Genomic DNA, 42,625 nt, shown 5'->3' with positions numbered 1-42,625 from the left:
AGGCCGACCGGGAGAACCCGGGCACGGAACTCGCCCTGCGGACGGTGGTGTTCGGCGGTGAGGCACTGGAGCCCGCCCGCCTCGCCGACTGGTACGCCCGTCATGCGGACGACGCTCCCGTCCTGGTGAACATGTACGGCATCACCGAGACCACCGTCCACGTCACCCACGCCCCCCTGGACGCCGCTTCCGCCACCGGTGCCGCCGGCGTGATCGGCACCGGCATCCCGGATCTGCGGACCCAGGTGCTCGACCGGTGGCTGCGGCCCGTCCCGACCGGGGTGGTCGGTGAACTGTACGTCTCCGGACCGGGGCTGGCCCGGGGCTATCTGCGCCGGCCGTCCCTCACCGCCGCCCGGTTCGTCGCCGACCCGCACGGCCCCTCCGGCACCCGGATGTACCGCACGGGTGACCTGGTGCGGCAGCGGGCCGACGGCACGCTGGAGTACGCCGGACGCGCCGACGACCAGGTCAAGGTGCGCGGTTTCCGCATCGAACCCGGGGAGATCGAGGCCGTGCTGGCCGCGCATCCCGAGGTGCGCGACGTGGCGGTGGTGGCCCGCGGGGACCGTACCGACGGCACCCGGCTGGTCGCCTATGTCGTCGGCGGATATGCCGGGCTGCGGGAGTACGCCCTGGAGCGGCTCCCCGACCACATGGTCCCGGCCGCGTTCGTCGCCCTGGACGTCCTGCCGCTGACCGCCAACGGAAAACTGGACCGACAGGCCCTGCCCGAGCCCGAGTTCACGCCCACGGCGGCCGGGCGGGCACCGCGCACCCCGCGGGAGCAGGTGCTCGCCGAACTGTTCGCCGAGGTGCTGGGCGTCGAACGGGTCGGTGCCGACGACGACTTCTTCGCCCTGGGCGGCCATTCGCTGCTCGCCACCCGGCTCGTCGCCCGGGTCCGGGCCGCGCTCGGCGCGGAGCTCGGACTGCGGGCGCTCTTCGAGACGCCGACCGTGGCCGGGCTGGCCCAGGGGCTGACGGCCGCGGACGAGGCGCGGCCCGCGCTGGTGCCGGCCGCGCGGCCGGAGCGGATGCCGCTGTCGTCCGCGCAGCACCGGCTGTGGTTCCTGCACCGGCTCGACCCGGCCGGCGCCGCCTATCACATCCCGCTCGCGTGGCGGCTGGACGGCCCGCTGGACCGCGCCGCGCTGGCCCGGGCGCTCGCCGACGTGGTCGCCCGGCACGAGGCCCTGCGGACCGTCTTCCCGCAGGCCGCCGACGGAGTGCCGTACCAGCTCGTCCTGGACGCCGCGGAGACCCGCCCCGGACTGCCGTTCACCGCGACCGACGAGGCCGGGCTGCCCGCGCTGCTCGACCGGGTCGTCCGGCAGCCCTTCGACCTCGCGGGTGAACCGCCCCTGCGGGCCGCCCTGTTCGGCACCGCGGCCGACCGGCACGTCCTCGTGGTCGTCGTGCACCACATCGCGGGCGACGGCTGGTCGCTCGGCCCGCTGGCCCGCGACCTGGCCACCGCCTACGCGGCCCGCCGCGCGGGGGAGGAGCCCGGCTGGGCGCCGCTGCCGGTGCAGTACGCCGACTACACCCTCTGGCAGCGCGAGCTGCTCGGCGACGCCACCGACCCCGCCAGTCTCTTCGCCCGCCAGGCCGCCCACTGGACGGCCGCGCTGAAGGGGCTGCCCGAGCAGATCCAGCTCCCCACCGACCGGCCCCGCCCTGCGCACCCCACCTTCGAGGGCCGCCGGCTGCCCGTCACCTTCGACGCCGCCCTGCACGCCGGACTCCTCGGCCTGGCCCGGCAGCACGGCGCCAGCCTGTTCATGGTGCTCCAGGCCGGACTCGCCGCCCTCCTGAAGAAGCTCGGCGCCGGGGACGACCTCCCCGTCGGCAGCCTCATCGCGGGCCGCACCGACCAGGCGCTGGACGATCTCGTCGGGTTCTTCGTCAACACCCTCGTGCTGCGCACCGACACCTCCGGCGACCCCGACTTCGGTCAACTCCTGCGCCGGGCGCGGGAATCGGCGCTGGGTGCGTACGCCCACCAGGAGCTGCCCTTCGACCATCTGGTGGAGGCACTCAACCCGGCCCGGTCGCTGTCCCGGCAGCCGCTGTTCCAGGTGCTGCTGGCCCTCCAGAACGTGCCGCGCGGCACCTTCGCACTGCCCGGCCTGCACACCGAGATCCTCCCCGTGCACCACGCCACGGCCATGTTCGACCTCTCCTTCCACCTCCTGGAGAGCGCCGACGGGGCCGACGGCGAGGCAGGCGGCGCGGCGACCGGCCTCCACGGCTATGTCGAGTACGCCACCGACCTCTTCGACGACACCACCGTCGAACGCCTCCTCGCCCGCTTCACGCGCCTGCTCGGCCAGGCCGTCGCGGCCCCGGAGAAGCCGCTGAGCCGCTACGACGTCCTCCTCGACGACGAACGCGAGGCGCTGCTCCCCGCCCCCACGGCCCCCACGGCTCCCCTCGCACACATCCCACTGCCCGAGCTCTTCCGGGCCCAGGTCCTGGCCACCCCCGACGCCCCCGCCGTCGTCTTCGAGGACACCGTCCTCACCTACGCCGGGCTCGACGCCCGCGCCAACCAGGTCGCGCACGCCCTCCTCGCCCGGGGCGTCGGCCCCGAGAACGTCGTCGCGCTCACCCTCCCGCGCGGCACCGACCTCGTCGTCGCCGTCCTCGCTGTCCTCAAGACCGGCGCCGCCTACCTTCCCGTCGACCCCGACTACCCGCCCGCCCGCCGCGCCTTCATGCTCGACGACTCCCGGCCCGCCGTGGTGCTGGCGGACCTGGACCTCGCCGACGGCCGGCCGGACACCGACCCCGGCATCACCGTCGACGGGCGCCACCCGGCCTACGTCATCTACACCTCGGGCTCCACCGGCCGCCCCAAGGCCGTCGTCATGCCCTCGGCCGCCCTCGGCAACCTGCTCCACTGGCACCACCGTGCCGTCGGCGGCGGCCCCGGCACCCGCACCGCCCAGTTCACGGCGGCCGGCTTCGACGTGTCCGTGCAGGAGACCCTGTCCGCGCTGCTGTACGGCAAGACCCTCGTGATCCCCACCGACGAGCAGCGGCGCAGCGCCGAACTGTTCACGGCCTGGCTGGAACGGCACCGGATCGAGGAACTGTTCGCGCCGGCCCTGGTGCTGGAGGCCGTCGCCGAGGCCGCCGAGGAGCACGGCCGTGACCTGCCCCGGCTGCGGACCGTCGCCCAGGCCGGCGAGGCGATGCGGCTCGGCACCGCCCTGCGCCGCTTCACCGCCCGTCACCCGGGCCGTCGCCTGCACAACCACTACGGCCCCGCCGAGACCCACGTCGCCACCGCCTACGCCCTCCCCGCCGACCTCGACGCCTGCCCGCTGCCGGTGCCCGTCGGCCGGCCCGTCGACCACACCCGTGCCCTCGTCCTCGACGCCGCGCTGCGCCCCGTACCGCCCGGCGTGCCCGGAGAGCTGTACCTGGCCGGGGCGTGCGTGGCGCGCGGCTATCTGCACCGGCCCGCCCTGACCGCCGAACGCTTCGTCGCCGACCCGTACGGGCCACCCGGCACCCGGATGTACCGCACCGGCGACCTCGCCCGCCGGCGTGCCGACGGCGAGCTGGAGTTCCTCGGCCGCGCCGACCACCAGGTGAAGGTGCGCGGCTTCCGCGTCGAACCCGGCGAGATCGAGACCGCCCTCGCCGCTCACCCGGCCGTCGCGCGGGCCGCCGTCGTCGCCCGCGAGGACCGGCTCGTCGCCTACGTCGTCCCGGCCGCCGGGGCGACCGCCGCACCCGCCGCCCTCCTGGACCACCTGCGCGACCGCCTCCCCGACCACATGGTCCCCGGCGCGCTGCTCACCCTCGACACCCTGCCCCTCACCCCCAACGGCAAGCTCGACCGCGCCGCCCTGCCCGTCCCCGCCCCGGACACCCGCACGGGCCGGGCCCCCCGCACCCCGCGCGAACAGATCCTGTGCGACCTGTTCGCCGAGGTCCTCGGTGTGGCCCGGGCGGGTGCCGACGACGACTTCTTCGCGCTGGGCGGCCACTCGCTCCTGGCCACGCGTCTGATCTCCCGGATCCGTGCCGCCCTCGGCGCCGAACTGCCGCTGCGCAGCCTCTTCGAGGCCCCCACCCCGGCGGGGCTCGCCGGTCGCCTCGACGACGCGGCCGGCGCCCGCCCGGCCGTCGTCCCGGCGGCCCGGCCCGAGCCGCTGCCGCTGTCGTTCGCGCAGCGCCGCCTGTGGTTCCTGCACCGGCTGGAGGGCACCGACGCCACCTACCACATGCCGCTCGCGCTGCGGCTGCGCGGCCCGCTCGACCGGGCGGCGCTGGCCGCCGCCCTCGGCGACGTCGTGGGCCGCCACGAGACGCTGCGCACGGTCTTCCCGCACACCGACGGCGTGCCCCGCCAGCGGGTCCTGCCCGTCGCCGAGGCGCTCCCCTTCCCCCTCACGGTCACCGGCGCGGACGAGACGGACCTGCCCGCACTGCTCACCGGGGCCGCCCGCCACCCCTTCGACCTGGCGACCGAACTCCCCCTGAGCGCCCACCTGTTCCTGCTCGGCGAAGAGGAGCACGTGCTGCTCCTCGCCCTGCACCACATCGCCGCCGACGGCTGGTCCCTGCGCCCCCTGGCCACGGACCTCGCCACCGCCTACGCGGCCCGCCGCGCGGGACGGGAACCCGGCTGGGCGCCCCTGCCGGCCCAGTACGCCGACTACACCCTCTGGCAGTGCGAACTGCTCGGCGACGAGACCGACCCGGACAGCATCTACGCCCGCCAACTCGCCTACTGGACAGGGGCCTTGGCCGGACTGCCCGATCGTCTCCGGCTCCCCGCCGACCGCCCGCGCCCCCTGCACCCCACCCACCGGGGCGGCCTGCTCACCACCACCGTCGGCCCCGGCCTGCACGAGGCGCTCACCACCCTGGCCCGCCGCAACGGCGCCAGCCTGTTCATGGTGCTCCAGGCCGGTCTCGCCGCCCTGTGCACCCGCCTCGGCGCCGGCACCGACATCCCCGTGGGCAGCCCCTTCGCGGGCCGCACCGACCAGGCGCTGGACGATCTCGTCGGGTTCTTCGTCAACACGCTCGTCCTGCGCACGGACACCTCCGGGGACCCGACCTTCACCGAACTCCTGGGCCGGGTACGGGAGTCGGCGCTCGCCGCGTACGCACATCAGGACGTGCCGTTCGAGCACCTCGTGGAGGCCCTCAACCCGGCCCGCTCCCTCGCCCACCACCCCCTCTTCCAGATCCTCCTGGCCGTCCAGAACGTCCCCGGCTCCGCGTTCGGCCTCGACGGCCTGGACACCTCACCGCAGCCCGTGCGCACCGGCACCGCGCGGCTCGACCTGGCCTTCGCCCTCACCGAACGCCGGAGCCCCGACGGAACGCCCGGCGGCCTGGACGCGCTCGTCGAGTACAGCGCCGACCTGTTCGACGAGCCCACCGTCCGCACCCTCTTCGACCGCTGGGTACGGCTCCTGACCGCCGCCGTCATCACACCCGACCGCCCGATCGGCTCCCTCGACATCCTCCACCCCGCCGAGCGGGCCGACCTCCTGGAGGACCTCCGGCCTCCGCTCCCCGAGGCCTCGTTCGCCGAGCTCTTCCACCGCCGGACCACCCTCCACCCCGACGCGCCTGCCCTGTTGGCCGACGGTGTCGAGCTGTCGTACGCCCAACTGGACCGCCGGGCCAATCAGTTCGCGCATGCGCTGCTGGAGCGGGGTGTCGGTGCCGAGGACGTGGTGGCGCTGGTGCTGCCGCGTTCCGTGGATCTGGTGGTGGGGGTTCTGGGGACGATGAAGGCGGGGGCCGCCTATCTGCCGGTCGACCCGGACTATCCGGCGGCGCGCAGGGCGTTCATGCTGGCGGACGCCCGGCCCGCGGTCGTGGTGGAGGCGCCGGGCTTGGGCGACGGGCGGCCGGAGACCGCTCCCGAGGTCGCTCTGGACGTCCGGCATCCGGCGTACGTGATCTACACCTCGGGCTCCACCGGCCGCCCCAAGGGGGTCGTCGTCACCCACGGCGGTCTGGCCGGCCTGGTGGCCGCCCAGACCGGGCATCTCGCCCTCGACGCCACCAGCCGTGTCCTCCAGCTCAGCTCGCCCAGCTTCGACGCCTCCTTCTGGGACCTGTGCGCCGCCCTCCTCACCGGCGCCTGCCTGGTCCTGGCCCCGGCGGACGATCCGGTGGCGGGGCTGACGGCGGACATCACGCATGTGACGTTGCCGCCTTCGGTGGTGGCGGCGGTGGAGTCGTTGTCGGTGTCGACGCTGGTGGTGGCGGGGGAGGCGTGTCCGCCGGAGCTGGTGGAGCGGTGGGCTCCGGGGCGGCGGATGATCAATGCGTACGGTCCGACGGAGACGACGGTGTGCGCGACGATGAGCCGCCCGCTGGTGCCGTCGGGTTCGGTGCCGCCGATCGGGCGGGCGATCACCGGGGCGCGGGTGTATGTGCTGGACGAGCGGTTGCAGCCCGTTCCGGCGGGTGTGCCGGGTGAGTTGTACGTGGCCGGTGCGGGGCTGGCGCGTGGGTATCTGCGTCGACCCGGGCTGACCGCCTGCCGGTTCGTCGCCGACCCGTTCGGCGCTCCCGGCACCCGCATGTACCGGACCGGGGACGTCGTACGCCGACGCCGCGACGGTGAGCTGGAGTTCCTGGGCCGCGCCGACGACCAGGTCAAGCTGCGCGGCTTCCGGATCGAGCCCGCCGAGATCGAGCACGCGCTCGCCGCGCATCCGGCCGTGGCGCACGCCGTCGTGGCCGTACGAGAAGACCGGCTCGTCGGATACGTCGTCGCCGCACCCGACGCCGACCCCCAGCCCGCCGCCCTCCGGTCCTTCCTGCGGGACCGGCTGCCGGACCCTCTGGTGCCGAGCGCGTTCGTCCGCCTCGCCGCCCTGCCGCTGACCCCCAACGGCAAGCTCGACCGCGCGGCCCTGCCCACCCCCGCGTTCGACGTGACGGAGAGGGCGCCGCGCAGTCCGCGGGAGCAGGTGCTGTGCGACCTGTTCGCCGAGGTGCTCGGCGTGGAGCGCGTGGGCGTCGAGGACGGCTTCTTCGACCTGGGCGGCCACTCCCTGCTCGCCACCCGGCTGGTGTCACGGATCCGGGCGGTGCTGGGCGCGGAACTCGCCCTGCGGACCCTGTTCGAGACGCCCACCCCGGCCGGGCTCGCCGCCGCCCTGGACGGTGCCGGGCGGGCCCGGCCCGCGCTCACGGCCGGTGAGCGGCCGGAGCGGGAGCCGCTGTCGTTCGCGCAGCGCCGGCTGTGGTTCCTCCAGCAGATGGAGGGGCCCGGCGCCGGCTACAACATCCCGCTCGCGCTGCGGCTGTCCGGCCGGCTCGACGAACGGGCGCTCACCGAGGCCCTCGCGGACGTCACCGCCCGGCACGAGACCCTGCGCACGGTGTTCCCCGAGTCCCACGGCACCCCGTACCAGAAGGTGCTCGACCCCGGCACCGCCCGCCCGCGGCTCCGCCTGACGCACACCGACGCGACCCGGCTGCCCGGGGCCCTCGCCGAAGCCGCCCGGCTGCCCTTCGATCTGGCCGCCGAAGTCCCCCTGCGCGCCCATCTGTTCGCGCTGCCGGGCGGCGAGGACCACGTCCTGCTGCTCGTCCTGCACCACATCGCCGGGGACGGCTGGTCCACCGGGCCGCTCTCCCGGGACCTCGCCGACGCCTACGCCGCCCGGAGCGCGGGCGGCAAGCCCGAGTGGGCGCCGCTGCCCGCGCAGTACGCCGACTACACCCGGTGGCAGCGCGAGCTGCTCGGCGACCCGTCCGACCCCGGCAGTGTCTTCGCCACCCAACTCGCCTACTGGAAGGACCGGTTGGCGGATCTTCCGGAGCAGCTGCGGCTGCCGGCCGACCGGCCCCGGCCCGCCGTCGCCTCCTACCGGGGCGAGCATCTGCTCGTCGAGCTGGACGCGGGCCTGCACACCGGGCTGGCCCGGCTCGCGCGTCGGCGCGGAGCGAGTCTGTTCATGGTGCTCCAGGCCGCTCTCGCCGCCCTGTGCACCCGCCTCGGCGCCGGCACCGACATCGCGGTCGGCAGCCCCATCGCCGGCCGCACCGACCAGGCCCTGGACGATCTCGTCGGCTTCTTCGTCAACACGCTCGTGCTGCGCACCGACACCTCCGGCGACCCCGGCTTCACCGAACTCCTCGACCGCGTAAGGGAGTCCGCGCTCGGCGCCTACGCCCACCAGGACCTGCCCTTCGAGCACCTCGTCGAGGAGCTGAACCCGGTGCGCTCCCTCGCCCATCACCCCCTCTTCCAGGTGATGTTCGCCCTCCAGAACGCTCCGATGGGCGCGTTCGACCTGCCCGGCCTGCGGGTCGCGCCGATGGCCGTGCCCACCGGCACCGCCAAGTTCGACCTGGGCTTCAACCTCTACGAACGGCACCACGCCGACGGCACCCCCGCGGGCATCGCCGGGGCCGTCGAGTACGCCACCGACCTGTACGACCGCGCCGGGGTCGCCGACCTGGTCGACCGCTGGACCCGGCTGCTCCACGCCGTCGTCGCCGACCCGGACCTGCCCCTCGCCCGCATCGACGTGCTGTCCGCCGACGAACGCGACCGCCTGCTCACCGGCACCGACGGCACCGCCGTACCCGTCGACCCGGTCCCCCTGCCGACCGCGTTCGCGCGGCAGGTCCGCGCCACGCCCGACGCGCCTGCCCTGGTGGCCGACGGTGTCGAGCTGTCGTACGCCCAACTGGACCGCCGGGCCAATCAGTTCGCGCATGCGCTGCTGGAGCGGGGTGTCGGTGCCGAGGACGTGGTGGCGCTGGTGCTGCCGCGTTCCGTGGATCTGGTGGTGGGGATTCTGGGGACGATGAAGGCGGGGGCCGCCTATCTGCCGGTCGACCCGGACTATCCGGCGGCGCGCCGGGCGTTCATGCTGGCGGACGCCCGGCCCGCGCTTGTGGTGGAGGCGGCGGGCTTGGGCGACGGGCGGCCGGAGACCCCTCCCGAGGTCGCTCTGGACGTGCGGCATCCGGCGTACGTGATCTACACCTCGGGCTCCACCGGCCGCCCCAAGGGGGTCGTCGTCACCCACGCGGGCATCGCGCACCTGGTGGCCGCACAGGTCGAGCGGTTCGCCGTCGACGCGCGGAGCAGGGTGCTCCAGTTCGCCTCGCCCAGCTTCGACGCGTCCGTGTCCGAGCTGTACACGGCCCTGCTGACCGGCGCGACCCTCGTCCTTCCGCCCGCCCATGATCCGGTGGCGGGGCTGACGGCGGACATCACGCATGTGACGTTGCCGCCTTCGGTGGTGGCGGCGGTGGAGTCGTTGTCGGTGTCGACGCTGGTGGTGGCGGGGGAGGCGTGTCCGCCGGAGCTGGTGGAGCGGTGGGCGCCGGGGCGGCGGATGATCAATGCGTACGGTCCGACGGAGACGACGGTGTGCGCGACGATGAGTCTGCCGCTGGTGCCGTCGGGTTCGGTGCCGCCGATCGGGCGGGCGATCACCGGGGCGCGGGTGTATGTGCTGGACGAGCGGTTGCAGCCCGTTCCGGCGGGTGTGCCGGGTGAGTTGTACGTGGCCGGTGCGGGGCTGGCGCGTGGCTATCTGCGCCGACCCGGGCTGACCGCCTGCCGGTTCGTCGCCGACCCGTTCGGTACTCCCGGCACCCGCATGTACCGGACCGGGGACGTCGTACGCCGACGCCGCGACGGTGAGCTGGAGTTCCTGGGCCGCGCCGACGACCAGGTCAAGCTGCGCGGCTTCCGTATCGAGCCGGGCGAGATCGAGAGTGTGCTCGCCGCCCATCCCTCCGTCCGGCGGGCCGTCGTGGCCGTACGCGACGAACAGCTCGTCGCCTACGTCGTGCCCGACCGCCCCGGAACCGAGCGCGACCACGGCCGGGAGCAGGACCACATCTCCGGCTGGCGCGAGATCTACGACGCCCTGCCCGTCGCCTCCGCACCGGCCGCCCTCGGGGACAACTTCACCGGCTGGAACAGCAGTTACGACGGCCGGCCCATCCCGGAGGAGGAGATGCGGGAGTGGCGGGACACCACCGTCGACCGCATCCGGGCGCTGAAACCCCGCCGGATCCTGGAGGTCGGTGTCGGCACCGGTCTGCTGCTGGCGCGTCTCGCTCCGGACTGCGAGACGTACTGGGCCACCGACTTCTCCGCCACCGCCGTGGACACGCTCGCCGCACGCCTGGCGGACCGGCCCGAGCTGGCGGAGCGGGTCGTGCTGCGCACCCAGCCCGCGCACGACCTCGCCGGGCTGCCCGGCGGCTTCGACACCGTCGTGGTCAACTCGGTCGTCCAGTACTTCCCGAGCGCCGACTACCTGCTCGACGTGATCCGGGGGCTGACCTCCCTCCTCGCGCCCGGCGGTGCCCTGTTCGTCGGCGATGTGCGCAACCCGCGGCTGCGGCGGGCGCTCGCCACGGCCGTGCACGCGCCCCGCACCGACGGGCCCGCCGCGCTTCGCGGGGCCGTCGCCCAGGCCCTGCGGGACGAGGAGGAGCTCCTCGTCGACCCCGACTTCTTCGCGGCGCTGCCCGGCCGGGTCGACGGGATCCGCGCGGTCGCCGTGGAGGTGAAGCGCGGCCGGTTCCACAACGAACTCACCCGCCACCGCTACGACGTCACCCTGCACACCCGGCCCGCCGGGACCTGGAGCGGCTTCACCGAGGCCGCCTGGGGCCGGGCCCTGGGCACCCCCGGCGAGGTGCGCGACCTGCTGGCCGCCACCGACCCGGCCGTCCTGCGGATCACGGGCGTGCCCAACGCCCGGGTGACCGGGGAGGTCGCCGCGGACCGGGCGCTGCACGAGGGCGGCACCACCCCCGTGCCCGGCGTCGACCCCGAGGACTGGTACGCGCTCGGCGCCGCCACCGGCCGTCGCACCCAGGTCACCTGGTCGCCGGACGGCCCCGACACCGTGGACGTCGTCCTCGTCGACCCGGCCCGCGTCGCCGACCCGGACGCGCCGGTCGACACCGGTCGGGCCGGGCGCACGGCGGGCCGCGAGAGCCGCGGACTCCCCACCCGTGCACCCCATATCGGTGAGCCGCGGGCCGGTGAGTCCTCCGTCCGGGAGTCCCGCGTCGGTGAGCCGCGGGCCGGTGAGTCCTCCGTCCGGGAGCCCCGCGTCGGTGAGCCGAGCGCCGGTGACCCCCTCACCCGTGACCCCCTCACCCGTGACCCCCTCGCCCGCGCGCCTCTCACCGGTGAGCCCCTCACCAACACCCCCGCCACCCGCCGCACCCCCGCCTCCCTGGTCCGCGGCCTGCGCGACCACGTCCGTTCCCGTCTTCCCGAGCACCTCGTGCCGGCCGCGTACGTCGTGCTCGACGCGCTGCCCCTCACCCCGGGCGGCAAGCTCGACCGGGCCGCCCTGCCGACGCCCGCCGCGCCGGGGAGCCGGGGGAGCCGGGCGCCGCGCACCCCGCAGGAGGAACTGCTGGCCGGCCTGTTCGCCGAGGTGCTCGGGGTGGGCCGGGTCGGGGCGGACGACGGCTTCTTCGACCTGGGCGGACACTCCCTGCTCGCCACCCGCCTGATCTCCCGGGTCCGTGCCGTCCTCGGTGCCGAGCTCGACGTCCGCGCCCTGTTCGAGGCCCCCACCCCGGCGCTGCTGGCCGCCCGCCTCGACCGGGCGGGCGAGGCCCGGCCCCCGCTGACGGCCCGGGTGCCCCGCCCCGAGCGGATCCCGCTGTCGTACGCCCAGCACCGGCTGTGGTTCCTGCACCGCCTGGAGGGGCCGGGCGCCGCGACCTACGTCATGCCGCTCGCGCTCCGGCTGACCGGGCCGCTCGACCGGGCCGCGCTGCGGCGGGCGCTCGGTGACGTCACCGACCGGCACGAGAGCCTGCGGACCGTGTTCCCGGAGGCCGACGGCACCCCCTGCCAGCGGGTCCTGGACGCCCGGCCGGACCTGCCCGTCACCGCGACCGACGAGCGGGGACTCGCCGGGCTCCTCGCGCGGTCGGCGCGGCGCGGCTTCGACCTCTCCGTCGAACCCCCGCTGCGCGCGGAGCTGTTCGCGCTCGCCGCCGACGACCACGTCCTGCTGCTCGCCCTGCACCACATCGCGGGCGACGGCTGGTCCATGGGCCCGCTGGCGGCCGGCCTCGCGACCGCCTACGCGGCCCGCCGCGCGGGGGAGGACCCCGAGTGGGCGCCGCTGCCGGTGCAGTACGCCGACTACGCGCTCTGGCAGCGCGAGCTGCTCGGCGACGCCACCGACGCGGACAGCCGGCTCGCCGCCCAACTCGACCACTGGAAGCGGGCCCTGGCGGGGCTGCCGGAGCGGATCGAGCTGCCCGCCGACCGGCCCCGGCCGGCCGTCGCCTCCCAGCGCGGCGCCACCCTGCCGCTGCGTCTCGACGCCCGGCTGCACGGCGCGCTGCGGGACCTCGCCGCCGAGCGGGGGGCGAGTCTGTTCATGGTGCTCCAGGCCGGTCTCGCCGCCCTGTGCACCCGCCTCGGCGCCGGCACCGACATCCCCGTGGGCAGTCCGGTGGCGGGCCGTACCGACCAGGCGCTGGACGAGCTGGTCGGGTTCTTCGTGAACACGCTGGTGCTGCGCACGGACACCTCCGGGGACCCGACGTTCACCGAACTCCTGGGCCGGGTGAGGGAGTCGGCGCTCGCCGCGTACGCCCATCAGGACGTGCCGTTCGAGCACCTCGTGGAGGTCCTCAACCCGGCCCGCTCCCTCGCCCACCACCCCCTCTTTCAGGTGATGCTGGCCCTCCAGAACGCCCCCGGCGGCAGCTTCGCCCTGCCCGGGCTGACCGTCGAGCCCGTGGCCGTCCCGACCGGCACCGCGCGCTGCGACCTCACCCTCAGCCTCGCCGAGCGGTACGCCGACGACGGCACCCCCGAAGGGCTCACCGGCGCCGTCGAGTACGCCACCGACCTGTTCGACGCGGACACCGCGGCCGCCCTCGTGGCCCGCTGGATCCGGCTGCTGGAGGCCGCGGTGGCCCGGCCCGGGGCGCCCATCGGCTCGATCGACCTGGTCCCCGGGGAGGAGCGCCGCACCCTCCTGTCCCGGCGGGGCGCCCCGCTGCCGGCCGCCCGCCCGCTGCCCGAGCTGTTCGCCGCGCAGGTACGGGCCACTCCGGACGCCGTCGCGCTGGTCGCCGACGGCGCCACCCTGACGTACGCCGAACTCGACGCCCGGACCGCCCGGTTGGCCCGGGCCCTCGCCGGGCAGGGCGTCGGACCGGAGACCCCGGTCGCCGTCCTCCTGGACCGCTCGGCCGACCTCGTCGTGGCGATCCTGGGTGTCGTCCGGGCCGGCGGGGCCTACGTCCCGCTCGACCCCGGTTTCCCGCCCGCCCGCGTCGACCTCGTCGTCCGCGAGACCGGCGCCGCCCTGGTCCTCACCGAGGACGTCCTCACCGCACTCCTCGCGGTCGACGGACCACCGGAGGCCCCCCAAGTTCCCTGTCATCCACAGCAGTTGGCGTACATCACGTACACCTCCGGCTCGACCGGGCGGCCCAAGGGCGTCGCCGTCACCCACGCCGACGTCGCCGGGCTGGCCCAGGCGCCCTGCTGGGGCGCGCACGAGCGGGTGCTGCTGCACTCGCCGGCCGCCTTCGACGCCTCCACGTACGAACTGTGGGTGCCGCTCCTCAACGGCGGCCGGATCGTCGTCGCCCCCCAAGGACGCCTGGGTGTCGAAGAGTTGTGCCGGACGCTCGCCGAGCACCGGGTCACCGGGCTGTGGCTGACCGCCGGGCTGTTCCGGGTGGTGGCCGAGGAGCGGCCCGGTGGGCTTGCCGGGCTGCGCGAGGTGTGGACCGGCGGGGACGTCGTCTCCGCCACCGCGGTCGGCCGGGTGCTGGACGCCTGCCCCCGCCTGCGGGTCGTCGACGGCTACGGACCCACCGAGACCACCACCTTCGCCACCCACCACCCCATGGACACCCCGCCCGACCCCGCCCGCCCCGTCCCCCTCGGCCGGCCCATGGCCGGGATGCGGCTGTACGTCCTCGACGCACGGCTGCGGCCCGCGCCCACCGGCGTCGTGGGCGAGCTGTACCTCGCCGGCACCGGGGTGGCCCGCGGCTACACGGGCCGCCCGGCCGCCACCGCCGAACGGTTCACCGCCGACCCGTACGGGCCGCCCGGCGCCCGGATGTACCGCTCAGGCGACCTCGCCCGGCTGCTCCCCGACGGCACGGTGGAGTTCGCCGGACGGGCCGACGACCAGGTCAAGGTGCGGGGCTTCCGGGTCGAGCCCGGGGAGGTCGAGTCCGCACTCGTGCGCTGCCCCGGCGTCGCCCAGGCCGCCGTCGTCGCCCGCGACGACCGGCTCGTCGCCTACGTCGTCCGGGATGCGGCGGACACCGCCGCCTTCGACGCCCGCGACAGCGCCGACCGCCTCCGCCGCGACCTGCCCGCCCACCTCGTCCCCGCCGCCTTCGTCCCCCTGGACGCGCTGCCGCTGACCGCCAACGGCAAGCTCGACCGGGCCGCCCTGCCCGCCCCCGGGTACGGCACCGACGACGGCGACGGCACCGGGCGCGGCCCGCGCACCCCGCACGAACAGGTGCTGTGCGACCTGTTCGCCGAGGTCCTCGGCGTGGAGCGGGTCGGCGTGGACGACGGGTTCTTCGACCTCGGCGGTCACTCCCTGCTCGCCGCCCGCCTGGTCTCCCGGATCCGCGACACCCTCGGCACCGGACTCGGACTGCGCACCCTGTTCCAGACCCCGACCGTCGCCGGACTCGCCCGGCGCCTCGCCCTGCGCGACACCGACGACTCCCTCGACGTCCTGCTGCCGCTCAGGCCCGAGGGCACGGCCACCCCGCTGTTCTGCGTCCACCCGGGCGGCGGCATCAGCTGGTGCTACAGCGGCCTCCTCCACCACCTCGCCCCCGACCACCCCGTCTACGCCCTCCAGGCCCGCAGCCTCGGCCGCGACGAACCCCGCCCCACCTCCTACGAGGAGATGGCCGCCGACTACGCCCAACAGATCCGCAAGGTCCAGCCCGAGGGCCCCTACCTGCTCCTCGGCTGGTCGGCGGGCGGACTCGTCGCGCACGCCGTCGCCACCGAGCTCCAGCGCCAGGGCGAGCGCACCGCCCTCCTCGCGATCCTCGACGCCTACCCGGTCGCCGACCTCACCTTCGACGAACCGCCCGTGCCGAGCGAACGCGACGTCCTGGTCGGCATGCTCGACTGCGACCCCGCCGACATCGGCGAGGAACCCCTCACCCACGACCAGGTCGGGGAGATCCTCGCGCGGCGCGGCAGCGCCCTGGCCGGTCTCACCCCACGGCACATCGAGGCCGTCGTCGCCATCATGATCAACAACGCGAGTCTGGCGCTCACCTTCCGGCCGGGCCTCTTCGACGGCGACATGCTCCTGTTCAACTCCACCATCGACCGCGAGCAGGACTCCCCGGGCGCCGACGTCTGGCGCCCCTACGTCACCGGATCCGTCGACTCGTACGACATCACCGCCCGCCACGACCGCATGACGCGGCCCGGCGCCCTCGCCCAGCTCGGCCCGCTGCTCGCCGCCCGGATCGCCGAGGTCCGCGCGCAGCTCTCCGCAACCGACCCCACGAACCGGGAGAACCCCTCGTGAACAACCCCTTCGAGGACCAGGACGCCCCCTACCTCGTCCTCGTCAACGACGAGGCCCAGTACTCGCTGTGGCCCGCCTTCGCCGACGTCCCCGACGGCTGGAGCGTCGCCCACCCCGAGGACACCCGCGACGCCTGCCTGGAGTACGTCGAGCGGACCTGGACCGACATGCGGCCCAGGAGCCTCGTCGAGGCGATGGACGACGCCTCGTGAGCGTCCTCGCCACCGACGTCGGCGACTTCGCGGCCGAGATGGCCTCGGACGCCTTCCGCCGCGACCCCTACCCGGTCTACGCCCGGATGCGCGCCGGAAGTCCCGTCCACCGGGCCCCGAACGGCCTCTGGTACGTCACCCGGCACGCCGACGTCGAACAGGCCCTCGGCGATCTGCGGCTCTCCAACGACCGGGAGCGGATGACGAGCGCCCTCGTCGCCCGCGACGGCCGGATGAAGGACCTCAGCCGGCTCACCGCCCGGCTCGGACGGGTGATGAGCAACACCGACCCGCCGGACCACGCCCGGCTGCGCGGACTCGTCAACAAGGCCTTCACCGCCCGCCGGGCGGAGCGGCTGCGGGGCCGGATCCAGCAGGTGGTGGACCGGCTCGTCGACGGCGTCCAGGACGCCGAGGGGCCCGTCGACGTGCTCGCCGCCGTCGCCTCCCCGCTGCCCCACACCGTCGTCTGCGAACTGTTCGGGGTGCCCGAGCCCGACCGCGAACAGGTCAAGGAGTGGTTCCGCGGGCTCGGCCGGATCCACGAGGACATCGACCGCGCCGAACAGGTCGTCGACGCCTTCGAGGCATACCTCACGGACCTCGTCGCACAGCGGCGCGCCGCCCCCGGCGACGACCTGATCAGCGCCCTCGTCACCGCCCAGGCCCGCGGCGACCGGCTCACCGACCACGAACTGCTCTCCACCTGCTTCCTGTTGATCACCGCCGGCGACGAGACCACCACCCACCTCATCGGCAACGGCCTCCTCGCCCTGCTGCGCCACCCCGACCAGCTCGCCCTCCTGCGCGCGCGGCCCGAGCTGATCCGCACGGCCGCCGACGAGTTCGTCCGCTACGACAGCCCCACCCAGACCATCCTCCGGGTGGCCGCCGAGGACGTCCCGCTCGGCGGCCGCACCGTCCCCGCGGGCGACCTCGTCCACCTCGTCCTGGCCTCCGCCGGCCGCGACCCCGACCGGCACGAGCACCCCGACCGGCTGGACCTGACCCGCCCGGCCGCCCACCGCCACCTCGGCTTCGGCCACGGCCCGCACTACTGCCTCGGCGCCCCCCTCGCCCGGCTGGAGACCGAACTCGCCGTCTCCACCCTCGTCCGCCGGCTGCCCGGACTGCGCCTGGCCGTCGCCCCCGAGGACCTCACCTGGCGGCCCAACCCGCTCCAGCGCCGCCTCACGGCGCTCCCCGTCCACTGCGCCGACGACGAAAGGAAGTGACGCGCATGCCCCGCGAGTTCCGGGTGCGCCGCGAGCAACTGCTGCCCGCCCGCCCCGAACAGGTCTGGAACGCGATCGCCACCGCCGAGGGCAACCTCGGCTGGCTCTACCCGATGGAGATCGAACCCCGCGTCGGCGGCGCGGTCTCCCGCGGCTCGGCCACCGTCCTGGAATGGCGGCCGCCGCACCGCTTCGCCTGCCGCGCCGACGGCGAGGACGGCTTCTCCAACACCCTCGACTACACCGTCGAACCCCACGACGACACCCTCACCCGGCTCTCCCTGGGCATCCACTGGGTGCACCCGGGCACCCCCGACGAGGGCTGGGACCTGCGGGCCGACGCCGCCGAGAAGCACTTCGACTTCTACCGCCACAGCCTCTCCGAGTACCTGGGCCACTTCGCCGGCCGCCCCGCCCGCTACATCCGGGCCACCCGCCCCGAGGCGGCCGCCCCGGGCGCCCTCACCGCCGTACGCGAGCGCCTCGGACTGCCCGCCGCGGCAGGACCCGGCGACACCGTGAAGATCACCCCGCCGCACCGGGCCGGCCCACCCGTCGAGGCCGTCCTCGACGGCTGCGAGCCCGGTTTCCTCGGACTGCGGACCGCCGACGCGCTCTACCGGTTCTACGACGGCGGGCCCTGGCGCTGGCCCCTGTGGCTCGGCCACCACCTGTTCGCCCCCGGCGACGACACCGAGGCCGCCCAGGCCTGGGACACCTGGCTGGCGGAGGTGGCCCCCTGATGGAGAACCCCCTCTACTCGGCCGAACTCGTCGAGGAGAACGGCGTGTACACCCTCGTCGTCACCGATCTGCGCCGGGACACCGTCCAGACCGCGCACGTCCCCAAACGGGCCGTCGACCAGCTCCCCCACTTCCTGTCGCTGCTCGGCTCCCACCGGTTCGGCGCGTTCCGCTAGCCCTTGGTTCCCAGCCCCTCAGGAGGCCGCGTGGCCGTCACCCCCCTCACCGCATCCCGGCCGCACACCGCCGACCGCTGGCTGCGGGTGCACCCCTGCCGTGCGCCGCGGCCCGCCCGCCGACTGGTGTGCCTCCCGCACGCCGGCGGCACCGCCCACCTCTTCCACACCTGGCCCGCCCGGCTGCCCGACGACACCGAACTCCTCGCCGTGCGCTACCCGGGCCGCCAGGACCGGCTGGCCGAGCCGTGCGTCGAGGACATGGACCACCTCGCCGACGCCGTCACCGAGGCCCTCGCCCCCTTCACCGGACTGCCGCTCACCCTGTTCGGGCACAGCATGGGCTCCGCCGTCGCCTACGAGGTCGCCCGCCGCCTGGAGTCCCGCGGCGTCCGCCCCGCCCATCTGCTGGTCTCCGGCCGGGCCGCCCCGCACCGCGCCCGCCCGGCCGGGGTGCGGCACGGCGACGACGCGGCCCTGCTCACCCTGATCCGCAGCCTCGGCGACCACCAGTCCGAGGCGTACGACATCCCCGAGCTCAGGGACCTGCTGCTGCCCGCGCTGCGCGCCGACTACCGCCTCATCGAGGCCTACCGCCCGACCCGCCCCCTCCCGCTGCGCGCCCCCGTGACCGCCTACACCGGCCGCGACGACCTCACCTGCCCGCCCGAAGCCGTCCGCGCCTGGGCCGAACTGACCGCCCCCGGCCGGTTCGCCCTGCGCGCCTTCCCCGGCGACCACTTCTACCTCGTCCCGCACGAGGCCGACCTGGTCGCCGACATCGCCACCCGCATCCTCTGAACCGCCCCTGCCCCACCAGGAAGCCGACACCATGACCCCCACCACCGCAGCCCCCCTCACCCGCCCGACCGGAGAGCCGTGGCTCCTCGACCCGGACCTGCTCGCCGACCCGGTCGGCGGCTACGGCAGGATCCGCGAGGAGGGCCCGGTCGTCCGGGCCTGGCTGACCGACACCCGGCCCGTCTGGGTGATCGGCCGCTACGACGACGTCCGCGAGGGCCTGCGCGACCCCCGCTTCGTCGGCAGCCCCGCCTCCGTCGAGGGCCACACCGGCGAGGACCCCCGCCACACCCTCGTCGACATGCTCAACCTGCCCGAGGACGTACGGAAGTACTTCCTCGTCTCCGCCCTCGACATCGACCCGCCGGACCACACCCGGCTGCGCACCGCCGTCAACCGGGCCTTCAGCGCCCGCCGGATGCAGGCCCTCCGCCCCCGCGTCCACCGGCTCACCGGACAGCTCCTCGACGACCTGCACCGCGCCTCGCCCGACGGCGTGCTGGAACTGGTCGACGGCTACGCCTACCCCCTCGCCGTCACCGTCGTCTGCGAGCTGGCCGGCGTACCCGAGGAGGACCGGGCGGTCTTCCGCCAGTGGGGCGACGACATCCTCCTCATGGAGGCGGACCGGCTGCGTACCTCCTCCCCGGCCGTCGTCGCCACCGTGCTGCGCCTCCTCGACGCGCGCCGCAGGGCCCCCGCCGACGACCTGATCAGCACCCTCGCCGCCGCCCGCGACGACGCACGGCACCGGCTGACCGAGGAAGAGGCCGTCGCGATGGTCCTCAACGTCGTCATGGCCGGCTACGACAACACCGCCCAGCTCCTCGTCAACAGCCTCGCCGCCCTCCTCACCCACCCCGGCCAGCTGAAACTCCTGGTCGCCGAGCCGGAGCTGATCCCGGGAGCCGTGGGCGAGTTCGTCCGCTGGTGCGGCCCCGACATCATGGTGCGGATGCGGATCGCCGCCGAGGACGTCGAGCTGCACGGCACCCGGATCCGGCGCGGCGACTGCGTGCAGTTCGTCCTCGTCTCCGCCAACCGCGACCCGCGCCGCTACCCCGACCCCGACGCACTCGACGTCACCCGCCGCCCCACCGACGGCACCGAGGGCCACCTCGGCTTCGGCCACGGCATCCACTACTGCGTCGGCGCCGCCCTCTCCCGCCTCCAGTGCGAGATCGCCCTGCACACCCTCCTCGACCGCCACCCCGGCCTCCACCTCACCCCCGACGCGGACCTGACCCGCACGGTCGTCCCGGGCACACCCCCACGCCTGCCGCGGCTGCCGGTGCGGGTCTGACCGACCGGCCGACCGGCCCTCGACAGTGCGTCTTCCCCAGATGGCCCGCTTCGGTCACCATAGGGACATGGCGCACACGGAGGGCACCACACAGGGGATTCGTTCAGGACTCATCGATCTGTCGGGCGTCCCCCTAGACGAACTCGGAGGGGTCAGCGGTCTCGCGGACGCCCTGGCGCAGTTGCAGGGGCGACTGGCCCATACGGCGGCTCCGTTGTGCGAGGGCAGAATGGCCGCCGCCATGTGCGGTGGAGCGGTCCGGAAGGCCTGAGTACCGGTCGACCGTGACTGTTGACCACACCTGAGCCCTACCGCGTCCCCCCGGGGACGCTCGTGGGGATCGCCGTCGGCGACGTCCGTGCTGCGGACGTCGCCCTGCTCGACTCGGCGGAGCGCAGTCGGCTCGTTCTCGCGCTCAGGGCGATCCTCGAGCTGTCCCCGCACCCTGAGGAACGCTGGCCCGGTGGGGCGCCTCCGACGCGACCCGCGGCGGCGTGGAACCTGCTGAGTGCCGCACAGCGCGCGGATCCGGGCGCCGTCGAGGCCGTGTTCCACGACCCGGCGGTCGCCGCCTGGGCCTTCCAGCTGGTGCGGCAGCTGGCACACGGAGTCGTCCCCCCCGACGGCGCCTCGCCGTACTCCGCCGCGACGCTGCTGGGCTCCGTGGCCGCGGCCGCCGCCATCCGCGCCGGGACACGCTGCTCCCTGCGGGTGCCGGTCCGGGGTGGTCGGCTCTGGCTGCCGTCCCTCGGACTGACGGCGGCGGTCGGCCGGGGGGACTGGGCGCTGGTGGGGATCGAATGCGGACCGAGTGGGACGGTCGTCTACGGCGACAGCGGTTCACTGCGCATGCCGCACGACCTCTCGGCGCCGTCGGAGGGCTGGTCGCCGCTGCCCGCACTGGGCGTCGCGGGGCCGCACGGCACACCGGCCGTACTCGATCATCTGTCGCCCCACCGCGACTTCCGGGCCGTGCACGACCCGTTGGACCTCAGCCAGGACGAGGTGCGGGACTGGCGCTCGGTGCTCCACGACACGTACGAGATGCTGAGGACGACCGATCCGGCGGCGTACCGGGCGGTGACCGGGGCCGTCCGTTCCGTCGTCCCGCTGGAGGACGCGGGCGGTCCGCGCGTCATCAGCGCCTCCGTCCCCGACGCCTACGGCGCGGTCATGACGTCGTTGAGCAGGGACATACCCTCGATGGCCGCCACCTTCGTCCATGAGGCATGGCATCAGCTGCTGACGGCCCTCGGGGATCTGACCCCCCTCTTCGTGCCTCTGCGCGAGGGGCCGGAACCGGTGTACTTCGCTCCCTGGCGCAACGACCCGCGCCCCCTGCGGGGACTTCTGTACGGGGCTCATGCCTTCGCCGGGGTCACCGTGTTCTGGCTGCGGCGCCGGGCGGCCGACGGGCCACGGGCCGACTTCGAGTTCGCCCTGCAGCGTTGGCAGGTGCGCACCGCGCTGGCCGCCCTGGGCAACGCCACCGGTCTGACCGCCGCCGGTGGCCGTGTCGTCGCCGCACTGGCCGAGTCCGCCGCGGCCTGGTGGACCGAACCCGTACACGGACTGCCCGCACAGCTAGCGGAGCTGTGCTGCCAGGACGCGTCGGCCATGTGGCGGGCCAGGAACCTGACGGTCGCCGACGCCGACGTGGACCGGCTGGCGTGGCTCTGGAGAGTGGGCCTGGCCCCGCCCGTCCCGCTGCCGGCCGCTCGCCTCACCACGGCCCCGATGACCGCGGTGAGCGGGGGAGCCCGGACCGGCATGGCCCGGCTGCGGCTCGCCGACCCCGACGCCTTCGCCCGGGTGCGGGCCGAGCTCGCCGCCGGTGCGGAGAACCCGCTGGGCATGACGGGGGCCACGGCCGCGGACGCGGCCCTCGTGAGCGGGGACCAGGAGGAGGCGCTGAGCCTCTACCGCCGGGCCGCCCCCGTCGCGGACACGTGTGTCGGCATCGGCCTGGCCCTGGGACCGCGCGGCAATCCGTTGGTGGAGCGCCCGGAACTCGTCCTGGCGCTCCACACCGCGCTGTCCCGGCGTGGCGAACCCCTGCCGGGGGTCGAGGAGCTCGCCGGATGGCTCGGTTCCCGACGGTCCCGCCCGGAGGTCAGACGCCCAGCAGGTCGATGTCGCAGTTGGCCCGTTTGAGGTTCTCCGCGTCGAGTGTGGCCTGGTGCGAGGCGCCGTAGAAGTCACGGAAACGGGAGAGCGCCTCGTCGTACAGCCGCTGCGCCTCCTCGTGTTCGCCCAGGGCCCTGAGGTCGTAGGAGAGGTTCAGCATGACGGCCAGCGTCGAGGAGTGTTCCTCGGTGCGGTGCCGGCGACTGAGCTCCAGCAGCTCGGCGTCCATGGCGCGGGCCTCGTCGTACTGGCCGACCGCATAGTGGTCGCTGGCCAGATTGGTGCGCGTCACGAGGGTCCGCGGGTGGTCCGGGCTGAGCACCCTGCTGAGTCCGTCCACCGACGCGTGATCCAGCTCGTGTGCCTCGCGGACCCGATTGAGCAGCCGAAGCGTCACCGCCAGGTTCGTCGCCGTCGCGTAGGTGTGCGGGTGCTCCTCGCCCAGCAGCGTCCGGCACCTGCGCATGGTGACCTCCCCGAGTTCCACCGCCTTGGCCAGGTCACCGGTCTGACGCAGGTCGGTCGCGTGGTTGAGCGATGCCCGGACGGTCTCCAGCGAGTCCTCCCCGGCCTTCTCGCGGAGGATCTTCAGCGCCATCGAGGAGAGTTCCAGGGCGCCCTCGTGGTCGCCCAGCTTGCGCAGGGTGACCGAGAGTTCCCGGGTCGCCCTGATGGTCATGTCGTGCTCGGGGCCCAGACGCTGGAGTGCGAACTCCCGCAGATCCGTCAGCAGGGACCTCGCCGCACTGGCGTTGCCGAGTTCCTGGTAGTCGAGCGCCATCTGGTAGCGGCTGCTGAGCGTCGACATGTGGTCGTCCCCGAGCACCTCGACCCGGCGCTCGTAGGTCTCCGTGTCGATCGTCAGGGCCCGTGTGAAGTCTCCCGCGAGCCGGAGGCTGACGGTGTAGTTGTGCGCTGCCTGCAGGGTCCCGGGGTCGTGGGCGCCGAAGTCGAGCAGCGTCGTCTCGTACGTCGTCCGGTCCAGCTCGCGGGCCTGGTAGAAGTCGCCGCGCAGGCGCAACAGGATGGCCAGCACGCTCACCGCGCGCTGGGTCGTCTCGTTGCGTTCGCCGAGCACCCGGCGACAGCGGTCGACCAGCTCGACCTGGAGGCTGTACGCCTCCTCGTAGCGGTTCTGCCAGCGCAGCGCCAGGGCGCGGCTCTGGTCCATGGTGATGACCTGTTCGTGGTCGTCGCCGAGGGCCTGGCGCCAGATGGCCGCCGCCTCGTCGGCGATCTCCAACGCTTCCTGGTAGTCGCTGCGAGAGATGAGGAAACTCGCCTCGTTCAGCAGCAGCTGACGGGCCCAGCCGTCCTCGCACTCCACCAGCCGGGTCGCCCGTACGTGCGGCAGCAGGGCCGAGTAGCGCGGCCATGCCTCTGGCAGGTCGGGATTCCTCGGGTCGGCGTTGGCGAGGATCTCATGGGCGTAGTGCCGCATCTCGGCGCGTTCCTGACGGTTCATCTGCTCGACGAGGACGCGCTGCACCAGACGGTGGACCTGGATGGTGGAACTGCGGTGGTCGATGCGGGCGAGGGCGTAACGGCCGATCTCCCGCACGGCGTGGGACAACTTGATGGGGTCGTCCAGCGCGGCCCGCAGGGCCGGGGGTGCGGTGACACCACGCACCGCTTCGAAAAAGCTCCGCGAAATCGGCTCGGGCGCGAAGAAGGCGCAGATCTGGAGCAATTGGAGCGCGGCCGGATGGTCCTCGCGGAGACGGTCCAGCGAGACGTTCCAGGCGGCCGCGACCGGGAGGCCGTAGTCGGCCGGGGGCGCCAGTTCCAGGAGTTCCGCGCACTTGGTCTCGAAAAGGTCCAGGTACTGGTGCACTGGCATTCCCGTCTCGGCAAGCCACACCGCGGCCTGCTCGACGGCCAACGGCAGGTCGCCGAGTGCCTCGGCCAGCCTGTCGGCCGCTTCGTCGGGAATCTGCGGACTACGTCGTTTGATCAGCGCGACGCTTTCCGAACGTGGGAACACATCGACCTCTAGTGAGCTCGCCAGCGTCGACCATTGGGAATTGCGGGAGGTTACCATCACGCGCCCTGGACCGTTGTGCGGGAAGAATTGCCTGACTTCCTGCGGATTCTCCGCGTTGTCGAAGACAAGGAGCCAGTTCGAGTAGGGTTGGCCCACGCGAAGTGCTTCCAGGACCGCGGGCACGGCGCTTCGGTCGGCGCCTGCCCTTAATCCCATGTGTTCCCCGAGCTCGATGAGAGATTGCACAATCAGGTTGATCTGTTCGGAGGGAATCCACCAGATCAGTTCATAGTCCCTGCCGTATCGGTACACGTATTCGATTGCGATCTGGGATTTTCCGACGCCTCCCATGCCGTGCAAGGCTTCGGGCAGGACGGCAGTGGTTATACCGGTGGCCAGGCGCTGGCGCAACTTCTGGAGCAGTTCCTCGCGGCCGGTGAAGTTTCTGTTCCGCAGCGGTAGGCTCGCCCCGATTCGACGGGGGTTCGGCACTGCCTGCGGCGCCGGTGCGGTGCTGGGAGGCGTGGACTGCTCGACGGTGGACACGGAACCTCCTGGTGGCGCCGGCGGTGGCGATTCCTGCGGTGCGGGTGCGGATGCTACGAGATGATCAACCGTATCCGATTCGTCACCCTGCGTCATGTTTTCGTAGGTATCGCGTGCGGGTGGCGTCGGCACCCGCTCTTCGCGCAGGAGACGTTGGAGCCGGTTGGCGCGTACCTGATACGGCCCCGACAAAGCACACAGCGCGGTGCGCAGATGCCTGACGAAGGGCCGTGTGCGGTCGTTCAGGGGCGGGTCGGGGGCGTCCGTCTGCCAGGCGACCAGGGCCTCCCCGCCGGCGACCGCGGTGGCGAGCCGCGGCCCCAGATGCAGCGACACCTGGCGCAGGACGCTCATGGTCTCCGGGCGGGTGCCGAGCCCGAGAAGCTCTTCTCGCACCCCTTCGGCGAAGTCGAAGGAGACACGTCCGGCGTCCTCCACGTCGTCGTCGTGGCGGACGCGCCGCAGCAGGCCGTACAGCATGATCTCGGCGAGGTTCCAGGGGGCGGCGCCGGGGAGCATGCGCTGCACCAGCCGCATGACCGGGAGATTGAGCGGGGCGGCGGCAAGCCTGCGGGCGAGGGCGAAGGTCGTGGGGGAGACCCGGGCGACAAAACGGCCCACGGTCTCGCGGGGGTGTTCCGGCAGCGGTTCGAGCAGGGTGGCGGGCCGGTCGGGGCGGGCCTCGAGGTCGCCGTCCACCCCGGTGAGCAGGGCCGCCAGGTCGTGGCGGCCGCCGGGGGAGGCGAGCAGGTGGGCCCAGCGCCCGAACGAACCCGGCGTCAGCTCCAGCAAGGGTACGGCCAGGGGGTCGGCGGGCTGGGCCGGTTCGGGGTCGCCCAGTCCGGGGGAGCCGTGGACCACCCGCCCGACCGTGAGCAGCCGGTTCGGCGCCATCGCCCCGGGTGTGGTCAACTCCGCCCGGACGGCCGAAGGGAGGGTGATCTCCCAGGACTCCTGCGGCATGACGCTCAGCGCCGCCGTGGGGCAGAACCGTGCCACCGAGTACAGGTAGGCGGCGGCGTCACCGTTGCGCCAGGCCGTGGCGTGGCCGTCGGTGACCACGAGGACGACGCTGTCGGGATCGGGCGCACGCACGCCCTCCGCGGTCCCCAGGGCGCGGATGCGTGCCCCGGTCCCCGCGATGTCGGCGCGGGTGAGTTCGATGGCGCGGAACGCCGCCGTCTGCTCCATCACCGCCTTCAGGCTCCGTATCGAGTCCTGCCAGAGATCCATCGACGGATGGGCGTCGACGACCAGGAGCAGCTTCAGCCGGCGTTCCTGGGCGGGGCGGCACACCGGCAGCCACAACCCGTCGGCCGCCGCCCCGTCCGCGGTGGCGTTCTCGTCCAGCACCCAGGCGCGCGCGGAGGGGCGGCGCAGTCGCAGCGGGCGCAGGGCCCGTGCGAGGTCGCGGCCGCCCGGCAGGGCCGGTGCGGCGGAGCCGGCCCCCCGCGCCGCTCCACCGTCGCGGGCCGGTCCGGACGCCGGAAGCCCCAGGAGCGCGGGAGCCACGAACGGGTGGGTGTCCGGACGCTTCACCGTCCGCCCCGGGGGGCTCGACTCCGGCTCGGTCCGGTGTTCGGGCTCGGCCCCGGTGGCCGCGGGACCCGGTTCCGGTGCCGTTCGGGGCTCCTGGGGCATGGGCTCGGGGGCCGCGGGAGAGGGTGCGTCGCGGCCCGGGTCCGTCCGGGTGACCGGAGACCCGTTCCGGCCGCCGGGGCCGCGCCGGTCCGCCCCGGAGGTCGGCCGGGAACCGCGCGGCTCCGGCGGGTTCTCCGGGCGCCAGACGCGGTACGGATACGGCGCCGCCGCGTCCTGGCACGCGGCCAGGTACAACGCGTCCAGCAACTCCTGTCGGGACGGCCGCGGTGACGAACCCTCAGCCGCCCCCGTCACCGGGGCCTCGCTCCGGGACCGGCTCCGTTCAGGCGGTGCCAGACCCGCTCGCAGAATTCGGTGACCGAGCCGTCGAGATCGTCCAGGCGGCCGGAGCTGGCAAGGTACAGCGAATTCAGCAACTGGTCTATGGAGAGGCCGCCGCGTTCCCGGCTGCGGTCGAGGAAACGGGCGATGATCTCGCCGCCCCATTCGGCCACGGTGTCGTCGCCCAAATGTGCCGCGACCATGTCGGCGAGGTCGTTCTCGTCCGGCTCCGGCATTTCCAGCAGAAGGCATCTGCGGAGGAAAGCGGGAGGGAATTCGCGTTCACTGTTGGAGGTGATGACGACGATGGGGAAAGCGCGGCAGGTGACGGTTCCGCCGGTGATCACCGCGGTCCGGTCCGGATCGTCCGTCAGAACCGTCGCCGAAGGGTTCCTGCGACTGCTCCGGAGCAATTCCGGAATGGCGTAGGAACCCTCTTCGAAGACGCTGAGAAGGTCGTTGGCGAGATCGAGATCGCTCTTGTCGAGTTCGTCGATGAGCAGCACGCGTGGCTCGGCGTGGGGGAGAAGCGCGGTGCCCAGCGGGCCGAGCTGGATGTAGTCGCCGACCTCGAGGGGGGCGGCCCGGCCGTCCTGGGGCGGGCCGTCGCCCGCCGCGGCCGTGCGGGCGGCGGTGTCCTGGACCCGGCCGATGGCGTCGTAGGCGTAGAGCCCGCCGGTCAGGGTGGTGCTGCTCGTGACATGCCAGCGGAGTACCCGTCCGAGCCGTAAGGCGCGGCTGATCCGGTAGGCGAGGCTGGACTTCCCCGTGCCGGGCCGCCCCGTCACGAGCAGGGGACGGCGCAGCAGCAGGGCGGAGTTCACCATCTCCGCCTCCTTGCGGGCGGCCTCGGAGTCCTCCCGGGCCGCGCGGCGGTGGGCGCCGAGCCGGCGCACGGTCTCCGTGTCGTCCTCGGGCGGCGGAGGGAGGGCCGGGCCGCCGTCGAAGGTCCGCCAGGGCGGGGGCGGGGGGAGGACGTCGCTCAGCACGGTGTCGCGCAACGGGGCGCCGCCCGACCGGTAGATCCACCAACGGGGGTGCTGTGCGTCCCTGGTCGGGGCATCCGGCACGGCGGTGTCGTCAGGGCCAGTCAAGAGGCGCCTCCTCCCCATCCGTGGGAGGAACCGTCGACGTGCCCGCGGGCGTGACGGGCATCCGGTTCGGATCGTCCCAGAGCAGAGCGACGTGGCGGCCGACCATCACATCCCCCTCAGGATCGCCGTCGATGGAGGCGATACGCAACGCCCTGACGACCTCGGGCAGACGACGTGGATCCTTGCGGCCGAGCAGGGACCGCAGGGCCGTGTGGAAGGTCGCCCCACCGTCGCCCCACTTGTCCCAGATGACCACGGGAGCCCCGGCTCTCAGCGCCTCCACCAGTTCGTCCGGGCTTCCGGGCGCCCCTGTTCCGCTCCGGGCGCCGTCGGGCGGTCCGCTGAGGACGACGACCGCGGGAGGGGGTTCGGAGAGCAGATGCGACCGGCCGTCCTCCGGGAACCAGTGGACGCGCCCCGCGCGGCCCTGTGTGAAGGCCTCCCACCGTCTTCCCCAACGGCCGTGCAGATCCTGTCGGCTCAGCCTTTCGAGACTCCGGACGACGACATGGTGGTCCTCCCCCAACACTCCGCCCACCCCTTGGAAAGACGCCTTGCGCCATCCTTCCACGTTCAGTGCGAACAGATGCCTGGGAAGCAGAAATTCGAGCGCCAGCTCCGTCCTGCGGTACGCGGTGTCGCTCTCCACCCGGCGCACGAGGGCCGCGACCTCCCGCTCGGCCTCGTCCAGACTGATCCGGACCTCCTCGCCCTTGACCGGGCCGTCCGGGTGCACCCGCAGCCAATGGGTGAGGAGGGTGTCGTGCCCGGAGGAGGAGTTCACCTCCAGCAGGGGCCGCAGGCGGATGATCAGGTAGTCGGTCGGATCCCATACGGAGGTCCGCTCGGGTGCCGGGGGTTCTTTGACGGGCGGGAACCCGGTATCGGCCCCGCGGTCGTCCGGCCCGAAGAGGTCGTGCCGCTCCGCCCAGTCGACGATGCGCTGCTGACGCTCGCCGTCCGCCCCCAGCGCCAGCAGCTGCTGCAACACCTGGAAGCAGGGGAGCTGTTCGCCCGGACGGGCGTTGAGCGTGGCCGCGTGCACGAACACCGTCCAGGGTTCGGTGCAGGGGAGGGGGGCCGTCGGCCGTCCCAGGTGGTACAGGAAGACCGAGTACCGCCGCTCGAGATCGGGGACGCGGACCCCCTCCAGCAGGTCGAACAGCTCGTCCCAGTCCTCGTCGTCGAGGAGTTCGACCTCCCAGGACGCCGTGGCCACCTTCAGCCGCCGGATGGGGATCGAGTTCCCCTCGCGGATCTCCAGGTGCTCCACCAGCCTGGAGATCCCGGCGGGCCGGGTGCACAGGTCCTCCATCATGCTGACGACGACCGCGCGGCGGGATGCTCCGGCCGTGGTGTCCAGCTCCGGCATCAAGGCGGGGCACAGCCGCTGGACGAGCTGGCGCAGCACGTCGAGGTCCCTCAGACAGCGCACCTCCGTCACCGCGTCCACCAGATATCTCGGGACCGTCCGCGCGGCGACCGTCATGTACCGGCCCCCGGCCGGGACGCGCCGAGGCGGCAGACACGGTCGAGGACGTCCAGCGCCGCGGTCACCGACACCGCGTCACCTCCCAGGACCCGTACCGCCTCACGCAGCGACCGGCAGCCCTCCCGGTGGTCGGCGCAGGCCTGGACGACCGCCTGGAGCTGCTGCCGGGGCCAGGGGTCGTCGCGGATGTTGCGCCGGATCGGAGCAGGCAGCAGATCGCGCAGCAGCCGGCCGGAGTCGCGCCCGATCTGCGGTACGTCCAGCAGGGCGTCGGCGAGTTCGTACTGCTCGGCGAGGGACGGCGGAGCGCACGGCGGCGGGGCCGCGGGCCGCACGGCGTCCGCGAGCGGCGGCCACAGCCGGGCGACGCTCTCCACGGGCAGCATCCAGGCGACCTTGGCGGCGCGGTCGGTGTGGGCGGCGGTGACGATCCCGATGACGCGCGCCGCGGCCGGGTCCCAGACGGCGGCACCGCTGAACCCGCGCTCCACCACCGCCCCGGTGGTGCGCAGACCGTCCAGCTGGACCCACTCGGGGCAGGGCCCGCCGGCCCCGGTGAGACGGGCGGTGGCGATCAGACCCGCGGGGCTGCCGACGGGATAGCCGATGACCGCGACGCGGCGGCCGTCCGGTGCGCCGGTGTGCGCGAGGGGGAGCGGAGCGCAACCCTGCCCCAGGCGGGGGTGGCCCGGGTCCACGGCCAGGACGGCGAAGTCCATCAGATCGGCGACGGCGGCCCCCGGTTCGGCGCCGTCGAGGGGCGGGGGAGGCGCCCAGGCCCCGGGAAGGAGCCGGGCCGTGGCCCTCCAGCCCCGTCCCGGCAGGTCGACCACGACCGGTTCGCCGTGGGGGCCGCCCAGCGCCGCCGTGAGGACATGGGCGCAGGTCAGCACATGGAGCGTGGGGGCCGGGGACGCGCGCGACGACGTCAGGACACCCGCTCCCCACAACGTGCCGTCGGTGGACAGCACCCGCACCTGACCCCGTTCCGGACCCACGGCAATCGTCTCCCCCGAACGCCATACGTGTTCCCGTACACCTCGGCCCAGTGTACGAGGGGCACCGGCTTCGAGGGGCGGGCTCGGTACCGGAGCCCAGGCAACCTCGGCGGGCTGTTGCCCCTCCTAGGAGTCGAACCCCGCGGAACCCGGACAGGAGTGCCCGTTGGACCGTCAGTTGTCCCGTCGTCGTTTCATGGTCTACACGCTCGCCGCGTCCACCCTGACCGTGGCGGCCCCCCTCGCCTGCGACGCGCCGTCCGCCGAGGGGGCCGAGCACGTGCGGCGCGCCTCCGACGTGCTGGTGACCGGGGCCGACGAGGAGATGCTCGTCCTCGAGGTCACCGCGGCCAACCGGATCGTCGTACGGCTGCCGAGGGTCGAGGTCGGGCAGGGGGTGACCACCGCCGTCGCGATGATGATCGCCGAGGAGCTGGACGCCCGGCTCGCCGACATCGACATCCCCCTCGCCGACGCCCGCGCCAAGGGCAACCAGTACACGGGCGGCTCCAGTTCGGTGCGCTCGCTGTACGGACCGGCCCGGCAGCTGGCGGCCACCGCGCGGGCCAAGCTGGTCACCGCGGCGGCCCGGCTCTGGCACGTGCCGGCGCGCGCCCTGCGCACCAAGGACACCAAGGTGTACGCCCCGGACGGGCGTTCGGCCACCTTCGGCTATCTCACCGGGTACGCCGCCGCGATCCGGGTGCCCGCCGTCTCCGCCAAGCCCAAGCCGGCCTCCAAGCACAAGGTCATCGGGCGGCCCACGACCCGGATCGACGCCCGCGACATCGTCACCGGCAAGGCCCGTTACGCCGGTGACCTCGCGGTGGCGGGCGCCCGGCCGACCGTGGTGGCGCGGCCGCCCACGCTCGGCGGCACGGTGGCCTCCCTCGACGACCGCGCGGCCCGGGCGATGCCCGGCGTGCACGCCGTGGTGCGGGTCGCCGGCGGGGTCGCCGTGGTGGCGGAGACCTTCCACCACGCCTTCCAGGCCCGCGACGCCCTGAAGATCACCTGGGCGCCGGGCCCGCTCGCCGCGCTCTCCGACGCCGACATCCGCCGCCGGCTGCGCGCCGCCGTGCCCCGCCTCGGCACCCCGCCGCGCGGATCGGCCCAGGTGGAGGGCGAGTTCGAGTTCGCCTTCGTCAGCCACGCGCCGATGGAGGTGCTGACCGCGGTGGCGGACGTCCGCCGGACCAAGGCCGAGATCTGGTTCTCCTCCCAGACCCCGATGGACGCCCGCGACAGCATCGCCGAGGCCGTGGGCCTGCCCGCCGCCAAGGTCACGGTCCATGTGATGCGCGGCGGCGGCTCGTTCGGCCGGCGGCTCGACTCCGACGCCGCCCTGGAGGCGGCGCTCATCTCGAAGGCGGCGGGCCGTCCCGTCAAGCTGATGTGGAGCCGCGCCGACGACCTCCGGCACGGCCGGATGCGCCCGGCCGGCCAGCACCGCATCCGCGCCAGCCTCGCCGGCGGCCGTGTGGTGGCCTTCGCCCACTCCATGGCCTCGGTGAGCACGGAGTACGAGGGGAAGGGCGCCGTCCGGCGGGCCTCCTTCGCGTCGGCGGCCGGACCGCTGCCCAGCGACAGCGGCCTGTACAACTTCGGCGCCCTGTCCGGGGACTACGGCTCCGTGGGGCTGGCGAGGATCCCGCTGGGCGCCTGGCGGTCGGTGGACTCCGGGACCTCACGGACGGCGGAGGAGATCGTCGTCGACGAGATCGCCGTACGTCTCGGGAAGGACCCGGTCGCGTTCCGCCGTACGACCCTGCGCAGCAAGGCCGTCCGGGCCGTGCTCGCCAAGGCGGCCGCCGCCGGGCACTGGGGCCGCGCCCTGCCGGCCGGGCACGGTCAGGGGGTCGCCGTCCACGAGGAGTACGGCTCCTGCGTGGCCTGCCTGGCCGAGATCGACGCCACCGACCCCCGGCACCCCCGGGTGACCCGGATGGTGATGGCCGCCGACGTCGGCACCGCCGTCAACCCGCGCGGGCTCCAGGCCCAGCTCATGGGCACCGCGCTCGACGGCATCTCCACCGTCCTGACGGCCGGTCTGCACATCGACCGGGGCGCCGTCCGCGAGGGCAGCTACGCCGACTTCCGCTACGCCCGCCAGCGTGACGCCCCCCTCCGCTTCGAGGCGTACATCATGCCCTCGCACGGGGAACCGGGCGGCGCGGGCGAACTCGGCGTCCCGGCGGCGGCCGGCGCGGTCGCCAACGCCTACGCCCGCGCGACCGGCACCAAGCCACGTCGCTTCCCCCTGAACTTCTGACGGAAGGTGCCCATGCCCTCCTACTCCTTCGTCCTCAACGGCAAGCCGGTCACCGTCGAGGCGCCCGCCGACATGCCGCTGCTGTGGGTGCTGCGGGACCTGCTGGACGTCACCGGCCCCAAGTACGGCTGCGGGGTCGGTGTCTGCCGCGCCTGTACGAGCCATCTGGACGGCGGTGAGATCCAGCCCTGTGTCGTCCCGGTCGCCGACTGCGCCGACCGCGAGGTCACCACCATCGAGGGCCTGGCCGACGGCGACCGGCTGCACCCCGTCCAGCAGGCCTGGCTGGAGTGCGACGTGGCGCAGTGCGGCTTCTGCCAGCCCGGCCAGATCATGGCCGCGGCCGCCCTGCTGAAGCGCACCGCCCGGCCCACCGACGCCGACATCGACCGCATCGAGAACGTGTGCCGGTGCGGCACCTACCCCCGCATCCGCGAGGCGATCAAGAAGGCGTCCGCGAACGACTGAGACGTCACCGCGGGCCCCGTCACCACAGGGCCTGCGGCTCGGCGGGTACGAAGGGCACCGGCCAGTCCCGGGCCGAGCAGAGCAGCAGGGCCACCGCCGCCGCGATCACCAACAGCCGTACCCAGACGTCGAATCCACCGGAAGGGGGCGGCGGCGGGCGGAACGGGCGGTGGCCGTACCGGTAGCGGTGGCCGCGCTCCTCGCGGAACCGGTACGCCCCTCCCACCAGCAGTGCCAGGCCGAGCGCCGAGAGACCGGCCAGCCAGCCCGCCGCCCAGCGCGGATCGCTCCCGAGCCGCCGGTCCGCGTCCAGCAGGGTGCCGTGGAAGTCGCCCCCGGGCAGATAGGGGTACCGGATCTCGCCGCCGTGGCCCGTCCACAGGGCCAGCGCGAGCAGACCCCCCGTCAGCAGCACACAGACCACGCCCGCGCCGGTCGCCGGTCCCGGCCGCCGCCGACGCAGCAACAGGGCCAGCAGCACCACCGCGAGCGGCACGCTCAGCACGTACTGGGTGTCCGCGGCCGTGCTCGCGTACCGGGCCGGCCGGGTCTCGGGTGTCACGGCGGCCCAGGCCAGCCACGCCGTCGTCGCCACGTACACGGCGGCCAGGGACGCGGCGAACAGGACGGCGGCCGTCCCCAGGTCCGCGGCCAGCGCCGCCACCCCCGACACCACCCGCGCCGCCCCGTGCCCCACCGCCGACGCACCCCGGCCCACCGCCGCCCCGACCCGGTCCAGCGCCTGCCCGGCCTCGGCCCGCCGCCGCTCGTAGGGCCCGCCCGGCCTGCGCCGCTCGGCCTCTCCGTCCGTCTCCGCCGCCTTGAGCAGCAGCACGGCGAGCACGAGCCGGGCGGGCGACTCGCGGTCCCGCACCGCCGACCCGGACAGCCGCATCCACCAGTCGCACGCCTGCATCCGGGCCCTGGTGCGCCAGTAGAGGATCCGGTACCGCTCCCACCGGAGCGTGTCCGGGGCGAGGACCCCGCGCAGCAGCAGCGCCCTCGGCTCGTGGCGCCGGTGCAGACCGGCCAGCAGACCGATCGCGGCGGAGGCGGAGCCGGGACCGAGCGAGGCGGTCAACTCCGCGATGCAGGACCGCAGTTCCTCCTCGGCGCGGGGCAGCACGGCCGCCGCCTCGGCCAGCACCTCGCAGTGGTCGCCGCAGTTCAGATGGCCGGCGGCGGTCCGGGAGGCGCAGGGGTGGGAGGCGAGGACGCGCAGCAGGTCCCCGCTGACGACCGCCGCGACCCGCTGGTCCTGCGGGGCGGACGAGGCGGCCCGGGCGCGCAGGGCCGGCGCGTGCGCGGGCCCGGCGGCGAACTCCGGCGGGGCGTTGCGCAGGACCGCGGCCCGGAACCGCGCCGCCCGCACCGCCGCCTCCCGCAGGTCCCGGGCCGGACGGGCGACCAGGTCCTCCGGGATGCCGCCGCTGTCGAACTCCCGCTCCAGCCAGGTGCGCAGCGCGTCCAGCCGGGACGCGGACAGGAACAGCGCGAGAGCGTCCTCCCAGAGCGGTCCGGTCATCGCCCGGGCCGCGCTCTCCAGGCCGTCATGGGTGTCCCCGGCCAGGCCCAGGGGCCGGCCCGAGCGCCGGTGCGGCGCCGGCCGCTCCCGGTGCACCGCGGGGGTGCCGCCGCGCAGCCATTCGGTCACCTGGGCGTGCCCCCAGCGGTGCTCCGGCTCCCGGGTCAGCAGGCCCTGGCACAGCCGCAGCCAGCGGAGGTCCCGCACCCCGGACAGGTCCACGTCGTGCGTCGCGAGGTGGGTGAACAGCTCCCGGGGGTCGCTCCAGCCGCCGGGGACGGAGTTGGGGTTGCGGCCGGTGAGGATCTCCACGACGACGACACCGAGCGACCACCAGTCCTGGCTGGGATGCCGGCGCGCGTTGAAGAACGTCTCCGGCGCCTGGTACATCCCGGTGCCCGCCACCCCCACGGTCTGCCAGGTCTCCCGCGCCTCCGCCATCAGGCCGAAGTCGCCGAGCGCCACGTCGAGCGGCCCGGTGGTGCCGCGCAGCAGGATGTTGCCGGGCTTGATGTCACGGTGGGTGGCCCCGCGGCCCGCTCCGAGCAGCCGGGTGTGCAGATGGTGCAGCGCGTCGGTCAGCTGCTCCAGCACCCGGCGCACCTGCTCCTCGGGCAGCCGCCCCCGGTGCGCGAGGTACTCCTTGAGCGAGCCGCCCCGGACGTACTCCAGCACCTCCCAGGGCCAGCCGCCGCCCCGGTCGGGCTCCGTACCGAAGGAGTGGACCGTGACGACATGCCGGTGGACCGCCCGCTGGAGGCCGCGCAGCACCTCGTCGGCCTGCCGGTGGGACTTGTTGTAGAGCTTCACGACCCGCTCGTCGCCGCTCCGCAGGTCCAGGACCCGCAGCACCCGGTAGGTCTCGCCACCGGTGGGCAGGTCCTCGAGAATCCGGTAGCGGCCGACGACCGCCGCCGGCACCTGCGGCCCGCCGGCGTTCCAGCCCCGCGGACCGGTTCCCGTCACGGACCCCGCCGGCCGGGTGTAGTACAGGGTGCCGCCCTCCCCCTCGTCCTTCCGGCCGCCGCCCAGCGCCTCGGTCTCGTCGTCCTCGCCGGATCCGTCGCCCGGCCGTGTCCCCTGTGTCCCCATGCTCCCTCGGTGGCTGCGTGCGTCCCTGGTTCCGGCGGGGAATGTAATGGCCACCGCTTCCGGCCTTTTCCGTCTTTCCGGGAAGTTCATCTCATCTGATGCGAGTTCATGATTCGCCTGCGCCCGGCGGGTGGTCTGATCACAATGAAGGGCTGGGCTCCGGTGGATCCGCGGGAACTGAACGGCGTTCCCGTCCGACTCGTAAGGAGGAGGCGGGATCAGCCGGGCGGAGGGCGCGGACGGTGGTGTGCATACGGGGGCGAGCGGAGCGGCCCGCCGGCGGCGTGGCAGCATCGGGCGACGTGAGCGTGTCCCTGGCGGTGAGGAGCCTGCGGGCGGCGGTGTTCGCCGTGCTGTGCGTGCTGCTCGCGGCCGGCGGCCATGCGCTGGCCACGGGCGTGGCCCCGCCGGTGCGGACCCAGGCCGTGGGAGCGCTGGTCCTGTTCGCGGCCGGCTGTCTGCTCGGCGGGCGGGAGCGCTCGCTGACCGGCATCGGCGGCGGCACGCTCGCGTCCCAGGCCGGGCTGCACTTCGCCTTCGCCACCGCCCGGCCGCAGACCGTGATGGTGATGCACGGCCTGCGGATGTCCCACTCCGCCGTGCATCCGCACACCCCGCACGCCACCGCCGCCCACCTCGGGGCGGCCCTGGTGCTGACCTGGTGGCTGCGGCGCGGCGAGGCCGCCCTGTGGTCGCTGCTGCGCCGGGCCGCCGCCCTCGTGCCCGGGCTCGTCGCCTGGTGGCGGGTGGCGCGGGGGGCGCGGGCCGTCCCGGCCGTGCCGCGCCCGGGGCGACGGGCGGACGGGGGAGCGGGGGCGCCGCGGCAGGTGCTGCTGCGGTACGCCGTGATCCGGCGCGGGCCGCCGGCGTGGAGGTCGTACGCGATCCGCTGAGCGGATCACCCCCGACATCCCGTCCCGAACGTCCCGAGTACGGAGAGCCACTCACCCATGTCCACGACGCGCACCACCACCCGCCCGACCACCCGCACCACCACCCTGCGCCGGGCCGCCGCCGTCGCCGCCCTCGCCGCCGCCGGGGTCCTCACGGCCGCCGGTGCCGCCTCCGCCCATGTCACCGTCCACCCCGAGACCTACGCCAAGGGAGCCACGGACGGGCTGCTGACCTTCCGGGTCCCCAACGAGGAGGACACCGCCTCCACCACGAAGGTCCAGATCTTCCTGCCGACCGACCACCCCCTCCTCGGCGTCCTCGTCTCGCCCCGGGACGGCTGGACGGCCAAGGTGACGAACACCAAGCTCAAGACGCCCGTCAAGACCGACGACGGCACCATCACCGAGGCCGTCTCCGAGATCACCTGGACCGGCGGGCGGATCACCGCCGGGCAGTACGAGGACTTCGACGTCGCCTTCGGACAACTGCCCGACGACACCGACCAGTTGGCCTTCAAGGCGCTCCAGACCTACTCCGACGGCAAGGTCACCCGCTGGATCGAGGAGGCGGCCTCCGGCGACGACGAACCGGAGAACCCGGCGCCGGTCGTCACCCTCACCGCCAAGGGGGCCCGGGCCGGGGACGGGGAGGGCGACGCGGACGGCGCGACCGCCTCGGCGGCCGAGAAGAGCGGCACCGGCTCCGGCACCGCCTCCGCCTCCGCCGACTCCGGCTCCGACAGCGACTCGACCGCCCGGGGCCTCGCGGCCGCCGGTCTGGCCGCAGGAGTCCTGGGCCTGGCCGCGGCCGCCTTCGCCGTGGTCCGCACCCGGCCGAACCGCTCGCGCCCCGAGTAGACCGGACCGGTCGCCGCCCCGCCCCCGGACCGTCCGGGGGCGGGGCGGCGGCATGTCAGGGACCGGAGTTCAGGGCGACCGCCTCGTGGAAGGCGGCGCGGCAGGCCAGGACCGCGGGGTGGTGGGTGCGGCCCTGGCGTACGACGGTGAAGACCCGGCGGGTGCGGCGGCCCCGGGGGAGCGGGTGGAGGGCGACGGTGGGGCGGCGGCCGCTCCAGACGAGGTCGGGGAGGAAGGCCGCGGCGAGGCCCTGTTCGACCAGCCGGAGGTGGAGCAGGAGGTCCGTGCTCTCGAACCGTACGTCGGGCTCGAAACCGGCGTCCCGGCACAGCGCGACGGCCCACCGCCGCGCCGGGGTGCCCTCGGGCTCCATCACCCAGGGACGGCCGGCGAGGGCCCGCAACGCGGCCGACGGTGCGCCGGCCTCGGCCTCGCCGTCCTCCCGGGCGTCGGTGTCTTCCCGGGCGTCGGTGTCCGGGACCTCGGTCGGGCGGGGCGGGGCCAGCCGCAGGGGGTCGTCCAGCAGGTCCTGCTGTTCGAGTCCGGCGGGGCGCGGGTTGGGGCTGCCGGGGTACTCCTCGGCGAGGACCAGGTCGAAGTCGCGCGCCTGGAGCGCGGGCAGCGCCCGCTCCGGCTCCCACTGGGTGACGTGGACGCGCAGCAGCGGATGCCGGTCGCGCAGCAGGGCGAGCGCGGCCGGGACCAGGGCGAGCGCGGCCGTCTGGAAGGAGGCCACGCGCACGGTGCCCGTCAGTTCGGTGAGCGAGGCGGCGATGTCCGCCTCCGCGCGCTCCAGACGCGCGAGCACCGCCTCGGTGTGCGCGACGAGGATCTCGGCCTGCTCGGTCAGCCGTACCCGCCGTCCGACGGGTTCCAGCAGCGGCACCCCGGCCTCCGCCTCCAGCTGCGAGAGCTGCTGGGACACCGACGAGGGGGCGTACGACAGGGCGGCGGCGACGGCCGCGAGCGTCCCGCGGTGCTTCAGCTCGCGCAGCAGGCGCAGTCGGTGCAGGTCGAACAAGGCAGTACCGCTTCAGCAGGATTCATCCGTCGGTTTTACCGATGAGTATAGGTCGGAAACATACGCTGGACCGAACATGGCCTGCGGCCCGAACCTGAACGGGTGCCCGAGAACCCTTCCTTCCGCCCCGCGCCCCGCTGGCTCGCCCGCCCCGGCGCCCGTGCCTGGCGCTGCGCCCCCGCCCCCGACGGGGTGCGCGACTTCCACGCCGCGCTCCCCGGTTACGCCCCCACCCCGCTGACCGAACTCCCGTCGCTCGCCGCCGAGTCGGGGGTCGGCCGGCTCTTCGTCAAGGACGAGTCGAGCCGGCTGGGCCTGCCCGCGTTCAAGGCGCTGGGCGCGTCCTGGGCCGTCCACCGCATCCTCGCCGAGCGGCCCGCGGGCGGCCCGCTCACCCTGGTCACCGCCACCGACGGCAACCACGGGCGCGCGGTGGCCCGTACCGCCCGGCTGCTCGGCCGGTCGGCGCACGTGTTCGTGCCGAGCGGCGTCCATCCCGGGGCCGTGGCCGCGATCGCCGCCGAGGGCGCCGAGGTCACCGAGGTCGCGGGCTCGTACGACGAGGCCGTCCAGCGGGCCGCCCGGGCGGCCGAGGGGCCGGACGCGGTCCTCGTCCAGGACACCGGCTGGCCGGGATACGAGCGGATCCCCGGATGGATCGTCGAGGGCTACTCCACCCTCTGCGCCGAGATCGACGACCAGCTGGCCGCGGCGGGAGTCCCGGGCCCCGGGCTCGTCGTGGTCCCGGTGGGCGTGGGCTCCTTCGCCCAGGCCGTCGTCACCCACTACCGCAGCCGGCCCGTCCCCGGCCCGGCGGCCCCGGCGCTGCTGTCGGTGGAGCCGGAGACCGCGGCCTGCGTCCTCGCGAGCCTCGCCCACGGCGTACCGGTCAGCGTCCCCACCGGCGACACCACGATGGCCGGCCTGAACTGCGGCACCCCCTCCGGCCTCGCCTGGCCCCATCTGCACGGCGGGCTGGACGCCGCGGTCGCCGTCACCGACGCCGACAGCGCCCGCGCGGCCGCCGACCTCGCCGCGCTCGGGGTGTCCTCGGGCCCCTGCGGCGCCGCCCCGCTCGCCGGTCTGCGCGCGGCCCTCACGGGCGAGGGCGCCGACGAACGCCGTACGGCCCTGGGGCTCGACGCGACCTCCGTGGTCGTCCTGCTGAGCACCGAGGGCACGGCCGCCAACCCCCACGCCCACGCCGACACCGACACCCGCGACGCCTGAACCACCCTGGAGATCCCGTCATGACCACCCCCACGCTCACCGTCGACGGCCCCCGGCTCTGGCGGTCCCTGATGGACCTCGCCGCCATCGGCGCCTACGACGACGAGCGCACCGGACTGCGCGGCGTCAACCGGCTCGCGCTCACCGACGCCGACGCGGCCGGGCGCCGCCGGGTCGTCGCGTGGATGGAGGAGGCCGGGCTGACCGTGCGCGTCGACCGCATGGGCAACATCTACGGCCGTCGCGAGGGCACCGACCCCACCGCGGCCGCCGTCCTGACCGGCTCGCACATCGACAGCGTCGCCACCGCCGGCGCCTTCGACGGCTGCCTCGGCGTCCTCGGCGGCATCGAGGCCGTACGGACCCTGAACGAGCGCGGCATCCGCACCCGCCGCCCGATCGAGGTCGCCGTCTTCACCGAGGAGGAGGGCGTCCGCTTCGGCACCGACATGCTCGGCAGCGCCGTCGCGGCCGGCCGGCTCACCCTGGAGTACGCCCACGCCCTGACCGACCGCGACGGCCGCACCCTCGGCGGCGAACTCGCCCGCACCGGCTTCGACGGCACCGAGGACGTGCGCCTCGCCCCGCCGCACGCCTACGTCGAATGCCACATCGAACAGGGCCCCGTGCTCGCCGGGAGCGGGGTGGAGATCGGTGTCGTCACCGGGGTGCAGGGCATCTCCTGGCAGGAGATCACCGTCCACGGCCGCGCCGCCCACGCCGGGACCACACCGACCCGTCTGCGCGCCGACGCGGGCCTCGCGGCGGCCCACATCATCGTCCGGCTCAGGGAGTTGGTCGACTCCGGCGAGTACGGCGACCTGCGCGCCACCGTCGGCCATCTGATCGTCCACCCGGACCTGACCAACATCGTCCCGGCCCGCGCGGAACTGACCGTCGACCTGCGCAACCCCGACGACGCGCAGATGGCCCGGGCGGAGGAGGCCCTCGCCGCCTTCCTGCGCGAGCTGGAGGAGAGCGGGCCGGGCCTGTCGGTGACCACCCGGCGCATGGCCAAGACCGCCCACGTCCCCTTCGACGAGGGCGTGCAGAAGGTCATCGCGCAGGCCGCCGACGACCACGGGCTGGAGCACATCTCCCTGTTGTCCGGCGCCGGGCACGACGCCCAGGAGATCGCCGCGCTCTGCCCGACCGCCATGATCTTCGTACGCGGTGAGTACGACGGCATCAGCCACAACCCCCGCGAGTACTCCACCCCCGAGGCCTGCGCCCACGGTGTCGACGTCCTCGCGACCACCCTGCTGCGCCTGGCCGGCCAGGACTGACGTCCCGCACCTCCCCCGAAAGGCTCGCATGCCCACCGACACCCCCGCCCAGCTGCTCGCCCGTCTCGTCCCGCTCGACTCCGTCAACCCGGACCTGGTGGCCGGCGGCGCCGGTGAGAGCGCGGTCGCGGACCACTGCGGCCGGTGGCTGGCCGACCGCGGCTTCGAGGTGCACCGCCTGGAGCGGCGCCCCGGCCGGCCCTCGCTGGTCGCGGTCGCCCGCGGCACCGGCGGCGGCCGTTCCCTCATGCTCAACGGCCATCTCGACACGGTCGGCCACACCGGCTACGACGGCGACCCCCTCGAACCCCGGATCCACGACGGCAGGATGTACGGCCGCGGCACCTTCGACATGAAGGGCGGCATCGCGGCCATGATGGTCGCCGCCGCCCGCGCCACCGCGCACGGGCCGCTGCGCGGTGACGTCCTCCTCGCCTGTGTCGCCGACGAGGAGCACGGCAGCTCGGGCACCGAGGAGGTGCTGGAGTCCTTCACCGCAGACGCGGCGATCGTCACCGAGCCCAGCCACCTCGAAGTCACCCTCGCGCACAAGGGGTTCGCCTGGTTCGACGTGGAGATCGAGGGCCGCGCCGCCCACGGCTCCCGGCCCGACCTCGGGATCGACGCCATCGCCAAGGCCGGGCACTTCCTGGTGGCCCTGGAGGAACTCGGCGCACGGCTCGGCCGGGGCCCGGCGCACCCGCTGCTGGGCACCGGGACCGTGCACGCCTCGGTCGTCCACGGCGGTGAGGAGCCCTCCACCTATCCCGCGCACTGCCGGATCACCCTGGAGCGGCGGACCGTTCCCGGTGAGAGCGCGGAGGGCGTCGGGCGCGAGCTGACCGCCGTACTCGACCGGCTGGCCGCCACCGTGCCGGACTTCCGGTACCGGCTGACGCCCGGGCTGCACCGCGAGCCGTTCGCGGCCGATCCCGAGGCCGCGATCGTGCGCACCCTCACCCACCACGCCGAGCGGGCCCTCGGCCGGCCGCCCGTCGTCCGCGGGGAGCCCTTCTGGACCGACTGCGCGCTCCTCGACCGCGCCGGCATCCCCTGTCTGCTCTTCGGGGCCGACGGCGAAGGCGCCCATGCCGCCACCGAGTACGTCGACCTCGCCTCCCTGGACCGTCTCACCGACGTCCTGACGGCGACCGTCGCGGACTTCTGCGCCTGAACCGGCGGGGGTCGGGGGCCCGGGCAGGTGTGCTTGAGTGGGGGCGCCGCGACCGCCCCTCATGAACGGACCCGTACCCCCATGCACGTGCTGATCCTCGGCGGGACCACCGAGGGCCGCCGGCTCGCCGAACTGCTGCACGGCAGGCCCGGCCTGGCGGTGACCACCTCGCTCGCCGGACGGGTCGCGAACCCCCGGCTGCCCCCGGGCGAGGTCCGCGTCGGGGGCTTCGGCGGCCCCGAGGCGCTGTCGGCGTGGCTGCGCGAGCGGCGGGTCGGCGCGCTCGTCGACGCCACCCATCCCTTCGCCGCGACGATGAGCCGCCACGCGGCCCTGGCCGCCGCCGTCGCCGCCGTCCCCCTGCTGGCCCTGCGCCGACCCGGCTGGATCCCGGGGGAGGGGGACGACTGGCACGAGGCCGGCTCGGTCGAGGAGGCCGCCGCGCTGCTGCCCGCACTGGGGCGCCGGGTGTTCCTCACCACCGGCCGCCTCGGGCTGGCCGCGTTCACGGCGCCGGAGTTCGCTGGGCCGGAGTTCGTGGGGCCGGAGTTCGTGGGGCTGGAGTTCGCCGGGCCGGAGCTCGCTGGGCCAGAGTTCGCCGGGCCGGAACTCGTGGGG

At 74.5% G+C, this 42,625-nt stretch carries 22 protein-coding genes; 16 read left to right on the top strand and 6 right to left on the bottom strand.

The genetic code is table 11. The features are described 5' to 3' along the window. From ABZ490_RS34080 to ABZ490_RS34045, 8 genes are all read left to right on the top strand, one after another. The coding region (locus ABZ490_RS34080) for a non-ribosomal peptide synthase/polyketide synthase (protein WP_358998944.1) at positions 1-15,554 on the top strand (15,554 nt) is incomplete at its 5' end. Next, the gene (locus ABZ490_RS34075) at positions 15,551-15,766 is read left to right on the top strand and encodes an MbtH family protein (protein ID WP_358998941.1); all 216 of its coding nucleotides are present in this window, start codon (positions 15,551-15,553) and stop codon (positions 15,764-15,766) included. The genes ABZ490_RS34080 and ABZ490_RS34075, both read left to right, overlap by 4 nt. Further along, complete coding sequence (locus ABZ490_RS34070; protein WP_358998938.1) at positions 15,763-17,001, top strand: cytochrome P450; 1,239 nt, start codon at positions 15,763-15,765, stop codon at positions 16,999-17,001. Before ABZ490_RS34075 ends, ABZ490_RS34070 begins: the two co-directional genes overlap by 4 nt. Before the next feature lie 5 nt (positions 17,002-17,006). Then, a complete protein-coding gene (locus tag ABZ490_RS34065; RefSeq protein ID WP_358998935.1) occupies positions 17,007-17,744 on the top strand; it encodes an SRPBCC domain-containing protein in 738 nt (245 codons plus the stop codon). Beyond that, entirely contained in the window at positions 17,744-17,920 is a 177-nt protein-coding gene (locus ABZ490_RS34060; protein WP_358998933.1) for a hypothetical protein, read from the top strand. The genes ABZ490_RS34065 and ABZ490_RS34060 overlap by 1 nt, the downstream gene beginning before the upstream one ends. Positions 17,921-17,950: 30 nt before the next feature. Beyond that, positions 17,951-18,721, top strand: coding sequence for a thioesterase domain-containing protein (locus ABZ490_RS34055; RefSeq protein WP_358998930.1), 771 nt, complete (start codon positions 17,951-17,953; stop codon positions 18,719-18,721). A 31-nt stretch (positions 18,722-18,752) separates the two neighbouring features. Next, positions 18,753-20,024, top strand: coding sequence for a cytochrome P450 (locus ABZ490_RS34050; RefSeq protein WP_358998927.1), 1,272 nt, complete (start codon positions 18,753-18,755; stop codon positions 20,022-20,024). Positions 20,025-20,315: 291 nt separating this feature from the next. After that, positions 20,316-22,178, top strand: coding sequence for an HEXXH motif-containing putative peptide modification protein (locus ABZ490_RS34045; protein WP_358998924.1), 1,863 nt, complete (start codon positions 20,316-20,318; stop codon positions 22,176-22,178). On the opposite strand, the gene fxsT is transcribed toward ABZ490_RS34045, so the two are convergent. The 4 genes from fxsT to ABZ490_RS34025 are packed head-to-tail and all read right to left on the bottom strand — an operon-like array spanning position 22,138 to position 30,188. Further along, positions 22,138-26,577: an FxSxx-COOH system tetratricopeptide repeat protein gene (gene fxsT / locus ABZ490_RS34040; protein ID WP_358998921.1), complete on the bottom strand. Its 4,440-nt coding sequence runs from the start codon at positions 26,575-26,577 to the stop codon at positions 22,138-22,140. The two genes, ABZ490_RS34045 and fxsT, sit on opposite strands and share 41 nt — an antisense overlap. Further along, positions 26,574-27,698 (bottom strand): MoxR family ATPase, encoded by a 1,125-nt coding sequence (locus tag ABZ490_RS34035; protein ID WP_358998918.1) that lies wholly within the window; start codon positions 27,696-27,698, stop codon positions 26,574-26,576. The genes fxsT and ABZ490_RS34035 overlap by 4 nt, the downstream gene beginning before the upstream one ends. Then, the gene (locus ABZ490_RS34030) at positions 27,685-29,187 is read right to left on the bottom strand and encodes a hypothetical protein (RefSeq protein WP_358998915.1); all 1,503 of its coding nucleotides are present in this window, start codon (positions 29,185-29,187) and stop codon (positions 27,685-27,687) included. Before ABZ490_RS34030 ends, ABZ490_RS34035 begins: the two co-directional genes overlap by 14 nt. After that, entirely contained in the window at positions 29,184-30,188 is a 1,005-nt protein-coding gene (locus ABZ490_RS34025; RefSeq protein ID WP_358998912.1) for a trypsin-like peptidase domain-containing protein, read from the bottom strand. Before ABZ490_RS34025 ends, ABZ490_RS34030 begins: the two co-directional genes overlap by 4 nt. Positions 30,189-30,384: 196 nt before the next feature. Between ABZ490_RS34025 and ABZ490_RS34020 the strand changes: the two genes are divergently transcribed. Both ABZ490_RS34020 and ABZ490_RS34015 read left to right on the top strand, forming a co-directional pair. Then, the gene (locus ABZ490_RS34020; protein WP_358998952.1) at positions 30,385-32,460 is read left to right on the top strand and encodes a molybdopterin cofactor-binding domain-containing protein; all 2,076 of its coding nucleotides are present in this window, start codon (positions 30,385-30,387) and stop codon (positions 32,458-32,460) included. A gap of 12 nt (positions 32,461-32,472) precedes the next feature. After that, on the top strand, positions 32,473-32,928 hold the full coding sequence (locus tag ABZ490_RS34015) for a (2Fe-2S)-binding protein (protein ID WP_358998909.1): 456 nt from the start codon (positions 32,473-32,475) through the stop codon (positions 32,926-32,928). Positions 32,929-32,947: 19 nt separating this feature from the next. On the opposite strand, the gene ABZ490_RS34010 is transcribed toward ABZ490_RS34015, so the two are convergent. Further along, positions 32,948-35,545 carry a serine/threonine-protein kinase gene (locus ABZ490_RS34010; protein WP_358998906.1) on the bottom strand — a complete coding sequence of 866 codons (2,598 nt, stop codon included), beginning with the start codon at positions 35,543-35,545 and terminating at the stop codon, positions 32,948-32,950. 302 nt (positions 35,546-35,847) lie between these two features. Here ABZ490_RS34010 and ABZ490_RS34005 point away from each other — a divergent pair, with 302 nt between their 5' ends. Both ABZ490_RS34005 and ABZ490_RS34000 read left to right on the top strand, forming a co-directional pair. Beyond that, positions 35,848-36,438, top strand: a complete 591-nt coding sequence (locus ABZ490_RS34005) for a hypothetical protein (RefSeq protein WP_358998903.1) — start codon at positions 35,848-35,850, stop codon at positions 36,436-36,438. A 57-nt stretch (positions 36,439-36,495) separates the two neighbouring features. Next, entirely contained in the window at positions 36,496-37,296 is an 801-nt protein-coding gene (locus tag ABZ490_RS34000; protein WP_358998900.1) for a YcnI family protein, read from the top strand. Between the two features lie 55 nt (positions 37,297-37,351). Here ABZ490_RS34000 and ABZ490_RS33995 read toward each other — a convergent pair whose 3' ends face one another. Beyond that, positions 37,352-38,317: a LysR family transcriptional regulator gene (locus tag ABZ490_RS33995; RefSeq protein ID WP_358998897.1), complete on the bottom strand. Its 966-nt coding sequence runs from the start codon at positions 38,315-38,317 to the stop codon at positions 37,352-37,354. Between the two features lie 102 nt (positions 38,318-38,419). On the opposite strand from ABZ490_RS33995, the gene ABZ490_RS33990 reads away from it, so the two are divergent. From ABZ490_RS33990 to ABZ490_RS33975, 4 genes are all read left to right on the top strand, one after another. After that, complete coding sequence (locus ABZ490_RS33990; protein ID WP_358998894.1) at positions 38,420-39,547, top strand: pyridoxal-phosphate dependent enzyme; 1,128 nt, start codon at positions 38,420-38,422, stop codon at positions 39,545-39,547. Between the two features lie 20 nt (positions 39,548-39,567). Next, positions 39,568-40,833 carry a M20 family metallo-hydrolase gene (locus ABZ490_RS33985; RefSeq protein WP_358998891.1) on the top strand — a complete coding sequence of 422 codons (1,266 nt, stop codon included), beginning with the start codon at positions 39,568-39,570 and terminating at the stop codon, positions 40,831-40,833. A 28-nt stretch (positions 40,834-40,861) separates the two neighbouring features. Then, on the top strand, positions 40,862-42,007 hold the full coding sequence (locus ABZ490_RS33980) for an ArgE/DapE family deacylase (protein ID WP_358998888.1): 1,146 nt from the start codon (positions 40,862-40,864) through the stop codon (positions 42,005-42,007). An 81-nt stretch (positions 42,008-42,088) separates the two neighbouring features. Further along, a partial coding sequence (locus tag ABZ490_RS33975; RefSeq protein ID WP_358998885.1) for a precorrin-6A/cobalt-precorrin-6A reductase occupies positions 42,089-42,625 on the top strand: 537 nt, incomplete at its 3' end.

The organism is Streptomyces sp. NPDC005811 (assembly GCF_040630405.1).
Classification (GTDB): Bacteria; Actinomycetota; Actinomycetes; order Streptomycetales; family Streptomycetaceae; genus Streptomyces.
Note: the sequence above shows the minus strand (reverse complement) of the source record. Positions and strands in the feature narration are given on the sequence as shown.

What these genes read in the sequence shown, in the direction of transcription:
- ABZ490_RS34065 (WP_358998935.1), top strand. Translation starts at nt 17,007, where the DNA reads ATGCCCCGCGAGTTCCGGGTGCGCCGCGAGCAACTGCTGCCCGCCCGC.
- ABZ490_RS34060 (WP_358998933.1), top strand. Translation starts at nt 17,744, where the DNA reads ATGGAGAACCCCCTCTACTCGGCCGAACTCGTCGAGGAGAACGGCGTG.
- ABZ490_RS34050 (WP_358998927.1), top strand. Translation starts at nt 18,753, where the DNA reads ATGACCCCCACCACCGCAGCCCCCCTCACCCGCCCGACCGGAGAGCCG.
- ABZ490_RS34030 (WP_358998915.1), bottom strand. Translation starts at nt 29,187, where the DNA reads ATGACGGTCGCCGCGCGGACGGTCCCGAGATATCTGGTGGACGCGGTG.
- ABZ490_RS34020 (WP_358998952.1), top strand. Translation starts at nt 30,385, where the DNA reads ATGGTCTACACGCTCGCCGCGTCCACCCTGACCGTGGCGGCCCCCCTC.
- ABZ490_RS34015 (WP_358998909.1), top strand. Translation starts at nt 32,473, where the DNA reads ATGCCCTCCTACTCCTTCGTCCTCAACGGCAAGCCGGTCACCGTCGAG.
- ABZ490_RS34010 (WP_358998906.1), bottom strand. Translation starts at nt 35,545, where the DNA reads ATGGGGACACAGGGGACACGGCCGGGCGACGGATCCGGCGAGGACGAC.
- ABZ490_RS34000 (WP_358998900.1), top strand. Translation starts at nt 36,496, where the DNA reads ATGTCCACGACGCGCACCACCACCCGCCCGACCACCCGCACCACCACC.
- ABZ490_RS33985 (WP_358998891.1), top strand. Translation starts at nt 39,568, where the DNA reads ATGACCACCCCCACGCTCACCGTCGACGGCCCCCGGCTCTGGCGGTCC.
- ABZ490_RS33980 (WP_358998888.1), top strand. Translation starts at nt 40,862, where the DNA reads ATGCCCACCGACACCCCCGCCCAGCTGCTCGCCCGTCTCGTCCCGCTC.